Genomic DNA, 57,671 nt, shown 5'->3' on the forward strand with positions numbered 1-57,671 from the left:
ACGGCACCACGGCACGACCGACCTGCGTTTCGAACGCCGGGACGACCGGTGAGACCAACAACCTGAATCTCGGTAACTGCACGGCTACAGGCGGCTCATCGCCGTCGATACAGTTCGCCGAGTCGAACTAGGCAGCGTGATTCACACAGACGGTACGGAAAGCGCCGAAGCGTCATGCTTCGGCGCTTTTCCATTTGCTATACCCCACGATCGAAGGGCCTGCTCGCCCCCAAAACCGGACTCGACGACGTGCCATCGAGCCCGTTCGGAACTCAGTTCGATTCGGTGAACTGAATGAACGGCGTGGCGCCGCCCGACGTGGTGCAACGACCCAGGGTGAGGTTGTTGTACTCGCCCGTCGTGCCGCCGCCGTTCGGACCCAGGCAGCTCGGGACGCGGGTCGAGCCGTCGTTCACGGCCAGTTTTACGGTGATGGACGAACCACGGTTGAAGTTCGCCGCAGGCGAGTTCGACCCGTCGCCGACGACATTAAACTCCGAGGTGTTCCACGTCGAGGCGATCTGCAGCGTGCTGTCGCGCTGGCTGATGGCGTAGACCTTGGTTCCGTTCGTGAAGGTCACGGTGTCGTTGCCGTTGGCCGTGGCCGAGCCGGCGAGCTTGACGCTGCCCAGGCTGCTTGCCGGGACATTGGGCACCGCGACCGCCTGGCTATTGGTGAAGCAGCCCTGGTACTCGCTGGTATTGAAGGACTGCCAGCCTCGCGGGCACGAGTCACCCGGGCCGACGAACAGCCAGTTCTGGATGAATACCTGCGGATTGTTGCTGCCGTTATCGGTCGAGTAGATGAACTGCTCCCAGGTGGAACAGGCGGCGTAACCGTTGGCGGCGCAGTAGGGCGACGTATTGCCGAGGTTGACGACGTCATCGCTGGTGTTGGTGTTGAGCTGGAGGGTGTACTTGTTGGCACCCAGGGCACCCGACTCGGAAGTGACGCCCGTCACCGTCGGAAAGCTGCCCGTGGCCGAACGCGTTAGGCTAGCTGTTACCGCCGAATAGTCGACACCGGCGCCTGCCTTGGCGGATACCAGCGAACCGGAAAGGCTGGTCGAGCGGGTGATTCGCGAATGGCCGGTAGAGGTCGGCGACGGCGGGATCGAGCGGTAGTTGGGCGCTGCATTGCATCGCTCCGCGGTCCAGATGCGGCTCGGATAGGACACGCTCCAGCAACCTTCGGCCGGCGGGCCGTCCTCCTTGACCTGTTCATGCCAGGCCTGGACCGCCTGGGTCGTTGCGAGGGCCGCGATGTCCGTCTGCGCGGCGGTCGCCGCGGCGAACGGGGCGATGCCCAGGATAACGGTGGCGACAGCCGACGGGATGGCACGCTGGATGTTCTTGATCGTCATTGTTTTCTACCCCTTTGAGTGGAAGGAAATTCAGAGGGGCGACGAGCATCGTCCGCGGAAGGATCAGCGGGACGCACCGATGGCCACTCCTTGACTACAACGCAGCCACGACCCCATCCCCCCACCGTCGGGGATGGGAAGGAGAGCAAAACAGGATGTGCGTCACATGGGCGGCGCCGTACCGACATCCGCAAGCTACTCGACGATCTTTCCGCCCTCCAGCTTGATGACGCGATCGGCCACGTGGAAGTAGCGGTCGTCGTGGCTGATCGCGATAACCGTCTTGCCGCGCGCCTTCAGCTCCGGCAACAGCGTGCGATAGAAGTAGTCACGGAAGTGGGCGTCCTGGTCCGCCGCCCATTCGTCGAAGAAGAAGATCTCGCGATCCTCCGCATAGCATTGCAGCAAGGCCAGGCGCTTTCGCTGGCCCGTGGACAAGGTCAGCTTCGACAACTCGCCCTGGTTCACCTGCACGTGAGCACCCAGCCCGAGTACCGTCAACAGCTGCCCGATACGATGGTCCGACAGGCGTTGCCCCGTTGCATCGATGACATGGGGAAAGAGGAAGAAATCGCCGAAGACGCCCGTGAAACGCTCACGATAACGATGGATGTTGCCATCCAGGGATACGCCATCCACCGTGACCCGCCCCGAGTGGGGTGCCAGCAATGAACTGAGAACGAGCAGCAGCGTCGACTTTCCGCTCCCGTTGCCACCGACGATGAACACCATCTCGCCACGCTTTACCTCCAGGTTCACCGGCCCCAGCGCGATGCGCGACTCGGCGTCGCCGGCATAGCGGTAAGAGACATCTTCCAGCCGGATACAATCCCAGGTGTCGAGTGGCGCCGCCGCGGTATCCGGCGTCCGCGCCGTGGTTTCGCGGGCGAGATCCAGCCCCACGCGCTGCAGGTGACGAAGGCTGGCCGTGCCCACGCCCACCTGCCGTGCCGCGCTCACGATGAACGCAACGGGGCCGCTGAGGAACAGTGCACCGATGACGAACGAGACAACCGTCGCCTGCGGCAGCGCCAACGCCGCGTAACCCAGGTAGACGATCACGAAGACCGAACCGTAGACCACCGCCGACGACCACGCCTCGTTGAAGCCCAGCCCGGTGTTTACCTGCACCGACAGGACACGGGCTCGCTGGATCGCTGGCCCCAGCAGCTCGTCGGCGACATAGGTCGCCCGGGACACGTTCAGCGTCATTTCCTTCTTGCCGTCGCTGAGGTAGCGAAAGTACTCGAACACCGTGTCGCTGGCGTCACGCAGGCGATCGAAGCGCTTGCGAAGGAAACGCTCCAGCGTGAGCGAGACCAGCAGCGTCGAGCAGAGGAAAGCGAGCAGGGTGCCTAGCAGCGGTAACGACACGCTCGCGAGATAGCCGGCGTACAGGGCAGCCAGCAAGACGTTGTAGGCGAGCAGGGGCGCAACCAGTACCAGCGGGGCGATGCTCGCCACGTCCTCGATCAGGGAGCCCACGATGGAATGCTTCGTGGTTGCTAGTGCCTCGTATTCGAGGTCGATGAACCGGTTCGAAAGGTCCACGCGCAACTGCGCCACAAGCGATGCGCCCAGGCGCGCCAGGATGAACTGGGACGCACCACTGGACGCCAGTAGCGCGAGGAGCCAGCCGATACCCGTGGCCAGTGGCCTCGCACCCAATGCGAGAAGCCCTCCCGCGGCCATCCGATTGATGTGTGACAGCAAAGCCATGGTCGATATCGCGCTCATCGCGGAGAGGACGACCGCGGCGACTAATGCAGGGCGATGCCGGCGGAGGAAACGCTTGAGAATCATCGACTGGTCCGGTTGAGGGAGACCGCGAAACCCGGCTCACCCGCGCACTGTCACACCTGGGATGCCCGCGTGTCCGTCGCGTTGGGCGCAAATTCGGCATGGTCAGTCAGGCATGGCGTGGTTTTCATACAAGATGCCGCTTGACGACGCGCCTCATGGGCCTGTCGAAACGACCTTGCGTCGGCTTGTCCTGGCAACGCGGGAGACGTCACCGCTGAAGCGCCCGTGGCGGTGGGGTTGCTCCACATTCGGGCGCCTGCCTGTAACACATCGTGGAGTATCTCAATATGCAGACCGACAAGATCCTGGCTGGCTGGTTGAGTGGTGCCGATAGCGTCGATGGGTATGACAATCCGGCGGGCTCGCTTTATACCGAAGGACATGCAACCACCATCGCTGCGTTCACCAGTACCGATATCGCACTGGCTTCGAACTGCAGCTCCTGTACGGCCTCCCGGCCGGGTTTCTGCTGCTGACAGAGGGCGGTAACGATAGCCGTGGCCAACCCCCACGGCTATTTTTTTGCCAACGCGCGGATTCTTCCTATGGCCGACCCGCAGCCGAACGACACGTTCGCCACGATCATCGCGTTCCTGACGGCCGACGTCAGGCGACAACTCGCCGACGAGCTCACCGCGCAGCCGGGCCTGAGCGCGGACGAGAAAGACATCTTCATCGGCAGCGCCGATCGCGCGCTGCTGGATAACGCGGCACGAAAACTCAATCGCGTCCTCCTTCTCGAACTGCACGCGGCGAAATTGTCCGGCGAACTGACCGCCAGCGATGAAGCGGCGAAGTTCGCGCAGTTCGTCGCCAAGGCCACGGGGGCCGACTTTCCCCTCGCGCTGCGACAACGCTATCCGGTACTGGGGCCCCGCCTGGAACGCGCGCTGCGGCAGCAGGGCCGGGGCATCGTCACCCTCGCTTCCCGCCTCGCGGCCGACCGCGGCCGGCTGGCGTCGTTCCTCGGTCAGCCCATGGGCGAACTGCGCTCGCTCGACCTTGGCCAGGGCGATGTCCATGACGGCGGCCAAACGGTGGCACGCGTGGTCTTCACCGCCGGCACCGTGATGTACAAGCCGCGCTCGCTGCGCGTGGATGCCGCGCTGGAAGCCTTCCTCGAAAGCCTGCTCCCCGACGTTTCGCCACGGATCCGCGTACCAGCCGTCCTGGATCGCGGCGCCTACGGCTGGACGCGCTACGTCGAACACGTCTTCTGCGCAGACGATACGGAACTCGTCGCGTTCTACCGGAACATAGGTCACTGGCTGGCGGTCATGCGCCTGCTCGGCGGCACCGATATCCATCACGAGAACCTGATCGCCTGCGGTCCGGTGCCCTACGTGGTCGATGTCGAGAGCTTGTTCGTCACGGAGGAGACGGTGGCGCCGTCCGGGAAGGGCGAAGCTGTCGATCTGGCACAGGCCCTCATTCGCTCATCGGTCCTTCGCACCGGACTGGTGCCCTTCCGCGCCCCCGCGCTCGGCCTGGATGGCGTGGACATTTCCGCCATCGGCGCCTTGCAGGGCGAGCAACCCACCATACGCGGCCCGGAGATCGTCAACGCGGGCACCAGTGATGCGCGCGTCGGGCTCGTCGACGTGCAGATCGACGAGGCCAAGAACCATCCGTGCATCCATCCGGACATCTCGCGGTTCTGGGAGGATATCGTCGCCGGATTCCAGGACCTCACGACACGCCTGGTCGACCTGCATCACGCGGGCACGCTCGCCGGGCGAGTCGCCGCGTTCAAAGGCAGCCGTATCCGCCGCATTCGTCGTCCGACCCAGTCGTATGTCGAAGTGATGCGCATGCTCTGGCACCCGGCGTCGCTGCACGACGAGCCCGCAGCCATCGCCCGTGCGACCGATCTGCTCGAACGTAACGCGGCCGTTTCTCCCGTCGCGCCCGCCCACGCCGCGGCCATCGCGGCCGAGATCGAAGACATGCGCCATGGCGATATCCCCGTGTTCGCCAACGTGCTGGAACAACCGCAGATCGACGACGTATTCCAGGCGTGGCTCGACATGCGCCCGGAGATGGAAGAACTGACCATTCGCGGTGCGCTGGTGACCGCGCACCTCAACGTGCGCCTCAACGACGACAAGCGCTCACCCTACGACCTCTCCGCTCGCCATCCCCACGCCGACGACATCGATCGCCGGCGACGCGCGATGGCGAAGGAAACCGTCGAGCAGATGCTCCGACTGTCCGTACGCGGTCGGGACGGCACGATGACCTGGATCAGCCCGATCCTCGGTCGCAGCGGTTGGACGATGCGCACCCTGCAACCGAACCTCTACGTGGGCCTGTCGGGTATTGCGCTGGCCCTGGCCGGGTATGCGAGAGAGATGACGCTAGGGCGAGCCGACACTGTCGAAGGCGTGACGGCGGCGCTCGACGGTGTGCTGCGTGTGCTGCGCAAGGCCGAGGACACCGACGAACCGGAAGCCATTGGCGGCTTCATGGGCCTCGGCTCCCAGGTGCTTACCTGGCTTACCCTCGACGGCCTTTGTCCGGATGCCGGCTTGCTCGCCAACGCCATCAAGCAGGCGTCCGTGATGGAACGCTGGGACATCGCGAACGAGCGCGTGCTCGACATGCTCGAAGGCGTGAGCGGCGCCATCGTCCCCCTGTTGCACCTGGCCGACACCACGGGCGATGCGCGCTGGCTGGCCCTGGCGGCACGCGCAGGCCATCGACTGGAAGCCACGGCCATCGTCGACGCGCGCGGCGCACGCTGGCCCGCCTCGATCTTCAGCGAACCCATCGGCGGCTTCGCCCACGGTGCGACCGGCACCGGCTGGGCCCTGGTTCGCCTGGGCCTCAGTCCGTCGGGCACGGCGGCCGATCGACAGCGTTGGCTCGCCCTCGCAGAGCGGGCTTTCGATTTCGAGGAATCGCTCTACGACGCCGAAGGCCGCAATTGGATCGACATCCGCAAACCCGACAGCCGCGACTTCGCCAACACTTGGTGCCATGGCAGCGTCGGGATCGGCTTGGCCGCGTGTGACCTTTACGCGCGTACCGGGCAGGCCCGTCACCTGAGCACGCTGGAGCGTGCGGTGCGCGCCGCCGTCCAGGGCGGATGGGGCTACAGCCACACGCTGTGCCATGGCGACCTGAGTACATGGGAACTGTTGATGCGAGCCCGCCGGATCGATCCCGGCCTGGTACCGCCGGAGGAACTGCCGGGTATCGCGATCATCCTGTCGAGCATCGAGGAACACGGCATCGTCGGCGGCCTGGCGCGTGACGCGTTCACGCCGGGCCTGATGAGCGGCATCTCCGGGTCGATCCACCAGTTGAATCGCATGCATCCGGAGTGCGATATCCCCTCGCCGCTGCTGATGGAATGCAGGGTAGGGGAATCTTGCTGAAAAATGGTAGAAATGCCGAATATGGTCATTTCAATGCACGCTCGATTCGCGAGGCTTTAATAAAAACAATGACTTAAACTTGGCATGGCATGTGCATATCGAGTGAAAACTCGATGGATGGAAAGTCATGTCGTTGTGGTCATTCAAGGGGGTATCGGGCGTCCGGCCCGACAAGGCGCGGCTTTCCGCCGTTACCGTGAACAACGTGATTCACCGAACCTGCCAGCAGGCGATCGCCGAGGATGCGCTTGCCCTGCTGGACGCGTTTGCTGATCGTGATGTCGATGAAGTCCTGTTCCGTGCGGGACTCCTTTCGAACCTCGCCGAACAAATCCGCTGCATGTCACTTTGCGAGGCGTCCCAGGCGCTGCAGGACGCCCCCGTCAGTGCCCGACGCATGGGAGGGGACAGGACCCTCTCGCGAGCCCTTGTCGAACGTGTCATCGCTACCGCCGCCGATGCCGTGACGACGATCGATGGGCGGTGACGCGGTCATGCGTGCGCTGCGCATCGTCCTGGCGTTAGGGCTCTGCCTGGGCGAAACCCAGGTAGCGACAGCGATGACCGCCGAGACGACCTGCCTGGCGTTCGTCACATCAGGCGCGTCGCTGGTCGTCGATCGCAGGGATACCCATGCCGTCGACCATTGGGACATCGTCTCCGTGCGGGCCGGATCGCCGGGCTGTACAGCCTCCATTCGATCCGCGACCCAGGTCGGCACGCTTTCGATGGCGCCCTCGGGCATCCGACTTACCCTCGCCCATGCGGCGAAGGGTCAGGGGTGGGTATGCGCGTCTCCGCACCAGGGTACGTCGGCCCCGGCGCGCATCGCGTGTTGGCCGACCGACGGGGTCGAGTAATCCGTCTTCGCTTTTTTTTGCTTCATCACTGGGCTTAAGCCCGACATCCAGGGGACCCATCATGCGATTTTCCGTTCGTGCAAAGATCTTTTCAGCCATGGGTATTGCCTTGGGGCTAATGCTCGTTCTCGGCGGGACAGGGCTGGAAGGTGTCAAGAAGGTTCATGTTCTCGCCGATGAGATGTACACGTCCAACGTCACCTCCATGATGCAGATCGCCGAAGTAAAGCAAGCGATCCTCAATGAACGCGTCGCGTTCCTTCGAGCCATCGTCGACCCGACCCTTGGCGGCATCGGTCAGCGTATTCATGCGGAGTCCGACAAGGAAGCCAAGGCCTGGGCCCGATACTACCCGGCCAATGTCAGCTCGACGGAGGAACGACAGGCCGCGGATGCTTATCTTGCCGAGCGCACCAAATCGTTACCTGTGGTCGAAAAGGAAATTTCGCTTCTCGAAGCGGGCAAGCTCGACGAAGTGCGGCAGCTGCAGATTCAGGTCGCCGGGCCGGCGCTGGGACGTCTGGCGGAAAAGATGGATGCCCTGGCAGGCATAAACGCCCGCCAGGCCGGCGACGCTGCCACCTTCGCCAACGGCAGCTATGTTCAAACGCGCAACCTGTCCGTCGCTGCGCTTATGGTAAGCGTGATGGCACTTCTCGCCATCGCCATGATGCTGGCCCGTAGCGTGTTGGTTCCCCTGGGCAAGGCACGGGCGCTGGCCCAGGCCATTGAAGCAGGACGCCTTAACAACGTCACGGTGGTATCGGGTAACGACGAGTTTACCGACACCTTGTTGGCCCTGGACAACATGGACAAGCGCCTGGCCAGCATCGTCACCGACGTACGGCATATCTCGCAGGAAGTGTCGTCGTCGGCAGGCGACATCGCCCAGGGCAACGACGATCTGTCGCAGCGAACGCAGGAGCAGGCCAGCTCGCTGGAAGAAACCGCCGCCTCGATGGAGGAACTGGCTTCTGCCGTGAAGCAGAACGCGGACGGGGCAGAACAGGCCAAGCAACTGACCCTGCGGGTACGAGGCGACTCCGAACTGGGCAGCAAGGTCTCGGCAGAGGCGACCGAGGCGATGGCCTCCATCACGCAGGCGAGCAAACAGATCGGCGAGATCGTTACGCTGATCGACGAGATTGCCTTCCAGACCAACCTGCTGGCCTTGAACGCTGCGGTGGAAGCGGCACGCGCGGGAGACCAGGGCAGGGGCTTCGCCGTGGTAGCCGCCGAGGTCCGGAATCTGGCCCAGCGAAGTGCGGCGGCCGCCAAGGACATCAAATCACTTGTCGTCTCCACCGTGGCCAGCGTGGATGTGGGCGCTACCCTGGTGGGCCGAACGGGGACCGTGTTGAGCGAGATATCCGCCGGCGTGCGCTCGGTCAACGCCATTGTCGAGGAGATCGCAGCGGCGTGTCAGGAGCAGGCCGCCGGTATCAGCCAGGTCAACAATGCGGTGGTCACCCTGGATGATGTCACCCAGCAGAACGCGGCCCTGGTCGAAGAGGCCAGCGCAGCAAGCAAGAACGCCTCGGACCTATCGCAGGAATTGCTTCGTAAGGTCTCGTTCTTCTCCGTGACTGGCGCTGCTCCATCGGTGCAGGCCAGGACGGAACCGCAAGTACCTGAAGCGCCCGTACGCCGATCCATGTCGGTCGTCATGTCTGCCATGGCGCCGCGCAGCCTTGCCGTCGCCGGCGGCGATCAGGGTATGTGGCGCGAGTTCTGAGGAGGTGGGCTGAGGCGCCCATGCATCGGCCGGGACCAGCGTTCGTCTTGGTCCCGGCCGATCCGCGGAAGCGCCTTTATGCCTTCCTGACCCCGTTGCGGAAAACCGTCGATCGGCAAGAGGTACTGCTAGCGTGCAACTTCATAGCAAGCTACGTCCGCGAGCAGATGCCGCAACTTTGATGCCGAACCGAACACCCCCTGGGAGGGCCCGAGGCTGCATCCGCGATCCGCTCGCCTTGCCAGCGAAGACCCGAAGCTTCGAGTCGCAGTGGCCAACATCCGGTTCAGCGGTCAACGAACCTGACGCCTGCTCAATGAAGTCTTTTGCGTGACGCTGAGCTGCGTCCTGCGCGGACCGCCGACTCGACCAAAAACCAGGGACACAGTTCGAAGCAACCGTGACTCCATTGATGACGATGTGATAGCGACACTGGGATTTTCCGACTCTGACTTCGTCAAACGTATACTGAAGAACATAAGCAACCATGTACTAAATCCGATTGGTGAAAGAATTCCTGGCTTCTCGGCCGCTGTGATCAAGCCTTTGTGCGAACCGCGTCGGGTCGCGCGTAAATCGACAGAAAATTCAGTTTTAAACTTAGATCAAGCTTCGAGTGTTACGAAGGTCGGCGAATCAAACGCGGTCGCCGTCGTCGCTAACGCTCTTATTATAGCGAGGCCATCTTTACCGACTCGCTACGTGCAGACTCAATACATCATTCTCGTCCATTCATCCTCGCGGTGAGAGGAGGGCACAACTGGTGGTCGGATAGTCACTGTCCTGTCGGACGAGAAGCCATATCGGCGTGGAGGCCACGCTTCGTGAAGTAGTCGAGCGCAAGGGCAGGTTCGTCGGTCTGAATGATGTCGACGCCATGATCGAACAGCCAGCCCCACGCGGCATCCGGATTCTTCTGTGCTGCTACATCGTCATGGCCGGCGGACATGTTCATGGGGCGATGACTGGCGACATCGGTGGCCAGGGTGTTCACCCAAACGTGGATCGAAAGGGAGCGCGCGGCGCTGGCCACGCCGTCGAGTCCGGTACCCGGTCCAAGCAACAATTCCACGGCGACCACGGGCAGGTCGTTGCAGCGTCGTATCAGCTCACTGGCACCCGGGCCATGCGCGGTGACCGGGAGGACAACCGAGAAGGGCAGCTGCCTGCCCCAGCGCTGTACGTCATCCCGATCGGTGTCGAGTGATCGCTTGACCAGTACCTGGGGGCCCATCTTTCTGGCCAGCACCCGGGCAATGACCGCGTCGTAGATGTCATCGTCCTTGATGTCCAGATTGACCAGGATGCGGCCTTTGACCCGGTCGAGTGCTTCATCGAGGGTCGGCACGTGCCGGTCGGTAAGCGGCTCGTTGCCGCCGCCATGGGCGCGCTGGCGAAGGGAACGGACCTCTCTGGCGGTGAGATCGCGCACCTTGCCGTGGCCGTTGGTCGTGCGGTCGACGGTGTCATCGTGCATCAGCACCATGTCACCGTCGCGCGTACGACGGACGTCGATCTCCACCATGTCGACGCCCAATGCCACGCACTTATCGATGCCCGACAGGGAGTTCTCGGCCGTGTATTTCCAGCATCCGCGATGCGAGACCACCATCACCTTTCCGTCGGGATGAGCCAGTCGGGCTTCGTTGGCTGCGAACGATGCGCTGGATGCGTTGGCATCCAGCGCGAACCCTGTCAGCAGGAATAGGCCTGCTGTACAGGCATACCGGGCGGTGCGCCGGAAGGTCATCGAATCACCAGTTGTACGTGACGGAGGCTTGCCACAAGCGTCCGAAGATAGCCCGCGCGTAGATCGGCTCTACCGTGCCCTGTCCGGCAAGCGTGTCGGTGCGGGGATTGCCTTCGGTGAGGCCGTGGGAGTTGGTCAGGTTGCTGCCCGAGAGCTGCACGGTGAGATTCGGCTGTAGCTTTGCCAGGAGACTGGAGTCGTAGGTGGTATAGCCGGGGAGTGACGTCTGGTTGGCGAAGTCCACATATCGCGATGCGGTGTGGAAAACGGTGACCGACCACTCCATCGGTACGCCGCCGAGCGAGAAGTAGGCGGTGGGGGTGAGACTGCCCATCCACTTCGGAATGCGCGGCAGCTGCTTGCCCTGGTAAGCGGCGGCATCGACTCCGCCTGGCGCGGAAAGGCTCAGTGTTTCCGGGTCCTGCGCGGTCAGGCTGGCAGCCAGGCCGAACACGAGGGAAGGCCGCCAGTTGACCGAGTTCTCCAGGCCGTACGTGCGGGTCTTGCCGACCAGGGGCAGCGAGACGATCGTCTGCGTGCTCGGGTCGAGCACGAGGCCGCTGAAGGACACCCGGTTGTAGGAACTCCAGTAGGCGATGGACGAGAACGAGAGCGTGTCCTCACCGAAGCGGATGCCGGCTTCGCCCTGCTTGATGTTCGTCACGGGCAGGTTCTGCAGCAGGTAGATGTTCTGCAGTCGCGGCAAGCGTTGCGAGCGCGTGAAGCGGGCAAACAGCTCGGTATCGTCCAGAACCTTGTAGGACGCGCCCAGGGTCCAGGTCAATGCATCGCGTGTTTCGGACTTGGTCGTACTGGCACCGGTGAAGCCCATCACGGCGTCATCGGCCAGCGTGGTGGAGTCGCCCAGGTTGCGCGTGGACGTGGTGTCGTTGCTGCCGCTGTCGAGCAAACGCGTCTTGCGCACGCCCACGTCCAGCGAGAAAGCCGGCGTGATGTGCCACGTATCGGCGGCGTAGGCGGTGAGGTAGCGACCGGTGACATCGCCGGCGACAGCACTGCTGCCGTAGCGGGAAAATCCGTGAGAGGTCACCGAACCGATCGGAGCGCCGTTCGCATTGTAGGCCAGCACGTCGAGTGCGTTGGCCTGGTTCTGTACCGTTGTGAGCAGGGTGCTGGAAAGGCGGCTCTGGCGGAAGCTGAAATCATCCCCATACAGGCCGACGGCCACATCGTGATCGCCCCAGCCCGTGTTGAGGGTGCGGCTAAGGCGCAGGTCGTCGATCACGGTGCGCACGCGTGTCCGCACGGCCCACCAGGGGCTTTCCATGACCAGTCCGTTGACCGGTGCCACGTCCGTGCCGCTGGCGTCGTCCACATAGCCGAGGCGGGTCGTGCCCGGGAACGCCCGGGACGCTGCTGCGAGCCGCGAGTCGAGGTAGCCCTGGCTGTCCGAGGGGTTGGCGCCGGAGAAGATCGTGTCGTAATCGACTTCCGCGTTGGTGTAGCGCAGCTTGTTACTGAGGGTCCATCCGCTGTCGCCCAGATCCAGGTCCAGATAGGTGCCGGTCTGGAACATCTTGGTGTGGATGCCGTTGGCCAGGTCGCTGTCACGTCCCATACGGCCGTTGCCGTCGAAGCTTTCGAGCGTGCGTTGCCTATAGCTGTTCGACAGGATGGTTCCATCGCCCGGGTCGAGAGCCGGGGATAGGGACTGCGATACATGCCGCGGATCGCGCAGCGGCGTCGCGGTATAAAAGGCCGTACGGTCATTCAGGTATCTGGCGTCCCAGTCCAGTCGACCGCTGTCGAACAGGAAAGAAAGCGCTGTACGCAACTGGCTGCCGCTGTCGCCCTTGTAGCCGGCGTTGCGAAAACCGCTGTCGTCGCGGGCAAAGCCACCCACGCTATACAGGATCTTGTCGGTGATGGGGCCGGAGGCATAACCCTCGAGACGGCGAAGGTCGTCCGAACCTCCAGTCACACGTAGCGCCCCGGTGGGCTGGGTGGTGCCCCAGCGCGAGATCAGGTTCACCGTGCCACCCGCGGCATTGTTCGCGTAGATGGGCGAGGTACCGCCGGTGACAACCTCCAGACCTGCGGTCGTCAGGTCCGTGCGGTTGAGCGTATCGATGTTGAGGAACGACTCTTGGGGCTCGTCGAAGATAGGCAGGCCATCTTGCTGTAGCTGGACGTTGTACCAGCCGCCATCAGGCAGGCCGCGCACATAGATGTTCTGGCCACCGCCCTGACCGCCAGACGCCTCCGTCCAGTACCCCGGTACCGCCCGGATGGCCTGGACCAGACTGGTCGGCGCGGCGCGATCGTACTGCTGGCGATCTATGGTGGTGATGGCGAACGGCGCGTCCAGCTGGCTGACTTGGGTAGCCGCACCAGTGACGACGACGTTGGACAAGCCGACTGCCTTGTCCTGGGCGGTGGTGTCTTTCGTCGCGGCATCCTTCGGTGGGGGTACCGGTTGGGCATCCTGAGCCACGGCAGGCGCGGAAAGTGCGATGAGCAGGGCCACGGTCAGTGTCTTGAGCGGAGTGGCAACAGTACGAGCGGTGCGGATGGTCACGGATTCCCCCTGAGGATGATGACGAATCGATAGTGAATGCAATCGATTGCAAAGAACGATAATAAGAATATGTGACAGGAACGCGTAAGTACTGAGGTAGTGACGGCCGGCGCGACGCGACGCGCCATCAGGCAGGCACGGACGGAACGCGTACCCGGAGGGCGAGCAGCCCGGCGACACAAAGGGCGACACCGGCCAGCACGAGGATATGCCGCGGGTCGTTACCCAACACGCGGTAAAGCGCGCGCACGCTGAACACTTCGACCAGCATGGGTATCACGATGAACGTATTGAATATGCCCATGTAGACGCCCGTACGCGCTTGGGGTATCGCCGCGGACAGCATGGCGTAGGGGTTGCCCATCATGCTCGCCCACGCGAGGCCGAGGCCGACCATCGGCACCAGCAGCAGCCAGGGGTTGGAGATCATGGGAACCACCGCGATACCCAGTCCGCCCAGCAGAAGCGCCCCCGTGTGCAGCCGTGCGGGGCCAAACTTCGGCAACAGGGGAAGCAGGGCGAACCCCGCCACAAACGCGATGAAGTTGTAGAAACCGCCGATGCGTCCGCTCAGCAACACGGCATCGAGGAAGTGCGGATCGTGCGCGTCGGTCGTCCCATAAAGCGTTCGCGAGAGTGACAGGGCGACGTACTGCCAGTAGCAAAACATGGCGTACCACTGGAACAGCATCATCGCACCGAGTTGCCGCATGGCAGCGGGCATGTCCCGCACAGCGTCGTAGACGTCCACCAACGCGGCACGCATGGACATAGGGGCGTTCGCCAAGGACGCTACGGGCGCTTCGCGTGTCGTGTAGACCGACCACGCGACAGATGCGACAGACACCACGCCGCCTACGGTAAAGGCGATTTCCACGATAGACGGCAAGCCGTGCGCATTCATCCGGTCGGCGCGCATGCCCATCAGGATCAGGAACGACGGTATCAGGTAGGCCGCGGTCTGGGACAAACCCGTAAAGGCACTTTGCACCATATAGCCTGCTGCGCGCTGGGCGGGATTGAGCATGTCGTTGACAAAGGCCCGGTAGGGTTCCATGGCGACGTTTGCCGCGGCGTCCAGCATCCACAGCAGGCCCGCAGCCATCCACAGCGTGCCGCTGTTGGGCATGACGAACAGGCAGACGCTGCAGAGCAGCGCCCCGATGACGAAGTACGGGGTACGTCGGCCGAAGCGCGAGGTGGTGCGATCACTCAGGGCACCGATCAACGGCTGGATAAGCAGGCCGGTTACAGGGCCGGCCAACCACAGTACGGGGAGCGCCGCATCGTCGGCTCCCAGGTATTTGTAGATCGGGCTCATGTTGCCCTGCTGCAATCCAAATCCGAACTGGATGCCGAAGAAACCGACATTCATGTTGAGGATCTGCCCGAGGCGCAAAGTACGCCTGGGCACCTCTCGCGTTATGCGATGGTCGGTCGTCATCGTGTCTCCATCGATCAGTCTGCATCCGCTCATTCGTGCAACGTCCCCACTTCCGGGGTCGCAGCGTGCCTATCTATGCAATCGATTGCAAACCGCAGTGCAACAAAAGCGGGCGGGTGCGGACTTATGCGACAGGCCAGCGCCCCGGCTCGGGAACACGCAGGGTGCAAAGGCCGGCAATGAGAAGGCTGACGCCGCCCAGGCCAAGCGCCCAGATGGGTTGGTTGTGGAAGCACAGGCGCAGCAGCAATCCCAGGATGCTCGCCGCAAGCACCTGGGGAATCACGATGAAGAAGTTGAAGATGCCCATGTAGACGCCCATCTTCGCGGTCGGCAGATGGTCCGACAGCAGGGCATAGGGCAGCGACAGAATGGAAGCCCACGCAAAGCCGACTCCCACCATCGAGGCGAGCAGCCAGCGTGGATCGTGGATGTAGAGGAACGACAGCAAGCCCGCACCACCCAGGCACAGGTTCACCACGTGGCTGATGCGCAGGCCCCAACGGCGCACCATCAACGGGATGACCACCGCGGCCAGGGCGCCGAATCCGTTATAGGCCGCGAACAGTACGCCGACCCAGTTGGCCCCCTCGTTGTACGCGGCTGAGGTGGTATCGGTGGTGGCGTAGATCGTCTGGGTGACGCCCGCCGTGGTGTAGATCCACATCGCAAACAGCGCGAACCACGAGAACAACTGCACCCCGGCCAGTCGCCGCATCGACACGGGCATGCCATAGAGGTCGCCCATCACCTCACGCAGCATGCCGTGACTGCGCGTACGGCTCAGCCAGGTGAATAGCGCGCCGAAGGCGATCAGGCCGCCGGCCAGCAGGTAAACCTCCTTTTCAAGCGCGAAGTACCTGATCGCGATCAGGACCACGGCACCGGCCGATAGCAGAAGCAGACCGGGGCGGCGAGCCGGCGATACGTCCACCGAGGGACCTTCGGGTACGTTGTCGGTGAACGAACGCAACTGCGCGGGTGAATATTCGCGCGTAGTCAGCATGGTCCAGAGCACCGCACCCAGCAGCACCGCGCCCCCGGCATAGAACGCGTACTTGACCGTGTCGGGGATGGCTCCGTCCGTCGCTACGTTGGCGATGCCGAACCGTGCCAGGACCCAGGGCAACAGGGAGGCGACCACGGCACCGGCGCCGATGAAGAAGCTCTGCATCGCAAAACCCGTGGGTGCCTGCCGCGTGGGCAACTGGTCGCCCACCAACGCGCGGAACGGCTCCATCGATACGTTGATCGACGCATCCAGGATCCACAGCAGACCGGCCGCCATCCATAGCGCCGGCGCGTTCGGCAACCACAGGAGGGCCAGCGAGGCGAACACGGCCCCGACCAAGAAGTAGGGCCGGCGTCGACCCAGGCGGTTCCAGGTGCGGTCGGAGTAGTGACCGACGATGGGTTGCACGATCAGCCCCGTCAGTGGCGCGGCGATCCATAGGGCAGGGATGTCGTTCACGTTCGCGCCCAGCGTCTGGAATATCCGGCTGACATTGGCGTTCTGCAGCGCGAGCCCGAACTGGAGGCCGAGGAAACCGAAGCACATGTTCCATATCTGCCAGAACGACAGGGCGGCTCGCTCCGTCCGCGGCGTCTCGCCCTTGCGCAACCGACCACGTCCTGCGCGGCCGCGCCCGTCGGCGGACGGCTCGGCGTGCGCGCCACCGGTCCGCGCTGTGGTTGAAACGGTCATGGGTATCTCCTCCAGGCACCGTTATGTCACGGCCTCGGGCTTACCGCATGTTGCGGACGCAGCATCATGGCCGCGTGTCGCCCTTGTAAAGGCGAGGGGCTGGCGGCATAGTCAGCCGCCAGTGCGGTGACAGCGGAGATTCCATGCGGGTACGCCTCGAAGATGTGGCGCGCGCGGCGGGCGTATCGCCCAAGACCGTGTCGCGTGTTCTCAACGACGAGGCCAACGTGACCGATGCCACGCGCGAGCGCGTGCGCGCGGCCATGGAAGCGATGGATTATCGCCCGCACCCATCGGCACGCAGCCTGGCGGGTAACCGCTCGTTCCTGGTGGCGATGCTCTACGACAACAACGACAACCCGTCCTCGACCTATCTGGCCGAAATCCAGGACGGCGTGCTCGAGGCCTGTGACGCGCATCGCTACAGCATGATGGTGCGACCGCTGCGCATGCGCGATGGCGATTTCATCCGTCGCTTCGACGCGCTGATTTCGGACCACCATCCTGACGGCGTCGTGCTGACGCCTCCGATCACCGACCACGCGCCCTTGCTGAAACGACTGCGCGAACGCGACGTGCCCTATGCGAGCGTGTCGCCGCAGAAGCGCGGCAAGGCCCTGGGCGTAACGATGGACGAACAGCAGGCCGCGCGCGCGATCGTCGAGCATCTGCTGGAGCTGGGACACCGACGTATCGCTCATGTGGTCGGTATCGCCGACCACGGCGCCAGCCGTTGGCGACTTGCGGGCTATCGCGAGGCGATGGACGCCGCGGGCCTGCCGGAGGATCCGGCGCTGGTGGTGCAGGGCGCCTTTACGTTCGGCTCCGGCGTAGAGGCGGCGCGGCAACTGTTCTCGCTGGCCAACCGGCCGACGGCGGTATTCGCGGCCAATGACGACATGGCCACTGGCGTCATGTGGGCGGCGGGCGAGTACGGCCTGAAGGTGCCGCACGACCTGTCGGTCTGCGGCTTCGACGACACGCCGCTGTCGCGGCAGTTGTGGCCCGCGCTCACCACCGTCCAGCAACCCAGTCGCGAGATGGGGAAGATCGCGGCCGAGCAACTGCTGAACTCATTGCGCAGTCAAGGCACGGGCAAGCTGGTGCAGATTCCCTTCTCCCTGCAGATCCGCGGCTCCACTGCCGCCGTGCCCTGAAGCATTCACCCGGCCGCCCGGCCAGGAAAGTCATGCTGCATAGCAAATTGACAGCGCTGTCATTTATGCCAGGATGCGCTTCGACGAGCGTGCCGCCGGTGCGCCAGCCTGGAGCCTTGACGTGCCATTGCTGCAGCGATCGAGCCTGTTTTTGCGACGTCTTTCCTCCGCGCTGCCGTTGGCAGGCGCCTTGCTGACCACCGTTCCGGCCGTCGCTGGCGATGCCGCGACCGTGCATCCCGACCAGTGGCCCAAAGCGCAGTCATCGCTCCCGCCCAACCCCGCGATCGAAGCCCGGGTGAAGGCGTTACTGGCGACCATGTCGGTCGAAGACAAAGTCGGCCAGATGATCCAGGCCGACATCAAATACGTAACGCCGGACGACGTACGCATGTACCGCCTGGGCTCGGTGCTGGCCGGTGGCAACTCCAAGCCCGAAGGACAGCCGTATCCCGATGGCAAGCAGTGGCAGGCGCTGGCCGATGCGTTCTACCACGCGTCCATGGACACATCGAGCGGAAGGCCGGCAATCCCGGTGCTGTTCGGTATCGACGCCGTGCATGGCCACAACAACCTGGTCGGCAGCACGCTGTTTCCGCAAAACTCGGCGCTGGGTGCCACGCGCGACCCGCAGCTGATCCACGACATCGGCGCCGTTACCGCGCAGGAACTGCGTGCCAGCGGCATCAGCTGGACATTCGCCCCGACGCTGACCGTGCCGCAGGATGTGCGCTGGGGCCGCTCGTACGAGGGTTATTCCCAGAATCCGGCACTGGTGGCGCAATACGCCTCGGCGATGGTCGGCGGCCTGGAAGGCAAGGCGGGTACGACTGAATTCCTCGACTCGGGACACGTGATCGCCACCGCCAAGCATTTCCTCGGCGATGGGGGCACCCAGGATGGCAAGGACCAGGGCGACGCACGGATCAGCGAATCGACGCTGCGCGACATCCACGCGGCAGGCTATGCACCTGCGATCGACGCCGGTGTGCAGGTGGTCATGGTCTCGTTCTCCAGCTGGAACGGCGTCAAGATGGCCGGCAACAAGCCGCTGATCACCGACGTGCTGAAGGGGCGCATGGGATTTGACGGCATCGTGCTGGGCGACTGGAACGCGCACGGTCAGGTGCCCGGTTGCACCAACGAAGATTGCCCCGTGGCGTACAACGCCGGGCTGGACATGCTGGAGGCGCCCGACTCGTGGAAGGGGCTCTACAAAAACACGCTGGCCGAGGTGAAATCCGGGGTGATCCCGATGCGCCGCGTCGATGACGCGGTGACGCGCATCCTTCGGGTCAAGATGCGCCTGGGCCTGTTCGAGGCCGGTGCGCCATCGACCAACCCATGGGCCGTCAGGTCCACGGAGGTGATCGGGAACCCTGCGCATCGAGCGTTGGCGCGGCGGGCCGTTCGCGAATCGCTGGTGCTGCTAAAGAACGACCGTGCGGTGCTGCCGATCGACCCGCGCAAGCATGTCCTGGTCGCCGGCGACGGCGCCGATAATATATCCAAACAGAATGGCGGCTGGACGTTGACCTGGCAGGGAACGGGCCAGACCAACGCGAATTTCCCGGGAGCCACGTCCATCTGGGCAGGCATCAAGGCCCAGGTAAGCGCCGCGGGTGGCAGCGCCGAGCTGTCGGTGGATGGCGACTTCACGCAACAGCCCGACGTCGCCATCGTGGTGTTCGGCGAAGACCCCTACGCCGAGTTCCAGGGCGACCGGCCGAACCTGGCCTATCGCCCGGGTAACGATCGCGACCTCGATCTGCTGCGCAAGCTGCGCGGACAGGGTGTGCCGGTCGTCGCCGTGTTCCTGACCGGACGCCCCCTGTGGATGAATCGCGAGATCAACGCCGCCGACGCTTTCGTGGTGGCATGGCTGCCGGGCAGTGAAGGGGAAGGTATCGCCGATGTGCTGCTGCGTAGTCGTGATGGCCGTATCGCGCACGACTTCCACGGCAAGCTGTCCTATACGTGGCCACGCCGCGCGATACAGGGCCCGTCGGCAGCCGGGGCGCGAGGCGAGCAGCCTCAGTTTCCCTATGGATTTGGCCTGACTTATGCCGCCCCCGGGAAGACGGGCACGTTGTCCGAAGAGCCGGGGATCACCCTGAGCAGCCAACAGGCCGGCGTTTACTTCACCCGCGGCAAGCCGTCACAGGATGTCGTCGTGCGCCTGACCGGAGCGAACGGCGTGGCCATGGATGTCGCCGCCACGCCGGCCGCCACGGCAGACGGCAGCCTGCGTATCGGTGCGCTCGACTACAAGGCACAGGAAGACGCGCGCAGCCTCAGCTGGTCCGGCAGCGGCACCGGTGCCGCAAGCATCGCATTGGTGGCACCCGCGCCCATGGACGTGGAGCGCGAGACCAACGGCGATGTCCTGCTGGTGACCACCTTGCGCGTCGAGGCCCTCTCACCTGGGGACAACTCGACCATCGGCATCGGCTGTGGCGCCGGGTGTGGCGGCCAGGTGGTCGTCGGTAGCCAGCTCGCCGCGCTGCCTAGGGGTCAGTGGCTACGCGTCGGCATCCCGTTGAAATGCTTCCGAGACGCCGGCGCCAACATGGGCAGGATCGATCGTCCGTTCGAGTGGTCCAGCCACTCGGGTGGAAAGGTCGCCATCACCGACGTGTCGCTAGGCACGGTGGCGGACCGGACCTTGTCATGCCCCGCCCACGGGAGCGGCACACCCTGATGTTCTATCCGCTTTGCACCAATATCCGCCGATGGAAAGGCTCCGCGAGCATCGCGCGAGTCTGCGTAGCCTGAGTTTGTCGTTGCCTGGATGACGTGCTGCCTTGCGGCAAGCATTCATCGCCACGGCACTCTATTATCTCTCGATGACAGCGCTGTCATTACGGATCGATGGCGTGCCGGAGGGAGTAGGGGACCTTCGTGACTTATCCGAACGATTGATGGGGAGAGCCAGATGAATCTGCACCGCACTTTGTTGTACGTCGCCATATCGCTCGTCATTGCGCCGGGCACGGCATTTGCCGTGGGCCAGGATACGACCGCGCAAACGCCGCCGCCGTCCAACGCGCCCGGCGCCGCCGAAAAGAAAGTACAGAACCTCGACGCTGTCTCGGTCACGGCGACCAAGCGCGAGACGCCGCTGCAGAAAACGCCGGTGGCCGTCACCGCGATCACCGTCGACACGCTTGATCGGGAGCGCGTCATGACGGTGCAGGACCTCACCAAGCTGGTACCGGGCCTGCAGGGCACATCCCAGGGTGACCACGGCGTCGTGACGCTGACCCTGCGCGGTATCGGCAACGACAGCGCCAAGACCGAGTACGCCGATCCGGAGGTCGCCACCTTCGTCGACGGCATCTACGCGCCACGCGCCGAAGCGGCATCGGGCCTGCTGCTGGACATGGAAGGCGTCGAAACGCTACGCGGTCCCCAGGGCACCCTCTGGGGCCGCAACTCCACCGCCGGTGCCATCAGTTTCCAGACGGCCAAGCCGGACATCGGCGCGGGCTTCTACGGCAATGCGCAGGTCGGCGCAGGCAATTACAACCAGGCCGGCGCGCGCGCCGCGTTCAACCTGCCCATCAGCGACACCTTCGCCATGCGCGTGGCCGTGGTGCACGAGCAGCACGACGGCTACGTCGATTACCAGAAACCGTCGGGCCAGCTGCCCAGCGTGGCGCAACAGCAACAGGCATACCTGGCGTCACCGATCTCTGGCGGCACGCTGGCCAACTTCCGGCCGATCGACCCGGGCCAGTACGTGCAGGGCGGCGACAAGTACAGCTCGCAGGACCAGTCCGCCGCCCGCGTCAGTGCCTTGTGGCAGCCCAGCGACGCGTTCAAGTGGAACCTGTCGTACGAGTACTTCGCCGATCGCGGCACGCCCAGCATGAGCCTCATGCAGACGCCGCGTCAGGGGCAGGACTTCTGGTCGGCGCTGATCGACACCGCGCCCTACCTGGACCGTACGTCCAAGACACTGCGCAGCCGCATGGACTGGAATATCAGCGACGGCATGCAGCTGAGCTACATCGCCGGCTATAACCGCTACTCCGGCAAGAGCGACTTCGACCAGGACGTCGGCGTGAGCGTGCCCACCAGCTTCACCACCAACGGCGTGTACCAGGACGACCGGACCAACGACTCGAAGTACAAGAGCTGGAGCCAGGAGATCAACCTGAAGTCCGTCGGGCCGCAGACGGTGGACTGGATCCTCGGTGCTTACTACGGCTACGAAGACAACGACATCCGCTTCGACATCCCCATCATGAACGGTACGCGCTACGGTACGGTCAGCTGGCAGGGCTCCTTCATCCAGCCGAAGGAAACGGTGGAGTCGTATGCGCTGTTCGGTCAGGCCACCTGGCACTTGAGTGACCACTGGCGCCTCACCGGTGGTGCGCGCTGGTCGCACGATGAGAAGGAGAACAAGGGCGGTATCAGCTGGGGTTGGGCCGCTGACCCGACCGTACCGCAGGTGCCGATCTCGCCGGACGTGTATCCGGACCCGTCGAACGGATTCAGTGTCTCGCAGCGGAACACGGCCAAGTACAGCAAGAGCAAGCCGACCTGGCTGGTGCGCCTGGATACCGACGTCAGCGAGAACGGCCTGCTCTACGCCAGCGTCTCCACCGGCTATAAATCGGGTGGCACGCAGGACGCGGGCACGCTGTACAAGCCCGAATCGCTGACCAACTACGAAGTCGGCACCAAGTTCACCTTCCTCGAGGGCCACATGACGTGGAACTCGGCGATCTACTACGAAGACTTCAAGAACTTCCAGTTGTCCGCGCCCATCATCTACCCCGATGGAAACCACGGCCTGGGCTTCTCCAACGTGGGCGGCAGCACCAAGGTGTTCGGCATCGAATCGGAGTTGGCCTATCAGCAAAAGGACGACCGTTTCAACCTGATCTTCTCGGCCATCCCGAAGAAGGAGCTGGGCAAACTGGTCTACGCCGGTTCCAACGACTACCAGGGCCTGCCGGCATGCCCGACGGCATCCAACCTGGCCAGCTGCCTGGACGTCACCGGCAACGACCTGCCGCACGCACCGAACGTGTCGCTCACCGGCATCTATGAGCACACCTTCCACCTTGCCAACGGTGGCAAGCTCACGCCCCGTGTCAGCGCGCAGTACCAGAGCGCGCAGTGGCTGAGCTATTTCAACCTGGGTTCCGGGGACCAGCAGAAGGCCTACGTGCGCGGCGACCTGTCACTGCGTTACAGCGAACCGGGCGACAAGTGGTGGGTCAACGGGTACGTGCAGAACGTATCCGACAAGAAGACCCGCACCAGCGCCGGCCGCTTCCAGATGGCCGACGGCTCGCTGCAGTACGTATCGCAGTACCTCGCGCCGCGGACCTACGGTGTGCAGCTGGGCGTCTGGTTCTGAGTTAGCTGGCTTTGCCGTTCTCAGTCTCCCCTGAGTGGCCTTTTTGCCGGGCCCGCCTGTGGTGGCCCGGCCTTTCTTTATCTCCATTCGGCCGTATCGGCAGGGAAACCCCATGGCGCGCCTGAAGAAAGTGCTGATCGTCGGCGGAGGTACCGCCGGCTGGCTGACGGCCTGCTACCTGGCTAAGGCGGTCAACGCGGTCGATCCGCGGAGCGTGCAGGTGCATCTGGTGGAGTCGCCCGACATCGGCTTGCTGGGGGTAGGGGAGGCCACCTTTCCCTCGATTCGCGGGACGTTGTCGGCGATCGGTCTGGACGAGCGCCGCTTCCTGGTCGGTGCCACGGCGACGTACAAGCAGGGTATCCACTATCGCCACTGGGTACGGCCGCCGGGCGCGCCCGGCGCGGACCACTTCTTTCATCCGTTCAACGCACCCAGCCAGCGTCCCGGTGGGCCTGAGTTATTGCCGTACTGGCTGCTCGGTGCTGCGCCGGAGGGCATGTCGTTTGCCGAAGCCGTCTCCATGCAAACCACACTGGTCGACCACTCGCGTGCGCCCAGGCGGGCAAGGGATCCGGACTACCAGGGGCCGATGAACCACGCCTTCCACTTCGATGCCGCCTGCTTTGCGCGTGTGCTTGCCGAGCATGGCCAGCAGACCCTCGGCGTGGTTCGGCACATGGCCACGGTGGAGCGCGCGGAGCTGGACGGCCAGGGCGCCATCGCCCGGGTGGTGACGAAGGAGCAGGGCGATCTCACCGCCGATCTCTACGTGGACTGCACCGGACTGCGTGGCATGCTGATCGGCGACACGATGCAGTCACCCTTTCGCAGCCGCGCGAATGTCCTGTTCGCCGATCGCGCTGTCGCCATGCAGGTGCCGTACGAGACGCCGGATGCGCCGATCCCTTCGTACACCATCTCCACGGCGCAGGAGGCCGGCTGGATCTGGGATATCGGGTTGCAGAAGCGGCGTGGCACCGGCTATGTCTATTCGTCGCGGCACACCACCGACGACCGTGCCGAAGATGTCTTCCGGCGCTACGTGGGCACGGCGGGAGAGGGACTGAAGGCGCTGCACATCCGATTCGAGACGGGATACCGTCCCGAGCACTGGCGCAAGAACTGCGTGGCCGTGGGTCTGGCCGGCGGGTTCGTCGAGCCGCTCGAATCCACCGGCATCGCACTGGTCGAACTGGCGACCTACCTGCTCACGCACCTTTTGCCGGTCGACACGGACGACATGGAAGGCGCCGCAAGGCATTTCAACGAAATGATGGTGGCCCGCTACGATCGCATCATCGACTTCATCAAGATGCACTACTGCCTGAGCCAGCGGCGTGACTCTTCGTTCTGGATCGACAACGGCGACGCCGCCAGCATCCCGCGGACCCTGCAGGAAAAGCTCGCGATGTGGAAGCACCGACCGCCGCACCGACTGGATTTTGTCAGCGACCTGGAAATGTTCATGCCGTCCAGCTGGCAGTACATCCTGTACGGCATGGAGTTCCAGACCGACCTGGAGCCCATGCTCAGCGCCTATCCGCACATGGACGCAGCGCGACGGGACTTCGCGATGATCCAGCAGGCGGCCACGCGCGCACTGGACGATCTACCGGACCATCGTGCGCTGGTTGAACAGCTGTGTCGTGAGCATCACCAGCGGTAGCCAATCCGGCACGAGCTGTACCCCTTCAAGGGCACCCCATGTGACGGTATCAGGCAGCCCCGTTGATACTCCGGGCCACCGCTTCCGCCACGCGAATCCCATCCACCCCCGCGGAGAGAATGCCGCCTGCATAACCCGCGCCTTCGCCGGCGGGAAACAGCCCGCGCGTATTGAGGCTCTGGTAGTCCTCGCCGCGACGGATACGCACCGGTGACGAGGTCCGGGTCTCTACCCCCGTGAGCAGCGCATCGTTCATGGCGAAGCCCCTGATCTGGCGATCGAACGCCGGTAGCGCCTCGCGGATGGCTTCAATGGCGTACGAGGGCAAGGCAGACGCGAGATCGGTCAGGTGCACGCCAGGTTTGTACGAAGGCTGCACCGTGCCGAATTCGATCGACGGCGTGCCCTTGATGAAGTCGCCGACCAACTGCGCCGGCGCGCTGTAATCGCGACCACCCAGCTCGTACGCGCGCGATTCGAGCGCACGCTGCAAGGCGATACCGGCCAACGGACTGCCACTGTCGTCGAAGGCGGCGAAGTCCTTGGGGTCGATACCCACGACGATGGCAGCGTTCGCGTTACGTTCGTTGCGCGAATACTGGCTCATGCCGTTGGTCACCACGCGTTCCGGCTCGGACGCGGCAGCCACCACCGTGCCGCCCGGGCACATACAGAAGCTGTAGACCGAGCGACCGTTCTTGCAGTGGTGCACCAGCTTGTAGTCTGCAGCGCCGAGAAGGTCGTGACCCGCCTGCGGCCCGAAGCGCGCCTTGTCGATGATCGATTGCGGATGCTCCACGCGAAAGCCGACAGAGAACGGCTTGGCTTCCATGTACACGCCGCGGTCGTGCAGCATGAAGAACGTATCGCGCGCACTGTGCCCCACCGCGAGTACGACATGATCGCTCAGCAACTGTTCGCCGTCGGCCAGGACCACACCCCGGATCTGCCGGGATCCATCGGCGGCGCTATCGACCAGCAGGTCGTCGACACGCTGGTTGAAGCGAATCTCGCCGCCCAGCGCCTCGATGGTCCCGCGCATGGCTTCTACCATCGTCACCAGCCGAAAGGTGCCGATATGCGGCTTGCTGACGTACATGATTTCTTCCGGCGCGCCGGCCTTCACGAACTCCGTGAGCACCTTGCGGCCGTGGTGGAGCGGGTCGGAAATCTGGCTGTACAGCTTGCCGTCGGAGAACGTGCCCGCGCCACCCTCGCCGAACTGCACGTTCGATTCCGGCTCCAGCTTGCGCTTGCGCCACAGGGCCCAGGTGTCGACCGTACGCTCCCGCACCGCCTTGCCCCGGTCGAGGATGATCGGCCGGTAGCCCATCTGGGCCAGCAGCAGCCCCGCGAACAGGCCGCACGGCCCAAGCCCGATCACGACAGGGCGTTGCTCGAGACCGGCCGGCGCCTGCGCCACAAACTTATAGCTGGTGTCGGGGGAGGGCTGCACGTGCTTGTCCTCGGCAAACCGCGCGAGCAGGGCAGCCTCGTCAGCCACCTCGACGTCCAGCGTATAGATCAGCTGGATGTTGCCGCGCTTGCGTGCGTCATGGCCCCGGCGGAAGACCGTGAAGCCGAGCAGCCCCGCCTGGCCGAGCGCCAGCCTGGCGCGGATGGCCGCCTCGAGGGCGCCTTCGGCGTGGTCGAGCGGGAGCTTTATGTCGGTGAGTCGAATCATGGGGGCGAGGGGGGTAGGGGGGGGCGGTCGGCTATTTTCGCATTAAGGGGCGCCGAGCGACGCATTTTAAGTGCGGTGGAGGGTCTGGCCGATAGGGAAGGGCGCGGACGGGACGCGTGGCGGCCAGCAGGCATGTCGTTTTTTCCATGGCGTATTGAAAGGCTACCGACGCCCGGAGGACTCCGTATCGGTCATCTTGTCCAGGTTGACGATCAGGCGGCCCAGCAACGCGACCAGCTGCGCTTGTTCGGCTTCGCTGAAGCCGTCCAGCGCTTCGCGGTTTCCCGCGAAGAGCGTCTCGCAAGCGTCCGGCAGGTTTGCTTCGGCGTGGGCCGTGAGCACGACGTGCCTACTGCGACCATCCACCGGGTCGGGCGTGCGTCGGATCAAACCGTCGCGCTCCATCCGCGTGAGCATCTGCGCCATGGGCGGCTGTTCGACGCGCGCGAAGCGGGCGAGGTCGCGCTGCGTCCTTGCCTTTCCGGTTGCCAGCGCGATCAGTACGGGGATGTGACCAACGCCGAAGCCCATGGGTTTCAGCCGCGCCTCGCTCAGGCGGGCAAAGCCCCGCGCCGCCAGTGAGATCAGGTGTCCCGGCGTGGAAAGTACGTCTTTATGCATCATGTTTGCCTTGCGGAACGCCGTGCCAGGGTGCAGAGTAGCTCAATACATATGCCCATATGTAAATTCACCAGGAGCATACCCGATGAGCGATCCGATCCAGACACTGCGTGACATCTATACCCTTTTCAACGCGCGTGACATCGACGGCCTATTCGCCAAGCTGACCGATGATGTGGCGTGGGCCAACGGCATGCACGGCGGTCACGAGCACGGCAAGGACGCGGTGCGCGCGTATTGGACGGGCCAATGGCAGATGGTCCGCGCGCACGTCGAGCCGGTTTCGTTCGAAGAATCGGCCGACGGCGCGATCGTGGTGCGGGTCATCCAGACCATCCGCGATCTGCAAGGCAATCCTCTCGAAGGCCAGACCCACGGGCTGAAAGACAAGACCGTGGGTCACGTGTTCCACTTCACGCAAGGCAAGGTCAGCCGCTTCGATATCGCCGACGCGGCATGAGGATCAGGTGCGCGTGCCTGCCAGAACCGGTGGAAACGAGCCTGGGGTAACGACGGGCCGCCAGCCTCCCATCCACGCCGGGCTCCATACCAGGTCCAGAGCCCCATGCGACGGCGTATCCAGTGAGTGATGTCCCTCGGATAGCTGCCAGCGTGACGCGGCCGGCCGGCCGTCGATGACGACGGCGACCTCAGACGCGCCGTCGGTCACGGTGTAGGTGCCCGCCAACGTCACATCGAAATCGCGACCCACCAGCTGTTTCCCGGCCATGAAGACGTTCGCCGTGCCGGACAGGTAATTCTGCGCAATGAAAGCGCGGGTCGCTGGCGGCAGCCGGTCGACGATCACCGTCATCGTGCGGTGCGCGACCAGCGCGGGCACGATGTCCTCCGCCTTGAGCCCGCGTTCGAAGCGCTGCAGGGCGATGCTTTCCAGCACCGTGTGATACGGCCGCGGGCGGAAGATGGCACCGCTTTTGGCATCCATGACGGTGTCGTCGGGCGATGTACAGGCAAGCACGGTGCGCAGTTGCCCTTCCTTGTAGGCGAGGGTGTCGCGCCAGGGCGGCGCCTGCTCGATCAGCAAGACGAGTTCCACCGCGGCCAGAACGACCACGAGGGCTACCGCGCGCGATCGCGGCCATGCGGCCGATCGCCCAAACCGGCTGACCAGGCCGATCAGGGATACGAAGATCGTAGGTATCACCGGCAGAAAGTCCTGTGCCGTAGGCAGCGGCCATACCAACCAGATAAAGGAAGCGAACAAAAGCCCATGGATGCCGAGGAAGAGGCGCCAGTGTGTCGGCGCATCACCGGGATCGACGCGCCGCACCCACGTCGTGGTCGCCATGGCGACCGCGACGACCAGCATCCCGTAGACCAGACGGTGATCGGCGTGTGCCGCGCGCCCGGTAGCAGACAGGTTGTACGCCACGAGGTCGTACCACGCCGGCCCGAGGTCATGCTGTATGGCGAGATAGAGAGCGAACGCACCGGGCACGACGAGGCAACCCGCCAGCAGGGCGCCGCCACCCTTCAGCAGGCCTCGCCTGTCCTTACGCCATGGGATGGCCCAGACGCAGGCCGCGGCGAGCAGGGCGACACACGAAAGAGGCAGCGTCTTCTGCGATACCGACAACGCCGCACCCAGCAGCAAGCCGGCCAGTGCCCATCGGGAGGCCCGCCGCTTCGCGTGCACCGCTGTCGCCAGCGCGCAAAGCCAGAGCGCCGTCCAAAGATCGTCCGTGCGGAACTCGCCCATCTTGATGAAAAAGGCGTGTGTCAGGCCAACCAGCACCACGGAGGCATCGGCGATGCCACGGGAATAAAGCCGACGGGCCAGACACCAGGTAGCCACCAGCGCCAGGAGGTACCAGGGCACCACCGCGAGTCGCAACCACTCGAGGATGTCCGACCGCGGACCCATGGCATGCATCAGCGGGGCGTAGATCGCGCTGAAGAGCGGCCCGTGGTTATCGAAGACGTCGCGATAGGGCAGGTCGCCCTGGCCAATGCTCCAGGCCACGTGCGCGTGCTGTGGCTCGTCGGAATTGAGCGGGTACGCCCTGAGCCAAAGCACGCGCAGGACGAGCAGGGCCAGTAGGCCCAGACAACGTCCGACAGTTCCATACCAGGGGCGAATGCGCGAAAACATGCGTGCATCCTAGGTACCCAGGTTTTCTGCATGCTTTCTTCGGGGTCGCCGCTGGACCTCGCCTTATCGCAGGCAGCGGCCTGCACGGGCCGCTGCCGTACATCCGTCTACTTCCTCGCCGCAATGATCTCGCTGAGGTAGTCCGGCGTGCCCTGCACCCGCACCAGGTGCGGATACTGCAGTCCACCGTGGTAACCCACGGACACCGTGCGGAAGCGCCCCTGATACTTCAGTGTCAGTGCGATCTCGCGACTGCTGTCCTTCGCCAGGGTTATCGCGTCTTTGAGGACATCCTTCGAATACGCCACACCGTTCACCGCGACGATGGTCGCGCCCGTACTGACCCCTGCCTTGAAAGCCGGGCCGTCCCAGCGCACGTCGTTGATCTTGCCGCTGCCTGTTATCGTCAGGCCGATCGACCACGTGAAGTTCAACAGATGGCGCGAAATTTCCGGGCGGCCGTCATAGGCCTTCTCGAACTCGCTTTCCTTGTCGTCGTACACCAGCTTCCAGCCGGTGCCTGCAAGGCCATCCTGTAGCGGCGGATTGAGGCTGTATGCACGAGCCTTGAGGAAGCTCGCCCAATCGTACTTTGCCGTGTCGTTCAGCGCAGCGACCACGTCGTCGAAGGTGTAGGTCTTCGGTACGTGGCTGCCATTGTCGACGCCGAAGAACGCGCGTGCGAAATCATCCAGCGAGCGCTTGTCGCCCGTCAGACTGCGCAACTTCGCATCGACGGCAAGCCACATCATCTGCCCACCGCTGTAGTAGTCCTCGCTCATCTGCCAGCTACGGTAGGGCAGGGGAGCCCGATGGGCGACGATGGGATCGTTGGTGGTGTCCTCCAGCGAGCGCCACTGGAAACCCTCGCGGTTGCGATCGTAGTTGGCGGCGACCATCGCCAGGCCGTCCCGGAACTCCTGCGGCGTCCACATGCCTGCGCGCGCGGTCAGGACGAAGCCCCAGTATTGCGTTTGACCCTCATAGACCCAGAGCAGCGAGTTGCCCATGGGAACGTTGAAGTTTGGCGTCCACAAATCGGCAGGGCGGCGGAACTTGCCGTTCCACGAATGAACATATTCGTGGGCGAGCAGGTCGCGCTCGGAGGCGTTGTCGCTCCAGGCGGTGAAATAATCCGCGCCAAGGCCGTCTTCGCTGGATTGATGGTGCTCGGTGCCATTGCCGGCCAGCTGGTCGGACAGCGAGAACAGGAAGTCGTAGTGGTCGTAGTGGTGTGAACCGAACAGCTTCGTGGCCTGTGTCACCAGGTTGCGATGCACTGCCACTTGTTCGGCTGACATCTCCAGATATTTGGGCTCATCGGCAAAGACGTCCATATACACCGGCGCTTTATCACCGGGGTTCAGGGCCACGCGCTTCACGTACTGGCCGGCGTACACAGGCGAGTCGACGAGGTTGTCGAAGGTCACCGGCTTGAAGGTGGTGGTGTCTCCCGATGTCGCGGCTGTCTCGAGCGCAGTGCCCGCCTGCCAGCCATGCGGTAGTTTCACGCTGGGCGCGAAAGTGATGCCGCGCGTGTAGTAGCCCGCCGGATAGAGCGCCACCTTGCTCCACTCCATGTACATCATGCGGTCGGTGATCTCGAAGTCCGCGTCGTCCGCGCGTTCCGACAGGTACTGGAAATCGACATCGAGCGTCGATACGCCGGCAGGAACGTCGACATGGAAAGCGTAGACGTTGTACTTGTCGCGCACCCAGGGAAGCGGCTTGCCGTCGGCACTGAGCCTGAGGCCGGCGAGCATCGCGACAGGGCCCGTCGGCGAGTGATCGCCGGGAATCCACTGCGGGTACAGCAGGGTCAGCGCGCCCGCCTGTACCGGTATGGATTCGTGGACCCGGAAGATACCCTGCGCCGTGTCGCTGACATCGACGTTGAGCGTTACCGTGCCGACATACGGCACGTCTTGCAGTGCGGGCACCTGGTCCATAGCAGCCTGCTGAGCATGCGCATTGCCCACACTGAGCGCGACCGCGAGCGCCGTGGAGAGGCGCGAGAACTTACGACTGACGATGGGCATGGAGGGCTCTGGGCGGGGGCGGGTTTGCCCGCATTATCACCGGGCGCAAGGCGATAGCGCCACGGCATGTCCTACCGAAGCTTACGACGAGGACCTCCACCGGACCCGCTTTCGCCGTCGCCGTCGCTTCTATGTCGCGTCCCTATCGCCCGACTAGGGAACGTCGTCTCGGATGGCTTCGGCACCGCCCATCAGAGCGCACGCCCCAGAAATTCGACAAAAGCCCGCAAGGCGGCCGACTGATGACGGCGACTTGGGAAGTAGAGGTAAAGCTCTGCCATTTGGCTGGACCATTCGGGCAGAACTCGTGCCAACTGTCCCTCTGCGAGGAGGTCGGCCACCATGGCGACGGGCGCATTGACTATACCTAGCCCCCTGACGGCCAGATCGATCTGCGAAGTAAGGTCGTGGACGATAGTTGCCAGAGGCGGAGCAACCTGTACGGTCTTGCCAGCGGATTGAAGTGTCCACGGTATGACGACGCCAGTCCCTTGGCTGCGGCATGCTATGACACGGTGGTCGAGAAGATCGGCCGGCGTGGCTGGCACGGGTCGTGCGCGCAGATACGCCGGCGACGCAACGAGGATCGCGTCTGACGTGGGCGCGACCTGTTTGGCAACCATGTCCTGATCGATGCAGTTCCCATAACGCAGTCCTGCGTCGTAGCCGTCCTTGACGATATCGACCAGGCGCGCTTCGACGGCTATCTCGAGGCTCACGCCAGGATAGTTGTCCTGGAACGCCGCTAATAGGGGAGCAATAACCAGATCGAACGGCGCACGCGGCATCGTAAGGCGCAGTGGACCCGTCGGATGTCCACCTCGGCCGGAGGCCACTTCTGCGGCTTGTTTGATTTGCGCGAGCGCTGGCGCCACCGTGCGCAGGTAGTCGTCGCCGACATCCGTCAGGCTCAAACTGCGGGTGGATCGGCGGAAGAGTGGGGCGCCGAGCCGCTCTTCGAGCGCACTGATGGCCTGGCTCACGGCGGAAGGCGAGATGCCCAGGCGCCTGGCCGCCTCGGAAAAGCTACACGCATCCGCAGCCGCTACGAACACGGCGACGCCCTCCAGTGAATCCCTCAATCGCATCGATCGATCTGTAAGTTCTAGTTACAGCCCCATGAGTGATTAGGCGGATAGTGGCAAAGGGCCTCCGTTTATACAATCCCTAAGCGTTCCGACCTGGGTCCAGGCCCTAAACAGACGGGGAACAGCTTTGTCTACATTGGCTTCGCGCACGTTCAGCACGGCTCGACATACGACGCACTATCTCGAGAAGGGTCCCGCGAACGGGCCCCTCATGATCTTCCTTCATGGATGGCCAGAGCTCAGCCTGGTCTGGCGAGCTCAGCTTGACGAATTCGCTGAAAGCGGGTGGCGCTGTATCGCCCCGGACATGCGAGGCTATGGAGGTTCTTCCATGCCTGCGGAGAGCGGTGCCTATGCCCTCGAGCATGTGGTGGCGGACATGAGGGAGCTTCACGACCATCTTGGCGGTGAGCCTGCCATCTGGATCGGCCATGACTGGGGTAGCGTAGCTGTCGGATCGCTGGTTTCGCACGAGCCCGCGCGCAGCCGCGGCGCCGTACTGGTCTCGGTGCCTTATTTCCCTGCGGGGCACGCATTGCAGACGCTGATCCCGTTGGTCGACCGCACCATCTATCCAGCCGACCGGTATCCGGACGGCCAGTGGGACTATTACCGCTACTACACGACAAACTTTGCATCAGCCATAGCCGATCTGGATGCGGACAAGGCCGCATCCCTCGCGTCGATCTATCGATCGGGCGACCCGGAAAAGATCGCCAAGCCTGCCGCGAACGCGACGGTCACGCGCAACGGAGGTCGCTTTGGTGGCGCGCACCGGGCCCCTCCCACCGACCTTGATCGAGCTCTCTGGCCGCTGGCCGATTTCGAAACCCTGGTGCGCGCGTTCGATGCGCACGGTTTCCGAGCGCCGTGTGCATGGTATTTGAATGACGAGGCCAACATCGCCTATGCCGCCAAGGCATCTGACGGCGGTCGCTTGTCGCTGCCCGTACTGTTCGTCAATGGGGACTATGACCAAATGAACAGTATCAACGGCAACCACATGGGCGACCCGATGCGTAGCTCTTGCGCCGACCTTACCGTTGCCCATTTGCACGGCGCCCATTGGCTATCGCTTGAGTGCAAGACCGAACTCACGTTCGCCCTACGTGCCTGGCTCGAGAGCAAAAAGCTCACGGCGGTATGAGCGTGCACGCCGGTTGGGCACGGAGTCGGGTGCTCGTCGCGTCTGCGGTCGGCTACCAATGGTTTTACAACGGCGCCAACTTTGTCGCTTTCAAGGTAGGCGGCGACGCGATACCTCCGATCGTCCTAGCCGCGATGCGCTTCGGTCTTGCTGCGGCGCTGATTCTTCCGCTGGCGTTGTGGCGTTGGCGGCTACGTCCAGCGCACGCTTCGGAACTGGCGTCTGCAGCGGGGCTCGGCCTGGTGATGCTGCTCGGCAGCCAGACGCTTGCGCTTATGGGAACGCATCTGCTGCCGGCTGGCGTGGCGTCCGTGTTCGGCTCGAGCGCACCGATCTTTCTGGCGCTGTTCTCGTGGGCGATCCTGCGCAAACCCCTGGGCAGACGCGAGGTCTGCGGCATTGCACTTGGTTTCACCGGGCTCGCCCTGATGGCTTATTTCACTTATACCGGCGGCGGTTTCCACCCGTTGGGCGCCGCGCTCACACTCGCCGCGTCGGCGAGTTGGGCTGCGGGGTCACTGTGGGCGAGGCGACTGCGCCTACCTGCGGATCCCGTCGTCGCGTTGGCAACCCAATTAGTTACTACCGCGTTGGTTCTCGCGATCGCGGGGGGTACGACTGGGATGTTCAGTCGGATCGACATGAGTGAGGTACCGGCCTCTGCCTGGTCGGCGCTGGCCTTCCTTGTCATTGCAAGCACGCTAGTGGGCTACACGGTTTTCCTCGCCGTGAATGCCCAGGTTTCCCCGACAATAGCCAATACCTTCAACTATGCCGCACCCGTCGTCGCGCTGCTGCTTTCGGCCTTGTTGCTCGACGAGCGGCTGACCTTGCCAAAGCTTCTTTCGGCCGGTGTCGCGCTGGCGGGCGTGACGCTCATGGTGCGCGTTTCGAGGAAAGAGGAATGAAGCGTCGGTTGCTTAATCTTATGGTGGCGGCGGTGATCATGTTGGTATGGCTGTCGCCTCGGGCATATGCGGCGCCGGCAAGCAAGAACACGTTAGTGCTCGATCTCACTCCGCGCGTGGAACCAGCGGGCGCCACTGGGATGGGCGTGTCGTACGTGCTTGAGCGAGCCGTGGGATCTGACCAGTCCTCGACGCTACGTTTCGATACATTGGAACCATCCCTCGTCCGCGACACCGACCAGGTCACAAAGCTTGAGGTGGCCGATGCGGCCGGTGCGCTGGCCATGGCGGCCCCCGAGCGCATACAGATCCGACATCGCACGTGGCAGGTCTGGGAACCGTCGCGTCCCGTCAAGGGCAGTTTGCACGTCCGTTACTTCGTGCCAGTGGCCCTGCCATTACCTGTGAAGCGCGGACCTCATCACGACCTCCAGGCTGCCGGCGGCGGCATATCGGGAGCATTTGTCAGCCTGCTTTTGTTACCCGAGCTACGAGGCCCCATCGAGCTGAAACTACGCTGGCATCTGCCGCGCGGCCAGCAAGCCGTCTCCACGCTGTCGGTCGGCAATGCTCAGTTGAGCACCGACATGAACCATCTGGAGCAGGCGTCATTTCTGGCAGGCCCCTTGCAAACCTATCCGACGCCTGCTCGCGCCGAGGGCTTCAGCATGTTCGCCCTTGGCGAATCCCGTGAGGCGCTGCTCAGGGCGGCCGTCTGGAGTGAAGAAGCCTATGAAGCCGAACGCCGTGCATTCCTGGCGCCCTCTAACGCACCTTTTCGATTCATGATCCGCTCGTACGATGGCGGCCCTATCGCCAGCGGCTCAGCTGATGTCGGATCCTTCCTTCTCTACCTGCCGCCGGCGATACCACCCGATTCACAGCAGATCCACCACCTGATCGCTCACGAGATGGTCCACGCTTTTGCAGGAGGACTGAGCGATACGGACGATTCCCAGGGTGACTGGTATACCGAAGGCTTGGCTGACTATATGTCGACAGTGCTTCCATTCCATGCGCGTCTCTACTCGTTGCAGCAATACCAGGACGAGGTGAACGCCCGGGCCGCTCAGTACTACACCAACGCACATCGCGATGTTTCGTTGAAGGACGCTGCGGCCATCAAGTGGGCGGGCAACGGGGCGTGGATGCTCCCCTACGCACGCGGTGCACTCTACTTCGCCAATCTGGATGCCCAGTTGAAGTCCCGCGGCTTGCAGGTCGATGTCCTGCACCTCGTCAATGCAATGTCCGCTCGTATAGAAAAGGGCGCGCCCGCCACTGACAGCACGTGGTTGGACCTCTTGAACCACGAGGTGGGCGCCTGGGCCGTCCAGGACTGGAGCGCCATGCGGGACGGTAAGCTACTGCAGCCCGTCTCGGGTTCCTTTGGCGATTGCCTGCAACCCGAACCCATCCAGACGGGTATCTACGATCTCGGTTTTTCGTGGCGGGACACGGGGCAGGGGTCCTTTGTACGGGACGTTGAGCCGGGCTCGCACGCCGCGAAGCAGCAGGCCTGCAGCCAGGCGATGAGGTCATGACAGCGGTCGACCTCATTGCCCAACAGAGTCGTTTCGATAAGCCTGTGCAGCTGGACGTCAGTCGAAAGGGCAAGCGCTTTCAGATTGCTTACGACCCACACAGCGACAGGAAGGTCGAGGCATTCCGGTGGGGGGTGCGCGGAGGTTTAACTTCGGCCGATTGCAAATGATTCCCGACATGGGTCAGCGGCCAGCAATGCCACCGCGGCGGGACAATGTTCTGCTGGCACCCGGATTTCGGCCAGTCGTACCTCGCGGCTTTGACGATCTGTCGGTGGTGGCGACCCTAGGGGCTTCAACGTCGAACTGGGATGTCGGTAACCCTCTAATTCTGTCGCAAAGGCTGAATTTAGATGTAACCCTTGGATGCATATCTAATTATTAAACGGTCGCAGCTGATGCGCTAAGCCAGACTTGGATGTTTGCGACACGATTTAGGGGCAGAACGTCGCTTCGCGACATAATTAAGCGACACATCGCATTGCTGAGCTCTGACCGTCCTTCAACGAGCACTAGACGAGGCTAGCGTTGGCGGATTGACACGGCGTCAGCCGCCAAGGCGGTGCACCAATCATTCGCGTAGAGGACTATCATTCAAGGTGCGGGTTCGAGGTAGTGGTTGCCGTCCATGAGATGAACTGGGTGGATGCGTGCAAGGGCAGAGGGGAGACGACGTCGCCGTTTGACTACGCTGCGCGGCTGACCGAGGTGATGTTGCTGGGTGTCGTGTCGCTGCGGGCGGGTGGGCGCATTGAATACGATGCGCGGAATATGCGTGTGACTAACATGGTGGAGGCGAATCAGTTCCTGCGGCGAGACCATCGGGCAGGGTGGTCGTTGTAACGGCGGTCGAAGACAGGGACACATGTGCGCATGGGAATTTGGTGGATTCCTGCCCGATGTAGTAAAAGAGGCAGCTTTTTAATGCTTCTCTTCTAAGGAAAGCCGTGTTTTCAATTCTCAAAAAGAAGCACCATCCACTTCTATCCGTGCAAGTGAAGGGTAAGGAAATCGCCAGGTTCGACGAGCCGGAGCTGCCTTGCGAAAAGTCGCCCTCGATGGAGATCGAGGCCGGCGGCATGATTCAATTCATCGACCGCCAGGGCGTGGTTCACGAGCACCCGTTGGGCCCGAACGCCGGGTGGTATCACTTTTCGGTTCGGGTCCATGGTGGTCTTGGATGCCAAGTGGACTGCGTGGTGACCGATTCACCCGCGTTCGATCCGCACGCCTTCGATCGAGGGGAAGCCACGGGTATCCGTTTTCAGCCCTTTTTTCTCTCCGGCGCGGAGGTGAAAAATACGGATTTTCGGGGCAAAGGTCTCTTTGCAAGGGGACTGCACTTCAACGGGCAGATAACACGATCCGACATTGTGCTCTCGTGCGAGTGCGACGACTGTCATAAGTCGTTCCACATACGCTCCTTCCATGCCGGGTTCAGCCAGGCGGGCTACTTCTACTCGGACTCAGGCAAGCATACGCTGACGGTGAGCGATCGCGTACCCGGCTGTCCGGCGCCCTTGTCCACACCGAACCCGGCTGATCTCGCCGCGCTGGAAGCTGCGCTTCCGCTTGCACCGGATGGCACACGCTTCCGATATACCAATCCATTCCGATGCCCTTACTGCGCAGCTCCTTACATCGACTTTGAAGCACACCCGGAATATCGGTCAGCCGAGTACTACGGAAACTATTTTTACGGCGCGGAGTTGCTCCGGTACGAACCCACGCCTTGAGACTTGGCGAACCAACGCAGCCATCGGCGGACATGTCATGGCTTACAGCATCGAGCGGGGGAGCCCCTGCGTGTTCCAGGTTTTGCTGACGATTCCGCATTGCGATAAACCCCTTCACCGCTATCATGGCGTGCGGGGCAGGGCACCGCCACGCGGGGCCATTCGTCTATAGCAAGGAACCCATCGTGATGTCTGCAACCCGAACTTCGAGAAAGTCCGCGAGCCCCTTCGGAATCGCCATGTCGCTGGGGATGCTCGCCATCCCGTTCTGTTCGGCGGCCCTGGCGTCAGGCGAAGCCCGCTGGCCCGCCAGCACGGTGGCCCAGCGCGCCTTCCCCAACGGCGCCTCGATGTTCGTCGAGGACGATCACGGCAAGCTGCGTGCGTGGGTCCTGTCGGAATCCAAGGGTGGCGCGCACGTGGAGGCGATGGATTTCTTCACCGGCGAAAGTATGAAGGTCGACGTCGCGCTCGAAGCCGACGGGCACCAGTCCGCCTCGTTCACCGATGCCAAGGGCATTTCGCATGTGGCGGTCGGCAAGGGCTTCGCCTTTTCCGGTGGTGCGTCGTCAGCGTCGCTGACCGGGCTGGACCTGGGGGCGGACAGCATCTACGTGAAGAAATCGGCCGCCTACTGCGGCTCCCGCTTCATCGCCGCGACGCCGTCGCCCGGCGGCGCGGACGCCTGGCACAAGTTCCCGATCTATCACCAGGAAATGTCCGCGTCGGCCTGTTCGAAGGGGAAATACTGGTCGAACATCACCTCGGCGCTGGACCTCGACGATGGCACTTTCTTGGCCGTCGAGGGGTGTTTCGTGTTCAGGCTGAAAAAGGCGGACCTCAGTCCCGCCGGTGACGCACCGGCCTTGCGCGTGGTGGATAAAGCCAGACTCCAGGCGGCGATCGACGAAGCGAAGGCCAAAGGAGCGAGCGATACGATGGAATACGTGGCACAGGCGCTCGGCCTGCCGTCATCACCGCAGCTCTCTTGCAAGGCGGAATAAGGCATGGCGGATCTGACCGATAACGAACTTCGAGCGGTCGCGTACTTCAGTATCGGCGTCAGCTCGGAAGGTAAGGACGCGTCTTACCGATTGGCATTCGCTGGCAACCCGGTCCGCCAGCACCTCCTCCCGGAATGCCTCCAGCAGGTGCTCCTCGATTCCCTCTACGGCAGGTTTGCCCAGCTGTGAGGCCGTTTCCAGCCAGGCTACATTCTCCAGTTCGGTCAGGAACGCTCATATGCCTGACCCAGTTCGCTTTCGTAGAGCGACGCGAATTTCTCGGAAGTGTAGGCAAACATGACGGCCCTCCTTTACCGGGCAAATATGGTCGGTTATAAGGGGTGTCAATGGCGATCTGTCATCTGGACGGCGCGCGACCGGGGAGACCGAGTTGGACTTCGACGAATTTGCGACCGCGGTTCCGCCGCTGCCGAACCGTCTTTGGAGGGCGGCGGCGCGCATAGGCTCAACCTCTATGAGGGCGCGCTTAACATGCAGGGGTGCCAGGGCACAAAGAGCACCGAAGCGGCTCCGATCATGCGAACCACAGAAACATACGCAGCGCGGGCGATCTGGCTGGACTGGACATCGCACCTGCTCTCTGCCGGGGCACCACTCGCCGAGTAGGTCGGCTGATCAGGGGGGATGAACTAGAGCTGATGGAATGTGTAAATCACAAGTTGCATCGCATCAGCGACGCGCTCGCATCCCGAGTCGTAGCGGAGCGCTACGCAATTCGGTTGGGCGGGGAAACAGGTTGTCTATGTTCGCAGGGACTCGCATGATCACCGATAGATTGACGTGCGGATTGCGCGCGGCGACCGGAGACTCGGCGGTTGGCTGAGGCGCTGCTCGCACAGGACATCATTGACGGCGCGTCGGTCCGTGATCGGCCGAACCTGTTCGTGATTGGCAGTTTCGACCGACGCATCACTTTCTATTCGCAGCAGGTACGCGCCCTCTCGCTGGTCCATGCCCTAAAGGAACTCGGTTACCTGCAGGCCAATCCGCGAATCGCGGTGATCGGCGGCGGCGCGGCGGGGCTAGCCGCTGCAGCAGCGGCTGCGTTGATTTCGGAGTCTCACGTTGTTCTCTTCGAGTCTGCCGGCGAGCTGCTGCCGCTGCAGTCGACGACGGACAGGCGACGGCTCGATCCGCATATATACGACTGGCCGGCACATGATACGCTTGATCCCATCGCCGACCTGCCCATTCTCGACTGGGAATCTGGAACTTGCAGAAGCGTCCGCGATGACGTGTTGCTAGGCTTCGAGGATATTGCCGTCAGGCTTGCACCTCGATTAGAGCGGCGCTTGCGTCATCAGGTCACGGCGCTGGTCATCGCCCCTGATGGCTATCGCCTCGACATCACCAATCTTGATGCTCCACTGCCGCTTCCTGGCGCCGAACTGCGCGAACAGTTCCATATGGTCTTTCTGGCCGTGGGATTCGGACTGGAGCAGGTTGAGCCTGTCGCAGCCATTCAGAGCGCTAGCTATTGGACCGACGCCGGCGTTCCAGTGGCAGAGTTTGCCGGAAGGCCAACGCCGCGTTTCTTTGTGAGCGGTGCCGGAGACGGGGGGCTAATCGACTTTGTGGCGGCCGGCGCCGCCGATTTCGACCATGCCGGGACGATTCGGCTTATCGCCGAACATCCAGGCATCGCAAACCTGAAGCCGGTTCTTAAAGCGATCGATGTCCGCGCCCGAGCCGCCGATGCCAACGCCGCTCGGTTCGACTTCATGGCGGCGTATGATGCGGAGTTGCTCCAGCATCTTATCGATATCGGGCTGGTTGCGGCAGTCCGGCAGAGACTTCGTCCAGGCGTGCAGCTGACCTTTCAAACGCAGCACGCCGAGGTGTTCGACGTCTCAACCGCGACGCTCAATCGGCTTGCGGCGTATCTCACGATCAAAGCTTGTGAGGGCGACCCCCTGCGCACCTTCCGCCATTTGCAATGCGGGGTCGTCACGCGCACTGACGCACCGGACCCTGCGCCGGTCGTTGCTCCCTTCTGGCTGGATTGCGCAGGCGAAGTGGTCGCGGCCGATGACGTGATCGTGCGCAGGGGTCCGCTTCGCGATGCCGTTCGGCAGCCCTTCGCCGCCCACCTGTCGACCTACGCGACGACCCATCGCGATTGGCTGGCTCGCCACGGCGAGGCAACGCTCGTGCCGAAGTTGTCGAGCGCGGCGCGTACTCTGTTCAAGGAGGCCGCCCGCATGGCCGACATTCCGCTGTCGCCGCGATTGCAACGCCTCGCCGCACACCAACTGCCAATCTCGGTGCAGCTTCTCCGCGAGGGCGATCGCGTTCGTTGGTCGGGCGAGATTCCCGCCGAGCAAATAGTGCGGTCGTGGAGCGAGCATCAGCCTTTCGAGATCATTCTGCTAGACGGTCCGGATGCGCTGGGGCCCGTCTCCAGCGCGGTACTACGGGTTGCTTGCCACAGCAGAAACTGTCGTCTACGGGCTTCGCCGGCGCTCTGGACGCGGCATGTGCGCGCCCTCAGTCTGGAGTCGCCGCATGCCGAAGGTATGGATATGCCAACGATCCTTAGCGGCAATCCGGGCGGTGCGGCGCAAAATCCGACGGAAGTTGCGCCTGGAATCCTGGCGCGGCGCATCCATCGCACGTTGGACACGTGGCTGCTCGGAGAGCTAAACGCGCATCTCCTGCCGTTCTTTGCCAGCAACGCCGACCCCGGTCGAAAGATCAATCTGCATGTTGCGGCGGATCTGCGGACGGCGATGGCTGCGACTTGGGCCGACTGGCACGCATCGTTCACCGACGACGCCGCTCTCCTGAATCATTTTCTGCGGCTGATGATCTGTGCCGTTGACGACGAACCCAACCTGGATTCCGCACAGGTACTCGTTGGACCGAGGAAATGGAGTGCGATCGTGCGCGGTACAGCAGTGGCGCTTGCGATCGCCGCCGCATGGCAAAGGACCGCGCCAAAGAGCGCCGGGCCGGGCAACCTCGTTCGCTTGCGCGACGGCGACTGCGCATGGGCCGGGCATGGCTGCGCTGCCGATATGATCAACGGTGGCGACATGTCCCTTTGTGCGGCCTCCTACATGTGGCGGACACAGTTTGTCATTCTGATCGTCAAGACAGCGATCGAAGTCAGCCGGATCGCGGAGCGGCCGTTCGCGCAGATCGATACCGACCAGCCGGCCCTCAATGACACCGACGGGTCCGGACCCGTGATCATGTCGATCAGCCGCGACTTTTTCGAGGCTGTGGAGGCTGGTTTGGAAGCCCTTCGCGCATTGTTGATCGCGGTCGAGGCCCGTCATTTCGAGACACTGGATAAGGCCATAGTGAAAGGCGACGCAGCATGAGCGACGAATCCACTCTCGCGCCAGGACTGACGGAATTCGCCGAACGGCTTCAAAAGGCTGCAGAAATTTTGGGCCTGAAGGTGGAGCGTCGGCCGCAGCTGGCAAGTTCGACGTTCAATGGCGGGTCGTCGAAATCGACGTCGCTCAGCCCGACCGATCTGCCCGCCGAATGCAGCGCGATCCGCATTGACCGCTTCAATATTGTGCTGGGCTTGCTTCCTGACGTGCCCGCGATGGAGGCCGTTCTTGAAACGCTCCGGCGCTGCCGCAATCAGTGCGTGGTGGCACGATCCTACCTTGGCGCGAATGAAACGCTGGATCTTCAGCTTATGCTTCTAGGACCGCGTTCTAGCGAGCGGCAGGAGGCTTGGCGCGCCCTCGCACTGATGGTCGAACGCGACGACCGTGTCGCCCGCAAGCTGGCATGGCTTCGACCTGAGGACCCCAAACGGGACGACGAAAGCTTTGCTGACTTCCTCAAGCGAACCTTCCTGGCAAGGCCATGGGTGCATGCCGAAGGGCAGTTCGAGGATGCCGCCCTCGACGAGTTGAGCGCCAGTGGCGCATCGGCGCCTGGCCTGCCTCGGACAACAGCCGACGAGTGGGAGCGCATTGCGCTCGACGAGAAGAAGTCGCCGGACGAGATTGTCGCTGCGCTGGTCAAATCCTGGGAGCGAAGGGGGCAAGCATGAGCGAGATCTTTCTATCCCGCATTGCGATCCGCGACTTCCGGACCTTTGGCGAGTTCGAGATATACATCCCATCTGCGCCAGGGCTCGTCCTGCTCACCGGCACTAACGGGTTGGGAAAGAGCAGCTTCTTCGATGCGATCGAGTGGGGCCTGACCAATAAAATTCGACGCTTCGAGCCTTATCTGAACAAACGCCGAAAGAAGCTGCTCGAAGAGGACTATCTCACCCGGCGCGGTGCAGAACCTGGGTCGCATCGAGTTGCGTTGACATATTCGGACGGCGATCCGATCGAGCGGAGCGCGTCCGGCGGCACAGCAATGGCGGAGATCATTGCAAAGCTGGCTCGGCCTGATCGCCGCACGATCAACGATCTCAGCACCTATCTCGCACTTACCCACTTCCTTGGGCAGGCCGCGCTTCAGCGATTCACGAGCCGCGACCCGCAAGACCAGTGGGAGGCACTCAAAGGACCAAGTGGCATCGACCGTCTCGAGCGGATACGTACGGGCTTACGTGGACGCCCGACGATCACCGCATTCACGCGACGCCTCGAAAATGAACAGGCGGCTGCGGCGTCACTCGATCGGCAGATCGCGGAGTGGCAAGGGTGGATGAGTCGGCTGGAAAGGCTGCGCGCGGCAGCCCGCGCGACGGGCTTGCTGTCCACCGAAGAGATCACGGCACGAATCGACCGGCTCGAAGCCGACCTTAAGCAGTTTTCGCCCAACCATGCGTTTGCGGTCACCGGCGAAGGCGTCGGCCAGCGCCTGGCCACATTGGGCGATAGTATTAGCGAGGCCCTGCGCACCGCCGGCGAACGCAAGACTTCCCTTGAGGCATTGTCCGCGCTGCCGGCACAGTTTGGTATCAGCCAGGTCGAAGGCCGGCTCGATCATCCAAACCTCGTTCGGCTGCGCGGCGTCGTTAGCGACGCGCAGGTGCGATTCAACCGGGTCGCACCGCTCGTCGATACGACTGCACATGCGGTCACCGCGCAACGTGCCGCGATCAGCACGGTCGACCAGAACATCGCCGTCCTTGAGGCGGCGCGGACTGATCTTATGCGGCGTGCTCAGTTGGCCGACCTTCTGAAAGCAGAGGAGCGCGATCGCGAAGGCCTGGCTGCGGCAATGGCCGCTCACCGCAAAACGATCGCGGACGCAGATGCCGTCATCGCACAGCATGGCGTGGCAGCAGCCGACGTCGCGCGGTTGAGGAGCCTCGCGGCCTCGGCGCGCCCGCTCACTGATTCGATGGGACACTATCTTCAGCTGGAAGCCGAAGCTGGAGCGGCCAACGGAGCGTTGGCGCAGGGCCGTGAGGTGGCCGCCCGCGCGGCATCCGCGTTGCCTCCGATCGAGCAGCAACTGGCCAATCTCGCTGGCCGCATTGTCGTCGCCGAGCGCGAGCGCGCCGAGGCGGACCGTCACGCGTCGGCGATCAGTGCGGCTTTGTCCCAGCTCGCCAGCCATCTTCATGACGACGACACAGAATGCCCGGTGTGCCAGACCGGGTTTGAACCCGGGGTGCTCAAGGCATTGGCCGAGGCTGCCGCTTCGGGAAGAGATCGCCGTCTCGCGCTGGCTGAGGAAGCGCTCGAAACATTGCGGAGCGCACAGCCGGCGCTTGACGACCAAGTGACCCAACTTCGCGCCGAGATTTCCGCAGCCGACGGGCTCGAACGAACGGCGTTGGCCGCCGCACGGGCGGCGGCGGATGCTAGGGCCGCCATTGCTCTAACCCTTGGAACATCGGCGGATGCCGATCTGCTCGCACTTGCGGCCGGCCGGGTGCGTCACGCGGATGCGGCCTTGGCAGCGGGTGAGAAGGCGCTGGAGCCGCTGACCGCGGCTGCGGCCGCGGCGACCGAGCAACGCTCCTCGGTCGCGAACGAGCACGACGAGCTGATCGGACGCGAAAGTCAGGTGGGTGCGCGTTTGGCGGGGTTTAAGGCCGAAGATGCTGCCTGTGCAGACCGTATCGCGGCACGAAATTTATCGGGCGCATCGATTGGTCAACTCGACGCTAATCTGACGACGGAGCGCGAGCGCGGCGAAGCGGCGCGCGGGCGTTTGGCAAGTTTGGTCGAAGTGGCGAGTACGGCGTCCGCCGAAGCGCAGCTTGAGCAGGCGGCACTCGGTGCCGCCCAGCGAGACTTGGCGGCCGCGGAGGTGATCCGCGCAAATGCTGAACAGGCGGCGCAGCAAATGCAGCAGCGCTGGATCCGGCTCGGCCTGAGCGGCAGCCCGAGCCAGGCGGAATATGATCGCGGGCTAGGTGCAATCGAGGAGGTGCTGGGAGGATTGCGATCGCTCACCGAGCGCCAGCTTGCACTCGCGCGCGCCAATGAGAATGCGCTGCTGCAGAGCGAAATCGACGAGATCGTCGCTTCAATGCGCGCAGCAGCGAACGATGATGGGGTAAAGAATCCGTCAGCTCATCTTGGCTCGCTCAAGGTGAAGCTAGAAGCCGCGCGGGCGGCCGTGAAGCTCACCACGGCGGCGCGCAGCGCCGTGAAACGCTATTCGGAGGACTTGCAGACACGGGCCAACGACTTTTCCACGCACGTGCTCGATCCGCTCAACACGGTGATCGATGACTTCAACGAGGCGATGCTGAGTACGCCGGGCGAGAGCATCCAGTTCAAGGCGGACACCCGTGTTGATGCGACCAGTTTTGGGATGGCGCTTCGCTACAGGGAGAAAATGGACAACGCCATCGAGACGAAGAAGGATCTTCCGCCACAGATCGTGCTGAGCGAAGGCCAGCTTGCCGCGAACGGCTTCAGCATACTCTGCGCTGCAAGCACCGCTTATACGTGGTCGCGCTGGCGGGCGCTTCTCCTCGACGATCCGCTCCAGCATAACGACATCATCCACACTGCAGCGTTCGTCGACGTCATGCGCAACATGGTCGAGCTCGACCGCTATCAACTGATCATGTCGAGCCATGACCGTGGCGAGAGTGATTTCATCGCGCGAAAGTTCGATGCGGCAGGCCTACCTTGCACCACCGTGCTGCTGACGGCGCCATCGGATAAGGGCGTGGTTTGGGTCGCGCCCGAGTACAATCAGGCTGCAGCAAAGATTTTGAGGAGAGATGCGCATTCGTCGAACGCCAATTCTGCGTGAGCGCGGTTCGCATGTACCGCACCGAGGCGAGTTTGCGGAAGGACGGCCAACGTTGGGATACGGTCCTCAGCGCGGTGCACTCCATCGATGCAGGCAAGCTGCAGGATCCGTATTTTCATATCAATTATCAGGTTCGAGATGAAAGCGAGGCGGTCGCGTCGCGCGATTCGGACCCTTTGCCGTACGCTTATCGTTACGATCGAAGCACCGGGCGCGACTGACCTTCTCGCGCGCATCCAGCAACAGTATCCGGTGCTTCAAACCCTGCAGGTCACGGCACCGATTCAAGCTCAGGTATGACCCCTTGATCCGACGCGACGTAGCCTGGCGTCGCGGCGAGAACGGTGACCAGGTGACCCTTGGGAGACGATCATGAGCAATAAACTGACGCCGGGCACGCCGGCACCGCAATCGGGGCAGTATCGGAATAATTCCACCCGGAACGAGGTCACGGGCGTGTGATGCAAGCCGCTCCCGCCGACGCCGGGCGCAGGACAGAACTACGCGCTCGTCGACAAGAGCAAGCACAAAAAACGGTAGGGCAGGGCCAGCGGCTGATCGCGCCTCCAGGCGCGATCAGCCGCTGAGGTCTCGCGCCAAGCGCTCGCACTGACACAGGTAAATCAAGATGAAAGACCGTTCAAAGTTGCCGCCGCCGATTCCTCTTCCCGGCACCAAATCCATCCCGACCGTCGATCACGCGCTGGACCATGCATTCCCTGGCATGCGTCGCCCGTCGGCAGGTCCCGGTGACAAGGAGCTGGCTTTTACGGTGCAGAGCCTGATGCCGCCGCCGACCAAGCCGCGCAAGAAGTGACCGATGGACGTGGTTACGGACGATGACGTGACGGACCTGCGCGAGCAACTGTTGTGGAGCGTGCAGCTATCCTCGCGTTACCACATGCGCCGCCAGGCATTCTTTGAACGCTGGTCGCGAGGCACCGCGGCCGTCGGCGTCATCTTCGGCTCGTCCGCCGTGGGTGGAATCCTTTCTACGACGACGCGGCGGTGGCTCATCGGCATCGCCGGTGCAGTGACGGCTATCATGTCCACCACAGATCTTGTCGTCGGAACAGCGTTCCTGGCCAGACGCCATGAGGATTTGAGAAAGCGCTTCATCGCTTTGGAGTCTGAGATAAGGCGCGTCGCCACGCCATCGGACGCGACTGTGGCGGACTGGCACGTGAAACGACTGGACATCGAGGTCGACGAACCACCGGTGTACTGCCGCATCATCCTGTTGTGCGAGAACGAGCTCGCCGGCGCGCATGGCTTGGCACCGCGAACCTCCGTGGCCCGATGGGTTCGCTGGACGTCCCATTTCCACCGTTGGGAAAACCTCAGCCCCAAGCCGCAGAGGGAATCCTAGCCGGCCTGTTGCCCTGGCAAGCAACGGGCGAGCTCGTCCATGGTCGCCGACTCACGCCGATCGTGCCCTCGACACAATTCACCCAGTCTGCAGCGCGTCGACTTCCTTGCGGGGCGTAGGCGGCCGCTGGCTTAAGCACATCCATTACATCAGTAGTAACGTTCATGGACTTTACGCAAACCATGCTCCAGTGGGCGAGCCAGATACCCACCGGGCTCGTCGCATTGTTTCAGTTCATCGGACTTTGCGTGCTCTTGGTGCTGTTTTATCGCAGGGCAGGGTCGGGGCATGTGTTCTGGGGCCGCGTCTGGACACTCATTCACGGCCGCCGCCTGCTGCGCGATCCTGTGATCGATAGGTGGATCATGCAGCGGAGCGCCCTGATGCAGTTTCGGGTACAAGCCGGTGTGCGTGCCCGCACGCATGGCGAAGCAATCCGCCTCATTGAATGGGCAAATACGCACGATGAGGAAATGGGCGATATCAGGCGATGTGGTAATTACTTCGACCGCGCGCTTCCTGGGCTCAAACCCACCTTGAGCCGCTGGCAGGTAATGATCCTAGGCGCTATAAGCCTGCTTTTGTTCCTCGGGGTGTTTATCGCGGTGCTATTGGCCCTGAGCCCGCGGGCCATTGTGAGTGTAAAAGGTGGCGACGGCCGCGTGCTACTTCTATCCACTGAAGACATCCGGCCGATGTTTTCGACGGCGAAGTTCACCGCTCACGACTGCCAGGTTGGAGCACCAGGTAAGCTTGCCGCGCGGGTGCGGATGCCCGTTGAGGATCTGCGGACAGCATGTGGATGGCTCGACGAACCAAAACTTGATGCGAAGATAAACCAGACGCTGGAGGAGCAATGGAATGGGGGCCACTCGTTGGCGCTGATGGGTTTGATCTATCTGAGCTTTCCGCTCAGCTGGCTTTTGACCGCAACGGCGGCACGTGAAATGCAGCGCCGCCTTGCAGTGCGAAGCGAAAAGATGACGAAGACTGAGGACGCAGGCGCTGACCCAACGCCCGGCGTTGCTATGCAACCCGCCGCTGAGGCAGCTGCCGACTAACCCCGGGACCAGCCGGAGGAGCCACATCGTAGCCAAACACTCATGGGGCTCGCTACCAGTCGAGCTAGGGGACGTACGGGGACGACATCTTTTCCTGACATGGGGATTTCGCGAATCCCCGCAATTAGCTGACGAACGCGGGGTGCGACAGGAAATGATGTCGCTGCGTTGAGTTTAAACATAGCTATTGGATTGAAGACAGATCAGTGGCTTAGCTCAACGACGAGCTAAGCCACGACCTGGTTACCTGTGATGACACGATTTGTTGGCACGGAGACAGGGAGTCCTGATATTCGACAGCCGTTGTTGGCGACGGAGCTGCAAGACGCAGGATGTCGCTAACCATGTCGCCTAACGAGGAGCGACGACGTCGTGAATGACTGTGGCGGCGGTCTGAGGGTTACGACGAGGTCAATGACCAAACTCAGGCTGGCCCTCAACGCTTCGCGAAGGCGCTTTTTTCCAATTTGACATAATATACATTATGCGAAGCCGCGAAGGCAGTTCGCAGGAGATTGACAAAGGCCCTGCGCATCCTGTACCGCCGACACGGAGCGCGGCATGACCAGCAGTGCGCGGAACTAAATTTCTATCTTTTCGGTTCATGTACAGCCACTTTTAACCTTAATTTAGCGCTTCCAAAAAACAGTCGAAGATTAGTTCATCGCATAGGCCCGATGGCAAGCCCGATAACACCAAGGACGCGAACTAAAACTTGATGGTTTTGCCGAGGCAACAGACCGGTGTCACTTAAAAGATCATTATCAGTTCCGCGTGACACGCAGCCGAACGGCTGCGACCCAGGAACTGATCTTCAACCACCTGTGGCCTGTGGCCCGCAGACTGTGCCCGTCGCAAGAAGACTGAGTTAAGGATGCCGCGACCACGATTCTTGTCAGAATATGATAGCCGTCGTACGTTGGAATCAACGGCGACATGCCGCGTTTCGCCCGATCCAAGCGCGCCTATCTTACGGAGTTGCCCATGGCCCGTCGGCCCGCCCTACCCGCATTACCGTTCCAGGCGACGCGCGATCAGCTGGCCATGCAACTGCGTCATGCTGCCGCCCGCCCGCCCGCCCCGCGCCAGTCAGGTCAAAGACAAACTGGTCAGCGTCACAGACGGCGAACTTGCTCGACTGATCGACGTGGCCGGCGCTGGATTGGTCGCGGTAACACATGCGGTGTCTGCTCAGCTCGGGGGCCGGCCGTTCCGCTTTGCGCTGTCGGAGGCCCAGTTGGCCAGTGCCGCGGCCTACATCGCCCAGCAGCAGCGCCATGCCACGCATGGCCTCGCCCCAAACAGCCGCCGGACCCGTGCCGCAGATTGGCTGACCTGGCTCGCGTTTTGTGCGCACTACGATCGGGTCGTGCTGCCCGCAACCTTCGACGACGTGCGCGAGTTCCTTGACCAACTGGTCGCCGCAGGGCGACGCAAGGCCACGCTCGAGCACATCCTCTGGTCCCTCGCGGACATCCACCGCCGCCACGGCTGCCCCAACCCCATGGACAGCGCGATCGCCCGCGACTACTGGAAGGATCTGGTGCGCGAGCGGGTCGACGGCGAACAGTGCCAAGCCGCACCGATGACCTTGGACGTCCTCGATGCCTTGGTCGTCGCCCTTCATGCCGAACCCTTGGTCGTTCGCCGCGTCGCCCCCGCTCAGCGTCGCCTCGCCGAGCAGGCCCAGCGGCGCCGACGATACCGCGACATCGCCCTGTTCCACGTTGCCTACGACCTGTTGATGCGCTCCTCCGAACTGGTCGCGATGACGTGGGAGCAGATTGAACCGCTTGCGCAAGGCGGCGGTACCTACCGCTTCGGACGGACCAAGACCGACCAGGTCGGCGCCGGCCGCACGCTATACCTTCGGCCCGAAAGCATGGCGGCCCTCAGGGTATGGCGCGAGGTGGCCGACCCCGGAAAGCACGTCTTTCACGCCGTGGCCGACGACCGCTTCCTCGACCCCGCCGGAGCGGCCAATGCCACCGAAGCCCTGCGCTGGACCGCTCGGCAGGCAAAAGCGCAGCGGCGCGAGATCGTCCCATTAAGCAGCCGAGAAGTCAGCAACGTGTTCCGTCGCGCCGCCGGGTTGGCCGGTCTCGATCCTGCCTCGCACTGGTTGTCCGGTCACTCGGCCCGGGTGGGCGCGGCGCAGGACATGGTTCGTGCGGGGTCGACCACCGCACAGGTGCAAATCGCCGGCCGCTGGGGGAGCGAACGGATGCCGATTCGCTATGCCGAACGGGTCATGGCCGAAGATGCCGGGCTGGATCGGTTCGCCCGACTCACCGCGATGCGCGATCGGTCCCGCACCTGAACTCTTGGCCGCTTGAATCGGCAATCGCTCCATTTCTGCCCCTTCGGGGCGCACCCACGCGTGCTCATAGCACCCAGCGGGGCCTGACCTGAGGCTCATGAGTGACGCCAGCAATGTTTGGTCGAGACGTTGTCTTGTTTGGCACGCGATCCCCGCGCCCACGTGTCTTCGCAACAGACAAATACTGATCTTCCCGGTCACCGATCACCTGATTTTCGAAATTGAAACCGCATAAGAATGCGGGTTCCAGACGTTTTTACCGAATTTTCTAGCCAAAAGTACAAATAGTTGTAGCCGACAAATTAGTAAGGATCGGCCTATGACATGAAACCATTCACCTATTCACAAACCCGCGCGTTCCGCTTTGCCTACCACGTACTCGACGCCATCCATCTCTGTTCGTGGATTTGGGACGTTGTCCACCGCCTGATCGAGGTACTCCATCATCATCTGGTTTGACGGCCATCTATCTACCACCGCGGGTACGTGGCCACCGCTCGCCATCGGACGACGATCAACGCTGCATCTCGCAGCGGTCAGGACCCACGATTGACGCTTCCTGGGCGCGATCACGCGCGCTTATCCACCGGCGCGCGTTGACCCGCCAGCGGCGTTGCTGCGTCATGGAGGTGCCGGAGTGCGCTTGGGTTGGGAAGTCGCACAGCGTGAGAACGCTCTGAGTGATACTTGCCATGCCCTCGTGGGCTGACGCATCAATGTCGTCCGAACGACGTCATGATGCATAACGCAATGGCGATGGAGACTGACGCGTAATGGGAGAGGAACGTTCGGAGAATGGATCGACGCCGACGCGAGTGTTTTCGTCAATGACCGAGATCGAAGCCATGCCGGGTTACCGTAAAGATAATCCGATAGATCTGTCGAACTACCGAAAACTGATTGGCTACTACGGCTTCGACGCGGAGGTCGCTTGCTGCGTGCGCCGTGAATCAGGGACCCTTTGTCGTGAGGGCCACCGCCACGGCTTCGTCGCGGAACTGACAGATGACTCCATCACGATCATCGGCAACAACTGCGCGGCGAACCGATTTGCGGCGGACAGCGCGATTTCGAAGGACCGGCGGATTCTTGAGAATCGAAAGCTTCAGGTTCGCCGGTTCGGCCGCCTAGTCGAGTTGCTCGACACCCGCGGGGCGACGGAAAGCGCCCTGAGCCGAGTCATGGAAGAGCTTCGTCCTCTTCGGCAGGCGCTCGACGAACTCCACACCGCGCTGGGCGGGAACGTTGTTTGCCGACTGAGCGACATGGCACGTCGCAGCCGTCCGGTCATCACGGTGACGGCCATCACGGTCCGTCGCTACTTGGACGAACGCGGCGAGCCTCAGACGGAGCGGCGATCCGTCGAACAGCGGATTGGTGTTGTGGCCGGCGTGGATCTGTTCCATGGCGATCCGATACGGGCCATTTCCGAAAACGTGCACCGCCTGACGGCGGGATTCAAAGAGGCGGCCACTGTCGTGGTTTCGAAGAAAAAGACCGGCTCCCTCACGATCGACCGGCTCGTCGCCCTCCTGGGCGACAGCGACCGGCCAGCGCGCGACCTGGCGCAGCTTCGGTCCACACACGCGGCCTTCCTCGGCAATGACTGCCGGGTCCTTTGCTATGTCACCGGCGAGCGTGTCGACCGCTATCGCCTCGCCCAGATCGCCCTGCGACAGCAGGCGCTGCCCGATGCCCGGGAAAAGGCAAAGGCCCTCATCGCTGAGCTCGACCGGGGTTATAAGAAAGCTTTTGGCGCGGACGATCTACGATTCTAACTGGGCTGAAACGGCGGGTGCGATCCTCCTTTGGGGGCCATAGCGATCGTCGGCGAAAAAGGCGATCCTCGGGCCTTCGGCCTGGCGAGCGGAAGCGCCTGGGCGCCAGACCCCCGGTTAATCCGGCAGACCGGCAGATGCCCTACGGAGCGCCATGGAGTACGAACGTTACAGCGAGTGGGTACGTTTCGCTGGATTCGTGATCCGGCGCGCGACGGGGGGGCTGCCGCATCACCTGCAGCTTTTGGGGATTGTCGATGCAGAGCTCCGCGGCATTCGGCGGGAGCATCTTCTGGGCCAGGATGGTCGACCGTTAGAGGATGCCTTTGGCATCCTGATGCACGAGCGCATCATCATTCAGGCTCACCTTTGGGTGCTCGGGGTGTATGAGTTCATTCGTATGCTCGATGAGCGCTTGCGCGATAACCCAGCGTTGGCGACGGACGCATCGATTGCCATGATCACGGCAACCAAGCGGCAGTTTTCTCGCCTGCGCGTGCCCTTGGCCAAGCTGGAACCCGAATCCCGGCACGCGAAGGAAGACTTGGTGGTGCCTCTGCCTGGCATGGGTCCCGCGGGCATCGCCTGGCAGCTCAATCCGGACCTGATGGTCTACCAGGAGGATCTCTCAGACGTGTTAATGGACATGCTCATCGCGTTGCGTCCACGGCAGATCGAACCATGAGTTCGGGAAAGCCGGTTCGCCGCTGTTTTGGACGCCTCGCGATGGGGGTGCTTTCTGGCGATTGCCATGGTCTGATTGAGGATCGAATATTCCTGCCGATCCGTCGACATGGGCATGTAAGCCGCAGCGGATCGTTCGGGCGAAGCCATGGTTGGCACAGCTTGATGGGACACCACACGTCTCTTCCCCCCGACGGGAGGGTATGGCGCCTGCACTCGGCGCGCCATCTGTCCTCGGTCTTAGGTAGATCTGCGTGGCTATGCGTCCGTGCCTGACGGCCCCGGAAGACGTCCGATGGCCGGAGTCGCACCCGAACCCCGGCCGCACGCCGGTGGCTGGCGCGCCCAGGCAAACAGGGACCTGACGGGCCGAGGTGGCCGTGGCGAACATCCCCAGGCATTCGCCTTTGATGCCGATCAGGTGGGCGTACATCCGCGCCGCCGCCAAGTCACCGCGCATGATGGCGTCAGTCATGTCCGTCGCGTCCAGAACAAGCCCGTCGATCGGCGCTGGCCCCTGGTCAGATGCGTCCTCCGTGTCTCTCTCCCAGGCCGCGAGCGATGTTACCTGCCGTACCGATGCGAGCCCTACCGTTGACGATGCGCCGGTTCCACAATCCCGCCTATCGAGGAGGTGAGCGCTCGATCTTACCAAAGCACAAAGTGAAGTCATGGGCTGAGCGAACCCCTTGGAGCCGATTCACATCAGGGTACGTCTCGCTGAGAATCGCCTCCACCTCACTCACGAAATCGCGTTCAGCGTTCAGCGTTGAGCCCGAAGAACACCGACTCAGGCTCCCGCGCGCCCAACGGAAAGTCTTCGTACTCCAGAGCCGCGTTTCGGCCATGCCCCGACACGATGCGGTGCTTACGTTCATAGCCCCAGGCGGCCGATTTTGTGTACATCAGCTTCGCGCTTACTCCCTCGCCCTTGAAGGTTCTATCGGATCAGCTAATGGCGGCGGGTTGCCCTTTCACCCTAGCCGGAGACGAAATCTCCCGCAGCTTCGGGGCAGCGCGCCGGCACCGCCGTACAGCGAGTCGCGACAGGACTTTTTGCCCTTAAGTTCTGTCGGCGTCGGCCGATCAGGTTCACCAGTACACGATTTCAGTTCAGGGATGGATGAGCATGGCGACGAGAGCGTTAACGGGCGAGAACGACCTCCAGGGGGCGATCGTCGGCGCACTGCAAGTGTGGGCATGGCAACGCCAGATGAGCGCTCAACTGTTCGAGCCGTATGCCAATCAACAAGGCGACGAGGCCCGGCGATTCGGCGCCGACTTGCTCGCAGTGCTGGGCGAATCGCGCGTGCTGATGTTGGAGTTGAAGGTGCTTAACACCACCACGCACACCCTGATGAGCTTTCGGCCAGAGCAGCACGCGATGTGCCTGCATCTCGAAAAGGCCGGGCTCCCGCTGGCCTACGCGTTCAACACGGTGCCCCACTTGGCATACCATGACCGCCCCCAGCCGCTCGATTTTCCGGAGCGGACGCTGGCCGATGTCGCCCGTGCCACGCCCTCACGCCTGACCGATCAGCACCCTGCCCCCGGCCACCCGACCCTGCTTAAGTGGCTGCAATCGGACGCCGAGCGCCCGGCTGACATGTCCCCCGCCCTGGGCTGGCTCATGGGGGCGGAGGCCGCCTACCCGCGGGACCTCACCAACGCAGCCCTCCTCCTCATTTACTCGGTGCCCCATCAGCGCTTGCTGGCCATGGACCCAGCGGATTCGCTCGCGTTGCGAAATGCACTGACTACCAATGCGTACCTGACAGATGCGAACCGACGGGTATTGAATCGTCTGCTTGGCGCGCAGGCCGAGGCATTCGCCATGTTCACTCGCCCCGCCGACACGGCCACGGATGAGGCGGACAATGCGTCGCCCCCGCCCCGTCCGGGATCGCGCCCCTGAGCCGCGCCGCGTCTAGTAGCGCCACCGCCGCAGGAAAGCCTAACGCGCATGACCTCGCCTTACCTGACCTCCGTGTTCGAACGCCTTGAGCAACGGGCCTCACTTCATGCCATGGGTAGCGCGTGCAGCGAGCCGATACCGCCATCGTATGCACGGGTAACGGCCGCCCTCGCACCACGTTCGCACGGCGGGCATTGGCCGCTTCATCGCCTGCCACCACCACCCTGCCCCGCCCTGCTTGCGGAGGTGGAGCGGCTCGTCACGATGAAATACGCAGCCGACCGTTTATTGCGCAGGGGTGCATCTCGCCTGCTGCAGGAATGGATGGTGTCGGGAGGTGAGCGCTCTGTATCGGGCGATAGGTTCTTGCGCCACTGCATTCCCTTTCTACTCCCCGTTGGGGAAGAGCGCTTCCCTGCCCGGGTTCCGACCCGATGGGTACTTGGGTGGAGCTGGAAGCGCAACGCGAAGTCTGTGACGGCGCAGGCGCTTCCCGGCTTGCTCGCCCATCTACTCGCGGACGAACGTGCTGACCGCTCACGAATGGACTACGCCGAACTGACATGGTGGCCCGCGCTGGGGGTCGTGCTCGCCACCGAAGGGAAAAACCGCGTCGAACTGCTCCGCCGCACACGCGCCGATACCATTCCTGGCGAAGTCGCGATCGCGCCCTATCCGACTGCCGAGTCCATTCGCCTATACAGGGTCGGTGAAAGCGAGACCAGCGAAGTCTGGGCGATTCTCGGTGACCGCCTGGTTCAAGCACTGCCTGGTTATCGGCTCAGCGCAGGCTTGTTGCGAGCCTATGGTGTAGCCGATCCCACGCCGTGGCCCCGCCGCCTCCCCTCGCCCGTGCTGGTGCGCGGCCTGCTGCTTTTGCATGAAGGCGTTATCGACCTAGATGCTCTGGCGGAGCCAGAGCCGACGACCGAGCGCATCCCGCTCGCGCTGGCCGCGCTCCCGGGCGTGCGCTGGCGAACCGGTCGCATCCTGTTGACCGCGATAACGCTCACGATTGCCAGCCTGGTGAGTTTCGCGTTGCACTGGTGGCAAGTGGGTATCGGTCTCTTCGCGCTCCTCAACGGGGGCTTTGGAGCCGCGCTCATCCCGTGGTTCACCGTGAGCAAAACGGAGTTTAAGCACGTGTAAACCGGGACGATCACGCGCGCATGGATGGTGATATCCCTACCTCGCCACTGGGCCGAACGCTCACGGCGTTTATCGCCCCCGTGACCGTCGCGTTGCCGCCAACCACGGCCCAGACGCTATCGACGGAGCCGCTCTGCTCGTCGCGGGGCCTCGCGTGCGTGCACGAGGCCTACAGGATACGCGCTATTGAGCGATCCTCGCTCATCGAAGCCTCCACAGCGAGCCGGTTTTCCACAATCACGTGCTGCGTGGCGGGGTCAGATGACACCTCGGCGGCTTGCCGGTTCAAGTGCCGGAGCGTGTAGAAGAGCATCGCTTTCCTGCATGGGTGCGCGAGCCGCTCGTCAGTCATCCCATAGTCGCACACCACGGCGGATCGTTGGTCCATCCAGCAGGACCACGTCGTTCTTTGCGATGCGTCGATCCATCGTCGAAGGTTTGCCTCGAGCGTACCGACAAGCCCGCCCATGTCAAGTCGGACCGCACTTCTGAATTCCTGGGACTCGATCGAATGATGGCATGCCGCGGCATCTACCCGGCACCTGAGCCAAGCCCGGCTCGCCCGACTTCACTGGCTAGCTTGGCCGGGCGTGACCGCGTCAGAGAAGGTGGGACACGAACCAATCCCGAGCTACCGATGTGACCTTTGCTAGCGTTTCCGGCACATCGTAGGCATCGTAGTGAAGCCCCTCGACGACAAGCATTTTCTTGGGCTCACGGGCGCGCTCGAACGCCTCGCGGGTTAGCTCTGTTACAACGGTCTTATCCGGCTCGGCGAGGATCAGCAACAGCGGTGTCGGCGATACCGACGCGATGTAACCCCCAGGAGCGGTCTGGACGGCCTGCTCGAGCGACGTCACCGTCACGTAATTATGAAACTGGGCGTGCTCCTGCTCATTGCGTGTCGCCCAGTCCAGCGATTCAGGACCGAACACGGACGGATTCTCCGCGGTGTCTGCGAGTTTCATCGTGGCCGGCTTCTCCCCGGCAAAGTGACGCGGGCGCTCCGACGCGATCGTGCTGTTGATCAGATCACGCTGCGCTGACGGCGCCTCGAACTGGATCTGTCGATACAGGTCCGTTGCCGGGACCTGCACCACAAGTGCTTTCACGCGGCGATCGAACGCTGCCACCTGGATCGACTGGCCGCCGCTGAACGAGGTTCCCCACAGCCCCAAACGCGCGGCATCCACATCCTCGCGGGTCTCAAGGTAGGACAGGGCATTGACCAAGTCCTGGCGCTGCGCGTGCGGGATGACCTGCTGTCGAGGCATGCCTCCGCTGTCGCCCAGATAGCGGTAGTCGATGGCGAGTGCGATGACACCGCTCTCTGCCAACGCGGTGCCAAGTTCAGGAATGTTGCGCATCCCTCGTACTGCACCAAACCCGTGCGAAAGCACCACGGCCGGGAACGGGCCATCCCCGATCGGCCGATACAGGGTACCCGCGCAGGAAATGCCTTCGCTGATGAATTGGATCGTTTCGGTAGTCACTGAGCTTCTCCGGTCTTTGAAAGCCACGGAAGAGAAATTATGCACACACGAGTGCAATGATCGTG

At 63.1% G+C, this 57,671-nt stretch carries 42 protein-coding genes (1 of these 42 only partly in view); 30 read left to right on the forward strand and 12 right to left on the reverse strand.

The genetic code is table 11. The features are described from left to right. Positions 1-131 carry the 3' portion of a hypothetical protein gene (locus QRN34_RS12410; RefSeq protein ID WP_285404825.1) on the forward strand. The gene continues 949 nt to the left of window position 1, outside the view, so only the last 131 of its 1,080 coding nucleotides appear in the window; its start codon lies off the left edge, out of view; the stop codon is at positions 129-131. Between the two features lie 141 nt (positions 132-272). Here the strand turns inward: QRN34_RS12410 and QRN34_RS12415 are convergent, their stop codons facing one another. Together QRN34_RS12415 and QRN34_RS12420 are read right to left on the reverse strand one after the other, a co-directional pair. Further along, entirely contained in the window at positions 273-1,364 is a 1,092-nt protein-coding gene (locus tag QRN34_RS12415) for a hypothetical protein (protein WP_285404826.1), read from the reverse strand. A gap of 195 nt (positions 1,365-1,559) precedes the next feature. Then, on the reverse strand, positions 1,560-3,167 hold the full coding sequence (locus QRN34_RS12420) for a cyclic peptide export ABC transporter (RefSeq protein ID WP_285404828.1): 1,608 nt from the start codon (positions 3,165-3,167) through the stop codon (positions 1,560-1,562). A 287-nt stretch (positions 3,168-3,454) separates the two neighbouring features. On the opposite strand from QRN34_RS12420, the gene QRN34_RS12425 reads away from it, so the two are divergent. The 5 genes from QRN34_RS12425 (at position 3,455) to QRN34_RS12445 (ending at position 9,142) form a co-directional block, all read left to right on the forward strand. Beyond that, complete coding sequence (locus tag QRN34_RS12425; RefSeq protein ID WP_036141379.1) at positions 3,455-3,643, forward strand: DUF6229 family protein; 189 nt, start codon at positions 3,455-3,457, stop codon at positions 3,641-3,643. A 69-nt stretch (positions 3,644-3,712) separates the two neighbouring features. After that, entirely contained in the window at positions 3,713-6,547 is a 2,835-nt protein-coding gene (locus QRN34_RS12430; protein WP_285404831.1) for a type 2 lanthipeptide synthetase LanM family protein, read from the forward strand. A gap of 127 nt (positions 6,548-6,674) precedes the next feature. Beyond that, the gene (locus QRN34_RS12435; RefSeq protein ID WP_285404833.1) at positions 6,675-7,034 is read left to right on the forward strand and encodes a hypothetical protein; all 360 of its coding nucleotides are present in this window, start codon (positions 6,675-6,677) and stop codon (positions 7,032-7,034) included. A gap of 7 nt (positions 7,035-7,041) precedes the next feature. Then, on the forward strand, positions 7,042-7,407 hold the full coding sequence (locus QRN34_RS12440; protein ID WP_285404835.1) for a hypothetical protein: 366 nt from the start codon (positions 7,042-7,044) through the stop codon (positions 7,405-7,407). Between the two features lie 61 nt (positions 7,408-7,468). After that, positions 7,469-9,142: a methyl-accepting chemotaxis protein gene (locus QRN34_RS12445; protein WP_285404837.1), complete on the forward strand. Its 1,674-nt coding sequence runs from the start codon at positions 7,469-7,471 to the stop codon at positions 9,140-9,142. Positions 9,143-9,917: 775 nt separating this feature from the next. Here QRN34_RS12445 and QRN34_RS12450 read toward each other — a convergent pair. From QRN34_RS12450 to QRN34_RS12465, 4 genes are all read right to left on the reverse strand, one after another. Then, the gene (locus QRN34_RS12450) at positions 9,918-10,892 is read right to left on the reverse strand and encodes a glycerophosphodiester phosphodiesterase family protein (RefSeq protein ID WP_285404839.1); all 975 of its coding nucleotides are present in this window, start codon (positions 10,890-10,892) and stop codon (positions 9,918-9,920) included. 4 nt (positions 10,893-10,896) lie between these two features. Next, positions 10,897-13,431 carry a TonB-dependent receptor gene (locus QRN34_RS12455; RefSeq protein WP_285404841.1) on the reverse strand — a complete coding sequence of 845 codons (2,535 nt, stop codon included), beginning with the start codon at positions 13,429-13,431 and terminating at the stop codon, positions 10,897-10,899. 127 nt (positions 13,432-13,558) lie between these two features. Next, positions 13,559-14,875 carry an MFS transporter gene (locus QRN34_RS12460; RefSeq protein WP_285404843.1) on the reverse strand — a complete coding sequence of 439 codons (1,317 nt, stop codon included), beginning with the start codon at positions 14,873-14,875 and terminating at the stop codon, positions 13,559-13,561. Positions 14,876-14,999: 124 nt separating this feature from the next. Further along, positions 15,000-16,433, reverse strand: a complete 1,434-nt coding sequence (locus tag QRN34_RS12465) for an MFS transporter (RefSeq protein WP_285404991.1) — start codon at positions 16,431-16,433, stop codon at positions 15,000-15,002. A gap of 290 nt (positions 16,434-16,723) precedes the next feature. On the opposite strand from QRN34_RS12465, the gene QRN34_RS12470 reads away from it, so the two are divergent. The 4 genes from QRN34_RS12470 to QRN34_RS12485 all read left to right on the forward strand — a co-directional run bounded on the left by QRN34_RS12470 (position 16,724) and on the right by QRN34_RS12485 (position 24,783). Continuing rightward, on the forward strand, positions 16,724-17,737 hold the full coding sequence (locus QRN34_RS12470; RefSeq protein WP_285404844.1) for a LacI family DNA-binding transcriptional regulator: 1,014 nt from the start codon (positions 16,724-16,726) through the stop codon (positions 17,735-17,737). 73 nt (positions 17,738-17,810) lie between these two features. Beyond that, positions 17,811-20,438, forward strand: a complete 2,628-nt coding sequence (locus QRN34_RS12475; RefSeq protein ID WP_285404845.1) for a glycoside hydrolase family 3 protein — start codon at positions 17,811-17,813, stop codon at positions 20,436-20,438. A 234-nt stretch (positions 20,439-20,672) separates the two neighbouring features. Further along, complete coding sequence (locus tag QRN34_RS12480; protein ID WP_285404847.1) at positions 20,673-23,114, forward strand: TonB-dependent receptor; 2,442 nt, start codon at positions 20,673-20,675, stop codon at positions 23,112-23,114. A 112-nt stretch (positions 23,115-23,226) separates the two neighbouring features. Next, complete coding sequence (locus tag QRN34_RS12485; RefSeq protein WP_285404849.1) at positions 23,227-24,783, forward strand: tryptophan halogenase family protein; 1,557 nt, start codon at positions 23,227-23,229, stop codon at positions 24,781-24,783. Between the two features lie 49 nt (positions 24,784-24,832). Here QRN34_RS12485 and QRN34_RS12490 read toward each other — a convergent pair whose 3' ends face one another. Next, a complete protein-coding gene (locus QRN34_RS12490; protein WP_285404851.1) occupies positions 24,833-26,467 on the reverse strand; it encodes an NAD(P)/FAD-dependent oxidoreductase in 1,635 nt (544 codons plus the stop codon). A gap of 162 nt (positions 26,468-26,629) precedes the next feature. After that, the gene (locus tag QRN34_RS12495) at positions 26,630-27,091 is read right to left on the reverse strand and encodes a MarR family winged helix-turn-helix transcriptional regulator (RefSeq protein ID WP_285404853.1); all 462 of its coding nucleotides are present in this window, start codon (positions 27,089-27,091) and stop codon (positions 26,630-26,632) included. Between the two features lie 82 nt (positions 27,092-27,173). On the opposite strand from QRN34_RS12495, the gene QRN34_RS12500 reads away from it, so the two are divergent. After that, a complete protein-coding gene (locus QRN34_RS12500; protein ID WP_285404855.1) occupies positions 27,174-27,548 on the forward strand; it encodes a nuclear transport factor 2 family protein in 375 nt (124 codons plus the stop codon). A 3-nt stretch (positions 27,549-27,551) separates the two neighbouring features. Here the strand turns inward: QRN34_RS12500 and QRN34_RS12505 are convergent, their stop codons facing one another. The 3 genes from QRN34_RS12505 to QRN34_RS12515 form a co-directional block, all read right to left on the reverse strand. Beyond that, positions 27,552-29,201, reverse strand: coding sequence for a glycosyltransferase family 39 protein (locus QRN34_RS12505; RefSeq protein WP_285404857.1), 1,650 nt, complete (start codon positions 29,199-29,201; stop codon positions 27,552-27,554). A gap of 107 nt (positions 29,202-29,308) precedes the next feature. Continuing rightward, positions 29,309-31,240 carry a peptidase M61 gene (locus tag QRN34_RS12510; RefSeq protein ID WP_285404859.1) on the reverse strand — a complete coding sequence of 644 codons (1,932 nt, stop codon included), beginning with the start codon at positions 31,238-31,240 and terminating at the stop codon, positions 29,309-29,311. 191 nt (positions 31,241-31,431) lie between these two features. After that, positions 31,432-32,328: a LysR family transcriptional regulator gene (locus QRN34_RS12515; protein WP_285404861.1), complete on the reverse strand. Its 897-nt coding sequence runs from the start codon at positions 32,326-32,328 to the stop codon at positions 31,432-31,434. A 211-nt stretch (positions 32,329-32,539) separates the two neighbouring features. Between QRN34_RS12515 and QRN34_RS12520 the strand changes: the two genes are divergently transcribed. The 19 genes from QRN34_RS12520 to QRN34_RS12610 all read left to right on the forward strand — a co-directional run bounded on the left by QRN34_RS12520 (position 32,540) and on the right by QRN34_RS12610 (position 56,113). After that, a complete protein-coding gene (locus QRN34_RS12520) occupies positions 32,540-33,475 on the forward strand; it encodes an alpha/beta hydrolase (RefSeq protein ID WP_285404863.1) in 936 nt (311 codons plus the stop codon). Further along, positions 33,472-34,383 carry an EamA family transporter gene (locus tag QRN34_RS12525; protein ID WP_285404865.1) on the forward strand — a complete coding sequence of 304 codons (912 nt, stop codon included), beginning with the start codon at positions 33,472-33,474 and terminating at the stop codon, positions 34,381-34,383. The genes QRN34_RS12520 and QRN34_RS12525 overlap by 4 nt, the downstream gene beginning before the upstream one ends. Further along, a complete protein-coding gene (locus QRN34_RS12530; protein ID WP_285404867.1) occupies positions 34,380-35,927 on the forward strand; it encodes a hypothetical protein in 1,548 nt (515 codons plus the stop codon). Before QRN34_RS12525 ends, QRN34_RS12530 begins: the two co-directional genes overlap by 4 nt. A gap of 947 nt (positions 35,928-36,874) precedes the next feature. Further along, entirely contained in the window at positions 36,875-37,663 is a 789-nt protein-coding gene (locus QRN34_RS12535) for a hypothetical protein (RefSeq protein WP_285404869.1), read from the forward strand. A gap of 188 nt (positions 37,664-37,851) precedes the next feature. Continuing rightward, positions 37,852-38,667 carry a hypothetical protein gene (locus tag QRN34_RS12540; RefSeq protein ID WP_285404870.1) on the forward strand — a complete coding sequence of 272 codons (816 nt, stop codon included), beginning with the start codon at positions 37,852-37,854 and terminating at the stop codon, positions 38,665-38,667. Between the two features lie 3 nt (positions 38,668-38,670). Further along, positions 38,671-38,856 (forward strand): hypothetical protein, encoded by a 186-nt coding sequence (locus QRN34_RS12545; RefSeq protein ID WP_285404872.1) that lies wholly within the window; start codon positions 38,671-38,673, stop codon positions 38,854-38,856. Positions 38,857-39,503: 647 nt separating this feature from the next. Beyond that, complete coding sequence (locus QRN34_RS12550; RefSeq protein ID WP_285404874.1) at positions 39,504-42,014, forward strand: ABC-three component system protein; 2,511 nt, start codon at positions 39,504-39,506, stop codon at positions 42,012-42,014. Further along, positions 42,011-42,706, forward strand: coding sequence for an ABC-three component system middle component 1 (locus QRN34_RS12555; RefSeq protein ID WP_285404875.1), 696 nt, complete (start codon positions 42,011-42,013; stop codon positions 42,704-42,706). Before QRN34_RS12550 ends, QRN34_RS12555 begins: the two co-directional genes overlap by 4 nt. Continuing rightward, positions 42,703-45,837, forward strand: coding sequence for an AAA family ATPase (locus tag QRN34_RS12560; protein WP_285404877.1), 3,135 nt, complete (start codon positions 42,703-42,705; stop codon positions 45,835-45,837). Before QRN34_RS12555 ends, QRN34_RS12560 begins: the two co-directional genes overlap by 4 nt. A gap of 11 nt (positions 45,838-45,848) precedes the next feature. Then, positions 45,849-46,058: a hypothetical protein gene (locus QRN34_RS12565; protein ID WP_285404879.1), complete on the forward strand. Its 210-nt coding sequence runs from the start codon at positions 45,849-45,851 to the stop codon at positions 46,056-46,058. A gap of 407 nt (positions 46,059-46,465) precedes the next feature. After that, positions 46,466-46,654 carry a hypothetical protein gene (locus tag QRN34_RS12570; protein ID WP_285404881.1) on the forward strand — a complete coding sequence of 63 codons (189 nt, stop codon included), beginning with the start codon at positions 46,466-46,468 and terminating at the stop codon, positions 46,652-46,654. Positions 46,655-46,657: 3 nt separating this feature from the next. Beyond that, positions 46,658-47,206: a hypothetical protein gene (locus QRN34_RS12575; protein ID WP_285404882.1), complete on the forward strand. Its 549-nt coding sequence runs from the start codon at positions 46,658-46,660 to the stop codon at positions 47,204-47,206. Between the two features lie 164 nt (positions 47,207-47,370). Next, positions 47,371-48,267, forward strand: a complete 897-nt coding sequence (locus QRN34_RS12580; RefSeq protein WP_285404883.1) for a DUF6216 family protein — start codon at positions 47,371-47,373, stop codon at positions 48,265-48,267. 1,057 nt (positions 48,268-49,324) lie between these two features. Then, positions 49,325-50,587, forward strand: a complete 1,263-nt coding sequence (locus QRN34_RS12585; protein ID WP_285404885.1) for a tyrosine-type recombinase/integrase — start codon at positions 49,325-49,327, stop codon at positions 50,585-50,587. A 324-nt stretch (positions 50,588-50,911) separates the two neighbouring features. Next, positions 50,912-51,046, forward strand: coding sequence for a hypothetical protein (locus QRN34_RS12590; protein WP_285404886.1), 135 nt, complete (start codon positions 50,912-50,914; stop codon positions 51,044-51,046). A 368-nt stretch (positions 51,047-51,414) separates the two neighbouring features. Further along, positions 51,415-52,365, forward strand: coding sequence for a hypothetical protein (locus QRN34_RS12595; protein WP_285404888.1), 951 nt, complete (start codon positions 51,415-51,417; stop codon positions 52,363-52,365). Positions 52,366-52,519: 154 nt separating this feature from the next. Further along, positions 52,520-53,050, forward strand: coding sequence for a hypothetical protein (locus tag QRN34_RS12600; RefSeq protein WP_285404890.1), 531 nt, complete (start codon positions 52,520-52,522; stop codon positions 53,048-53,050). 1,128 nt (positions 53,051-54,178) lie between these two features. Beyond that, the gene (locus tag QRN34_RS12605; RefSeq protein WP_285404892.1) at positions 54,179-54,964 is read left to right on the forward strand and encodes a hypothetical protein; all 786 of its coding nucleotides are present in this window, start codon (positions 54,179-54,181) and stop codon (positions 54,962-54,964) included. A gap of 543 nt (positions 54,965-55,507) precedes the next feature. Then, complete coding sequence (locus tag QRN34_RS12610) at positions 55,508-56,113, forward strand: hypothetical protein (RefSeq protein WP_285404894.1); 606 nt, start codon at positions 55,508-55,510, stop codon at positions 56,111-56,113. 599 nt (positions 56,114-56,712) lie between these two features. Here QRN34_RS12610 and QRN34_RS12615 read toward each other — a convergent pair. Further along, complete coding sequence (locus QRN34_RS12615) at positions 56,713-57,606, reverse strand: alpha/beta hydrolase (RefSeq protein WP_285404896.1); 894 nt, start codon at positions 57,604-57,606, stop codon at positions 56,713-56,715. Positions 57,607-57,671 lie beyond the last annotated feature (65 nt).

This window comes from Luteibacter sp. ME-Dv--P-043b, from assembly GCF_030209605.1.
Lineage (GTDB): Bacteria > Pseudomonadota > Gammaproteobacteria > Xanthomonadales > Rhodanobacteraceae > Luteibacter.

Excerpts from the sequence above, each read along its gene's own strand:
- QRN34_RS12415 (WP_285404826.1), bottom strand. The coding sequence starts at position 1,364 with ATGACGATCAAGAACATCCAGCGTGCCATCCCGTCGGCTGTCGCCACC.
- QRN34_RS12420 (WP_285404828.1), bottom strand. The coding sequence starts at position 3,167 with ATGATTCTCAAGCGTTTCCTCCGCCGGCATCGCCCTGCATTAGTCGCC.
- QRN34_RS12425 (WP_036141379.1), top strand. The coding sequence starts at position 3,455 with ATGCAGACCGACAAGATCCTGGCTGGCTGGTTGAGTGGTGCCGATAGC.
- QRN34_RS12430 (WP_285404831.1), top strand. The coding sequence starts at position 3,713 with ATGGCCGACCCGCAGCCGAACGACACGTTCGCCACGATCATCGCGTTC.
- QRN34_RS12435 (WP_285404833.1), top strand. The coding sequence starts at position 6,675 with ATGTCGTTGTGGTCATTCAAGGGGGTATCGGGCGTCCGGCCCGACAAG.
- QRN34_RS12440 (WP_285404835.1), top strand. The coding sequence starts at position 7,042 with ATGCGTGCGCTGCGCATCGTCCTGGCGTTAGGGCTCTGCCTGGGCGAA.
- QRN34_RS12445 (WP_285404837.1), top strand. The coding sequence starts at position 7,469 with ATGCGATTTTCCGTTCGTGCAAAGATCTTTTCAGCCATGGGTATTGCC.
- QRN34_RS12450 (WP_285404839.1), bottom strand. The coding sequence starts at position 10,892 with ATGACCTTCCGGCGCACCGCCCGGTATGCCTGTACAGCAGGCCTATTC.
- QRN34_RS12460 (WP_285404843.1), bottom strand. The coding sequence starts at position 14,875 with ATGACGACCGACCATCGCATAACGCGAGAGGTGCCCAGGCGTACTTTG.
- QRN34_RS12465 (WP_285404991.1), bottom strand. The coding sequence starts at position 16,433 with ATGTGCTTCGGTTTCCTCGGCCTCCAGTTCGGGCTCGCGCTGCAGAAC.
- QRN34_RS12470 (WP_285404844.1), top strand. The coding sequence starts at position 16,724 with ATGCGGGTACGCCTCGAAGATGTGGCGCGCGCGGCGGGCGTATCGCCC.
- QRN34_RS12475 (WP_285404845.1), top strand. The coding sequence starts at position 17,811 with ATGCGCTTCGACGAGCGTGCCGCCGGTGCGCCAGCCTGGAGCCTTGAC.
- QRN34_RS12480 (WP_285404847.1), top strand. The coding sequence starts at position 20,673 with ATGAATCTGCACCGCACTTTGTTGTACGTCGCCATATCGCTCGTCATT.
- QRN34_RS12485 (WP_285404849.1), top strand. The coding sequence starts at position 23,227 with ATGGCGCGCCTGAAGAAAGTGCTGATCGTCGGCGGAGGTACCGCCGGC.
- QRN34_RS12490 (WP_285404851.1), bottom strand. The coding sequence starts at position 26,467 with ATGATTCGACTCACCGACATAAAGCTCCCGCTCGACCACGCCGAAGGC.
- QRN34_RS12495 (WP_285404853.1), bottom strand. The coding sequence starts at position 27,091 with ATGATGCATAAAGACGTACTTTCCACGCCGGGACACCTGATCTCACTG.
- QRN34_RS12500 (WP_285404855.1), top strand. The coding sequence starts at position 27,174 with ATGAGCGATCCGATCCAGACACTGCGTGACATCTATACCCTTTTCAAC.
- QRN34_RS12505 (WP_285404857.1), bottom strand. The coding sequence starts at position 29,201 with ATGTTTTCGCGCATTCGCCCCTGGTATGGAACTGTCGGACGTTGTCTG.
- QRN34_RS12510 (WP_285404859.1), bottom strand. The coding sequence starts at position 31,240 with ATGCCCATCGTCAGTCGTAAGTTCTCGCGCCTCTCCACGGCGCTCGCG.
- QRN34_RS12515 (WP_285404861.1), bottom strand. The coding sequence starts at position 32,328 with ATGCGATTGAGGGATTCACTGGAGGGCGTCGCCGTGTTCGTAGCGGCT.
- QRN34_RS12520 (WP_285404863.1), top strand. The coding sequence starts at position 32,540 with ATGATCTTCCTTCATGGATGGCCAGAGCTCAGCCTGGTCTGGCGAGCT.
- QRN34_RS12525 (WP_285404865.1), top strand. The coding sequence starts at position 33,472 with ATGAGCGTGCACGCCGGTTGGGCACGGAGTCGGGTGCTCGTCGCGTCT.
- QRN34_RS12530 (WP_285404867.1), top strand. The coding sequence starts at position 34,380 with ATGAAGCGTCGGTTGCTTAATCTTATGGTGGCGGCGGTGATCATGTTG.
- QRN34_RS12540 (WP_285404870.1), top strand. The coding sequence starts at position 37,852 with ATGTCTGCAACCCGAACTTCGAGAAAGTCCGCGAGCCCCTTCGGAATC.
- QRN34_RS12545 (WP_285404872.1), top strand. The coding sequence starts at position 38,671 with ATGGCGGATCTGACCGATAACGAACTTCGAGCGGTCGCGTACTTCAGT.
- QRN34_RS12555 (WP_285404875.1), top strand. The coding sequence starts at position 42,011 with ATGAGCGACGAATCCACTCTCGCGCCAGGACTGACGGAATTCGCCGAA.
- QRN34_RS12560 (WP_285404877.1), top strand. The coding sequence starts at position 42,703 with ATGAGCGAGATCTTTCTATCCCGCATTGCGATCCGCGACTTCCGGACC.
- QRN34_RS12565 (WP_285404879.1), top strand. The coding sequence starts at position 45,849 with ATGTACCGCACCGAGGCGAGTTTGCGGAAGGACGGCCAACGTTGGGAT.
- QRN34_RS12570 (WP_285404881.1), top strand. The coding sequence starts at position 46,466 with ATGAAAGACCGTTCAAAGTTGCCGCCGCCGATTCCTCTTCCCGGCACC.
- QRN34_RS12575 (WP_285404882.1), top strand. The coding sequence starts at position 46,658 with ATGGACGTGGTTACGGACGATGACGTGACGGACCTGCGCGAGCAACTG.
- QRN34_RS12580 (WP_285404883.1), top strand. The coding sequence starts at position 47,371 with ATGGACTTTACGCAAACCATGCTCCAGTGGGCGAGCCAGATACCCACC.
- QRN34_RS12585 (WP_285404885.1), top strand. The coding sequence starts at position 49,325 with ATGCTGCCGCCCGCCCGCCCGCCCCGCGCCAGTCAGGTCAAAGACAAA.
- QRN34_RS12590 (WP_285404886.1), top strand. The coding sequence starts at position 50,912 with ATGAAACCATTCACCTATTCACAAACCCGCGCGTTCCGCTTTGCCTAC.
- QRN34_RS12595 (WP_285404888.1), top strand. The coding sequence starts at position 51,415 with ATGACCGAGATCGAAGCCATGCCGGGTTACCGTAAAGATAATCCGATA.
- QRN34_RS12600 (WP_285404890.1), top strand. The coding sequence starts at position 52,520 with ATGGAGTACGAACGTTACAGCGAGTGGGTACGTTTCGCTGGATTCGTG.
- QRN34_RS12605 (WP_285404892.1), top strand. The coding sequence starts at position 54,179 with ATGGCGACGAGAGCGTTAACGGGCGAGAACGACCTCCAGGGGGCGATC.
- QRN34_RS12610 (WP_285404894.1), top strand. The coding sequence starts at position 55,508 with ATGGACTACGCCGAACTGACATGGTGGCCCGCGCTGGGGGTCGTGCTC.